This window comes from Mycolicibacterium novocastrense, from assembly GCF_001570485.1.
In the GTDB taxonomy this organism is placed as follows: domain Bacteria; phylum Actinomycetota; class Actinomycetes; order Mycobacteriales; family Mycobacteriaceae; genus Mycobacterium; species Mycobacterium novocastrense.
Window position 1 is genome coordinate 225,002 of sequence record NZ_BCTA01000002.1, and the last position, 57,671, is coordinate 282,672.

General features: G+C 67.5%; 46 protein-coding genes and 3 tRNA genes. 32 read left to right on the plus strand and 17 right to left on the minus strand.

Going from position 1 to position 57,671, the window contains the following annotated elements; translation table 11 throughout:
• Window positions 1-102 precede the first annotated feature (102 nt).
• Genes RMCN_RS01310 through RMCN_RS01320 form a run of 3 tightly spaced genes read left to right on the plus strand, consistent with a single transcriptional unit; the run spans window position 103 to window position 2,378 of the window.
• Window positions 103-1,011 carry an Rv1363c family protein gene (locus RMCN_RS01310; RefSeq protein ID WP_067386662.1) on the plus strand — a complete coding sequence of 303 codons (909 nt, stop codon included), beginning with the start codon at window positions 103-105 and terminating at the stop codon, window positions 1,009-1,011.
• 59 nt (window positions 1,012-1,070) lie between these two features.
• Complete coding sequence (locus tag RMCN_RS01315) at window positions 1,071-1,667, plus strand: hypothetical protein (protein WP_067386898.1); 597 nt, start codon at window positions 1,071-1,073, stop codon at window positions 1,665-1,667.
• A 9-nt stretch (window positions 1,668-1,676) separates the two neighbouring features.
• Window positions 1,677-2,378 (plus strand): IspD/TarI family cytidylyltransferase, encoded by a 702-nt coding sequence (locus tag RMCN_RS01320; RefSeq protein ID WP_082962223.1) that lies wholly within the window; start codon window positions 1,677-1,679, stop codon window positions 2,376-2,378.
• Here the strand turns inward: RMCN_RS01320 and RMCN_RS01325 are convergent.
• From RMCN_RS01325 to RMCN_RS01335, 3 genes are all read right to left on the minus strand, one after another.
• Window positions 2,371-3,078, minus strand: coding sequence for an IspD/TarI family cytidylyltransferase (locus tag RMCN_RS01325; RefSeq protein WP_231984708.1), 708 nt, complete (start codon window positions 3,076-3,078; stop codon window positions 2,371-2,373). The two genes, RMCN_RS01320 and RMCN_RS01325, sit on opposite strands and share 8 nt — an antisense overlap.
• Window positions 3,079-3,143: 65 nt before the next feature.
• The gene (locus RMCN_RS01330) at window positions 3,144-3,491 is read right to left on the minus strand and encodes a DUF732 domain-containing protein (protein ID WP_067386664.1); all 348 of its coding nucleotides are present in this window, start codon (window positions 3,489-3,491) and stop codon (window positions 3,144-3,146) included.
• A gap of 249 nt (window positions 3,492-3,740) precedes the next feature.
• Window positions 3,741-4,322, minus strand: a complete 582-nt coding sequence (locus RMCN_RS01335; RefSeq protein ID WP_067386667.1) for an AfsR/SARP family transcriptional regulator — start codon at window positions 4,320-4,322, stop codon at window positions 3,741-3,743.
• 424 nt (window positions 4,323-4,746) lie between these two features.
• Here RMCN_RS01335 and RMCN_RS01340 point away from each other — a divergent pair, with 424 nt between their 5' ends.
• A complete protein-coding gene (locus RMCN_RS01340; RefSeq protein WP_067386669.1) occupies window positions 4,747-5,169 on the plus strand; it encodes a ChaB family protein in 423 nt (140 codons plus the stop codon).
• Here RMCN_RS01340 and RMCN_RS01345 read toward each other — a convergent pair.
• On the minus strand, window positions 5,129-6,475 hold the full coding sequence (locus RMCN_RS01345; protein ID WP_082962222.1) for an MFS transporter: 1,347 nt from the start codon (window positions 6,473-6,475) through the stop codon (window positions 5,129-5,131). The genes RMCN_RS01340 and RMCN_RS01345 overlap by 41 nt on opposite strands.
• 298 nt (window positions 6,476-6,773) lie before the next feature.
• Between RMCN_RS01345 and RMCN_RS01350 the strand changes: the two genes are divergently transcribed.
• Complete coding sequence (locus RMCN_RS01350) at window positions 6,774-7,517, plus strand: MerR family transcriptional regulator (protein ID WP_308206427.1); 744 nt, start codon at window positions 6,774-6,776, stop codon at window positions 7,515-7,517.
• Here RMCN_RS01350 and RMCN_RS01355 read toward each other — a convergent pair.
• Window positions 7,507-8,712 carry an ABC transporter substrate-binding protein gene (locus RMCN_RS01355; RefSeq protein ID WP_067386671.1) on the minus strand — a complete coding sequence of 402 codons (1,206 nt, stop codon included), beginning with the start codon at window positions 8,710-8,712 and terminating at the stop codon, window positions 7,507-7,509. The two genes, RMCN_RS01350 and RMCN_RS01355, sit on opposite strands and share 11 nt — an antisense overlap.
• Window positions 8,713-8,877: 165 nt before the next feature.
• Here RMCN_RS01355 and RMCN_RS01360 point away from each other — a divergent pair, with 165 nt between their 5' ends.
• The 4 genes from RMCN_RS01360 (at window position 8,878) to RMCN_RS01375 (ending at window position 21,264) form a co-directional block, all read left to right on the plus strand.
• Entirely contained in the window at window positions 8,878-9,600 is a 723-nt protein-coding gene (locus tag RMCN_RS01360; protein WP_197506138.1) for a DUF1906 domain-containing protein, read from the plus strand.
• Between the two features lie 514 nt (window positions 9,601-10,114).
• The gene (locus tag RMCN_RS01365) at window positions 10,115-19,348 is read left to right on the plus strand and encodes a type I polyketide synthase (protein WP_067386675.1); all 9,234 of its coding nucleotides are present in this window, start codon (window positions 10,115-10,117) and stop codon (window positions 19,346-19,348) included.
• Between the two features lie 43 nt (window positions 19,349-19,391).
• Window positions 19,392-19,784 carry a holo-ACP synthase AcpS gene (acpS, locus tag RMCN_RS01370; protein ID WP_064405125.1) on the plus strand — a complete coding sequence of 131 codons (393 nt, stop codon included), beginning with the start codon at window positions 19,392-19,394 and terminating at the stop codon, window positions 19,782-19,784.
• 124 nt (window positions 19,785-19,908) lie between these two features.
• Window positions 19,909-21,264: a dipeptidase gene (locus RMCN_RS01375; RefSeq protein WP_067386678.1), complete on the plus strand. Its 1,356-nt coding sequence runs from the start codon at window positions 19,909-19,911 to the stop codon at window positions 21,262-21,264.
• Here the strand turns inward: RMCN_RS01375 and bcp are convergent.
• Window positions 21,241-21,714 (minus strand): thioredoxin-dependent thiol peroxidase, encoded by a 474-nt coding sequence (gene bcp / locus RMCN_RS01380; RefSeq protein ID WP_067386680.1) that lies wholly within the window; start codon window positions 21,712-21,714, stop codon window positions 21,241-21,243. The two genes, RMCN_RS01375 and bcp, sit on opposite strands and share 24 nt — an antisense overlap.
• 110 nt (window positions 21,715-21,824) lie before the next feature.
• Here bcp and RMCN_RS01385 point away from each other — a divergent pair, with 110 nt between their 5' ends.
• On the plus strand, window positions 21,825-22,052 hold the full coding sequence (locus tag RMCN_RS01385; protein ID WP_067386905.1) for a DUF3618 domain-containing protein: 228 nt from the start codon (window positions 21,825-21,827) through the stop codon (window positions 22,050-22,052).
• A 528-nt stretch (window positions 22,053-22,580) separates the two neighbouring features.
• On the opposite strand, the gene RMCN_RS01390 is transcribed toward RMCN_RS01385, so the two are convergent.
• Window positions 22,581-22,656: transfer RNA gene (locus RMCN_RS01390), tRNA-Lys, on the minus strand.
• Window positions 22,657-22,814: 158 nt separating this feature from the next.
• On the opposite strand from RMCN_RS01390, the gene RMCN_RS01395 reads away from it, so the two are divergent.
• Window positions 22,815-24,032, plus strand: coding sequence for a L,D-transpeptidase (locus tag RMCN_RS01395; protein WP_067386683.1), 1,218 nt, complete (start codon window positions 22,815-22,817; stop codon window positions 24,030-24,032).
• 174 nt (window positions 24,033-24,206) lie between these two features.
• Here RMCN_RS01395 and RMCN_RS01400 read toward each other — a convergent pair.
• Window positions 24,207-24,279: transfer RNA gene (locus RMCN_RS01400), tRNA-His, on the minus strand.
• A gap of 41 nt (window positions 24,280-24,320) precedes the next feature.
• Window positions 24,321-24,968, minus strand: coding sequence for an oligoribonuclease (orn, locus tag RMCN_RS01405; RefSeq protein ID WP_067386907.1), 648 nt, complete (start codon window positions 24,966-24,968; stop codon window positions 24,321-24,323).
• An 82-nt stretch (window positions 24,969-25,050) separates the two neighbouring features.
• Between orn and RMCN_RS01410 the strand changes: the two genes are divergently transcribed.
• Window positions 25,051-26,640 (plus strand): helicase HerA-like domain-containing protein, encoded by a 1,590-nt coding sequence (locus RMCN_RS01410; RefSeq protein ID WP_067386685.1) that lies wholly within the window; start codon window positions 25,051-25,053, stop codon window positions 26,638-26,640.
• A gap of 77 nt (window positions 26,641-26,717) precedes the next feature.
• Here RMCN_RS01410 and cmrA read toward each other — a convergent pair whose 3' ends face one another.
• Window positions 26,718-27,524, minus strand: a complete 807-nt coding sequence (gene cmrA, locus RMCN_RS01415; RefSeq protein WP_067386687.1) for a mycolate reductase — start codon at window positions 27,522-27,524, stop codon at window positions 26,718-26,720.
• Window positions 27,525-27,550: 26 nt separating this feature from the next.
• Between cmrA and RMCN_RS01420 the strand changes: the two genes are divergently transcribed.
• The gene (locus RMCN_RS01420) at window positions 27,551-28,861 is read left to right on the plus strand and encodes an MFS transporter (RefSeq protein ID WP_067386689.1); all 1,311 of its coding nucleotides are present in this window, start codon (window positions 27,551-27,553) and stop codon (window positions 28,859-28,861) included.
• On the opposite strand, the gene RMCN_RS01425 is transcribed toward RMCN_RS01420, so the two are convergent.
• Window positions 28,858-29,643, minus strand: coding sequence for an MmpS family transport accessory protein (locus tag RMCN_RS01425; protein WP_084377007.1), 786 nt, complete (start codon window positions 29,641-29,643; stop codon window positions 28,858-28,860). The genes RMCN_RS01420 and RMCN_RS01425 overlap by 4 nt on opposite strands.
• A gap of 125 nt (window positions 29,644-29,768) precedes the next feature.
• Here RMCN_RS01425 and RMCN_RS01430 point away from each other — a divergent pair, with 125 nt between their 5' ends.
• The 3 genes from RMCN_RS01430 to RMCN_RS30930 all read left to right on the plus strand — a co-directional run bounded on the left by RMCN_RS01430 (window position 29,769) and on the right by RMCN_RS30930 (window position 32,101).
• Window positions 29,769-31,610 (plus strand): alpha/beta hydrolase family protein, encoded by a 1,842-nt coding sequence (locus tag RMCN_RS01430; protein ID WP_067386694.1) that lies wholly within the window; start codon window positions 29,769-29,771, stop codon window positions 31,608-31,610.
• A gap of 92 nt (window positions 31,611-31,702) precedes the next feature.
• Window positions 31,703-31,912, plus strand: coding sequence for a hypothetical protein (locus RMCN_RS01435; RefSeq protein ID WP_064414672.1), 210 nt, complete (start codon window positions 31,703-31,705; stop codon window positions 31,910-31,912).
• Window positions 31,913-31,945: 33 nt separating this feature from the next.
• A complete protein-coding gene (locus RMCN_RS30930) occupies window positions 31,946-32,101 on the plus strand; it encodes a DUF6131 family protein (RefSeq protein WP_165595612.1) in 156 nt (51 codons plus the stop codon).
• A gap of 16 nt (window positions 32,102-32,117) precedes the next feature.
• Here RMCN_RS30930 and RMCN_RS01440 read toward each other — a convergent pair whose 3' ends face one another.
• Window positions 32,118-32,726: an SACE_7040 family transcriptional regulator gene (locus RMCN_RS01440; protein ID WP_064414671.1), complete on the minus strand. Its 609-nt coding sequence runs from the start codon at window positions 32,724-32,726 to the stop codon at window positions 32,118-32,120.
• Window positions 32,727-32,842: 116 nt separating this feature from the next.
• On the opposite strand from RMCN_RS01440, the gene RMCN_RS01445 reads away from it, so the two are divergent.
• From RMCN_RS01445 to RMCN_RS01485, 9 genes are all read left to right on the plus strand, one after another.
• Window positions 32,843-34,393 carry a carboxyl transferase domain-containing protein gene (locus RMCN_RS01445; protein ID WP_064414707.1) on the plus strand — a complete coding sequence of 517 codons (1,551 nt, stop codon included), beginning with the start codon at window positions 32,843-32,845 and terminating at the stop codon, window positions 34,391-34,393.
• A gap of 4 nt (window positions 34,394-34,397) precedes the next feature.
• Complete coding sequence (locus RMCN_RS01450) at window positions 34,398-36,392, plus strand: acetyl-CoA carboxylase biotin carboxylase subunit (protein WP_067386696.1); 1,995 nt, start codon at window positions 34,398-34,400, stop codon at window positions 36,390-36,392.
• Window positions 36,393-36,420: 28 nt separating this feature from the next.
• Window positions 36,421-37,584: an acyl-CoA dehydrogenase family protein gene (locus tag RMCN_RS01455; RefSeq protein WP_064405635.1), complete on the plus strand. Its 1,164-nt coding sequence runs from the start codon at window positions 36,421-36,423 to the stop codon at window positions 37,582-37,584.
• Window positions 37,584-38,072: a MaoC family dehydratase gene (locus tag RMCN_RS01460; RefSeq protein WP_064350350.1), complete on the plus strand. Its 489-nt coding sequence runs from the start codon at window positions 37,584-37,586 to the stop codon at window positions 38,070-38,072. Before RMCN_RS01455 ends, RMCN_RS01460 begins: the two co-directional genes overlap by 1 nt.
• Window positions 38,072-38,881, plus strand: coding sequence for an HpcH/HpaI aldolase/citrate lyase family protein (locus RMCN_RS01465; RefSeq protein WP_067386697.1), 810 nt, complete (start codon window positions 38,072-38,074; stop codon window positions 38,879-38,881). Before RMCN_RS01460 ends, RMCN_RS01465 begins: the two co-directional genes overlap by 1 nt.
• A 228-nt stretch (window positions 38,882-39,109) precedes the next feature.
• Window positions 39,110-40,219 carry a pyruvate dehydrogenase (acetyl-transferring) E1 component subunit alpha gene (pdhA, locus tag RMCN_RS01470; RefSeq protein WP_067386699.1) on the plus strand — a complete coding sequence of 370 codons (1,110 nt, stop codon included), beginning with the start codon at window positions 39,110-39,112 and terminating at the stop codon, window positions 40,217-40,219.
• 1 nt (window position 40,220) lies between these two features.
• A complete protein-coding gene (locus tag RMCN_RS01475) occupies window positions 40,221-41,288 on the plus strand; it encodes an alpha-ketoacid dehydrogenase subunit beta (protein ID WP_067386701.1) in 1,068 nt (355 codons plus the stop codon).
• Window positions 41,285-42,457 carry a dihydrolipoamide acetyltransferase family protein gene (locus RMCN_RS01480; protein WP_067386703.1) on the plus strand — a complete coding sequence of 391 codons (1,173 nt, stop codon included), beginning with the start codon at window positions 41,285-41,287 and terminating at the stop codon, window positions 42,455-42,457. Before RMCN_RS01475 ends, RMCN_RS01480 begins: the two co-directional genes overlap by 4 nt.
• 16 nt (window positions 42,458-42,473) lie before the next feature.
• On the plus strand, window positions 42,474-42,854 hold the full coding sequence (locus tag RMCN_RS01485; RefSeq protein ID WP_067386705.1) for a YchJ family protein: 381 nt from the start codon (window positions 42,474-42,476) through the stop codon (window positions 42,852-42,854).
• A 1-nt stretch (window position 42,855) separates the two neighbouring features.
• Here RMCN_RS01485 and RMCN_RS01490 read toward each other — a convergent pair whose 3' ends face one another.
• The 5 genes from RMCN_RS01490 to RMCN_RS01510 all read right to left on the minus strand — a co-directional run bounded on the left by RMCN_RS01490 (window position 42,856) and on the right by RMCN_RS01510 (window position 46,442).
• Complete coding sequence (locus RMCN_RS01490) at window positions 42,856-43,608, minus strand: enoyl-CoA hydratase (RefSeq protein WP_067386707.1); 753 nt, start codon at window positions 43,606-43,608, stop codon at window positions 42,856-42,858.
• Between the two features lie 30 nt (window positions 43,609-43,638).
• Entirely contained in the window at window positions 43,639-43,971 is a 333-nt protein-coding gene (locus RMCN_RS01495) for a hypothetical protein (RefSeq protein ID WP_110765724.1), read from the minus strand.
• Between the two features lie 104 nt (window positions 43,972-44,075).
• Window positions 44,076-45,512: a PE-PPE domain-containing protein gene (locus RMCN_RS01500; protein ID WP_067386709.1), complete on the minus strand. Its 1,437-nt coding sequence runs from the start codon at window positions 45,510-45,512 to the stop codon at window positions 44,076-44,078.
• A 65-nt stretch (window positions 45,513-45,577) separates the two neighbouring features.
• Window positions 45,578-46,330 carry an acyl-[acyl-carrier-protein] thioesterase gene (locus RMCN_RS01505; RefSeq protein ID WP_067386712.1) on the minus strand — a complete coding sequence of 251 codons (753 nt, stop codon included), beginning with the start codon at window positions 46,328-46,330 and terminating at the stop codon, window positions 45,578-45,580.
• 38 nt (window positions 46,331-46,368) lie between these two features.
• Window positions 46,369-46,442: transfer RNA gene (locus RMCN_RS01510), tRNA-Arg, on the minus strand.
• Between the two features lie 119 nt (window positions 46,443-46,561).
• Here RMCN_RS01510 and RMCN_RS01515 point away from each other — a divergent pair.
• From RMCN_RS01515 to ettA, 7 genes are all read left to right on the plus strand, one after another.
• Window positions 46,562-48,046 (plus strand): wax ester/triacylglycerol synthase family O-acyltransferase, encoded by a 1,485-nt coding sequence (locus tag RMCN_RS01515; protein WP_067386714.1) that lies wholly within the window; start codon window positions 46,562-46,564, stop codon window positions 48,044-48,046.
• Window positions 48,043-49,707 carry an HAD-IB family hydrolase/lysophospholipid acyltransferase family protein gene (locus RMCN_RS01520; RefSeq protein WP_067386716.1) on the plus strand — a complete coding sequence of 555 codons (1,665 nt, stop codon included), beginning with the start codon at window positions 48,043-48,045 and terminating at the stop codon, window positions 49,705-49,707. Before RMCN_RS01515 ends, RMCN_RS01520 begins: the two co-directional genes overlap by 4 nt.
• Complete coding sequence (locus RMCN_RS01525; protein ID WP_067386718.1) at window positions 49,704-52,049, plus strand: glycerol-3-phosphate 1-O-acyltransferase; 2,346 nt, start codon at window positions 49,704-49,706, stop codon at window positions 52,047-52,049. Before RMCN_RS01520 ends, RMCN_RS01525 begins: the two co-directional genes overlap by 4 nt.
• A 70-nt stretch (window positions 52,050-52,119) precedes the next feature.
• Entirely contained in the window at window positions 52,120-54,123 is a 2,004-nt protein-coding gene (locus tag RMCN_RS01530) for a bifunctional copper resistance protein CopD/cytochrome c oxidase assembly protein (RefSeq protein ID WP_067386720.1), read from the plus strand.
• Between the two features lie 126 nt (window positions 54,124-54,249).
• Entirely contained in the window at window positions 54,250-55,092 is an 843-nt protein-coding gene (locus tag RMCN_RS01535) for a type IV toxin-antitoxin system AbiEi family antitoxin (RefSeq protein ID WP_067386722.1), read from the plus strand.
• 241 nt (window positions 55,093-55,333) lie between these two features.
• Window positions 55,334-55,792, plus strand: coding sequence for a single-stranded DNA-binding protein (ssb, locus tag RMCN_RS01540; RefSeq protein WP_064413608.1), 459 nt, complete (start codon window positions 55,334-55,336; stop codon window positions 55,790-55,792).
• 122 nt (window positions 55,793-55,914) lie between these two features.
• Complete coding sequence (gene ettA / locus RMCN_RS01545) at window positions 55,915-57,588, plus strand: energy-dependent translational throttle protein EttA (protein ID WP_064413609.1); 1,674 nt, start codon at window positions 55,915-55,917, stop codon at window positions 57,586-57,588.
• The last annotated feature ends 83 nt before the right edge of the window (window positions 57,589-57,671 follow it).

A 57,671-nucleotide genomic window follows, 5' to 3' on the forward strand; every position in this document is an offset into this window, starting at 1 on the left:
GCTTTGCCGTAGGGGTGCGGCGGCAGGTATCGTCGCCGCCGTAGTCAAAAATTGATAACGGCATTCTCGCAGAGTGGACACGTCATAGACAAGGAGGTTGCTGTGCCGTCATTCAGGCGCCGCGCGTCGGTGATCGACGCGGATCGCGTCACCGAACCGCCTCAGCAAGATCATGAGCGGTCGGCAGGTGCGGACGAGGCGCTCGCTCTCGCGGAGGAGGCGGAGGCCGAAGCGGCCGAGGCGGAGGCGATCGCCGCCGCCGCCCGTGCTCGAGCCAAGGCCATCCGGTTGCGCCGGCAGGCTGCCGAGGCGAAAGGTTCCCCAGCAGCCGAAGAGACTGTTGAGTCGGCCGACTCGAAGACCACGGCCGGGGAGACCCCGGACGTCGCGACGGACACCGAAGCGGAGGCGGCGGGCGATACCGATGCTGCGTCCGACGACGATGCGGCCCGCGACGAAGCGGTCGGCGACGAAGTTGCCGCGACCGAGGCAGCCGAGATGTCGAAGCGCCGCCTGCGGATGCCGCGGATTCGATGGAAGATCGTCGCCGCGGTCGTCGCTGTCCTGCTGATCCTGTGGTTCGGCGCCGCGAGCGGTTACATGGTGTGGCAGCACCGGCAGGCACAACAGGTACAGCAGCGCACCGCCGAGTACGTCGCCGCGGCGCGTCAGAGTGTCGTCACGTTGATGTCATTGGACTTCAACAAGGCGAAGGAAGACGTGCAGCGCATCATCGACAATTCGACCGGGGAATTCAAACAGGACTTCCAGGACCAGGCGGAGGATTTCGCGAAGGTGGCGCAGGAATCCAAGGTCGTCACTGAGGTCACGGTCAATGTGGCGGCGGTGAAGTCGATGACAGACACCGGCGCCACCGCGATCGTGTCGGCCACCTCGCGCGTCACCAATAGCGCGGGGGCCAACCAGGAGCCGCGCGCGTGGCGTTTATTGGTGGATCTGGTCCGCGAGGATGATCAGATCAAGATGTCGAAAGTCGAGTTCGTGCCGTGACCGCCGACGCGAAGACAAATGCCGAAGACACCTTGACCGAGGCCGCGACAAGGGAGAACATGTCGATTTCCGAAGGGGCTGACTCGACCGCTGAAGGGTCGGACTCGGCCGCCGCGGACGAGACGATGACCGGAAGGCCTCCCGGTGCCGGTCGCAGAACGGTGCAGGCGGCGCGCAAACGCGTGGGCGCCATTGTCCTGACCGTCCTGCTGCTGGCGTCAGCCGGTATCGCGGCATGGCTCTACTTCGGCGAATATCGGACCGACCAGCAGACGGACGCCCAGTCGCGGCAAGTGGTGCTGGATGCGGCGACATCGGGGACCAACGCGTTGCTGTCCTACTCGCCGGACACCCTGGAAAAGGACTTCGCGGCAGCCAAGTCGAATCTCACCGGCGACTTCTTGAACTACTACACGCAGTTCACCCAAGAGATCGTCACGCCCGCCGCGAAACAGAAACAGGTCAAGACAAGCGCAGCCGTGGTGCAGGCCGCCGTTTCGAAAATGGAGCCGAGTTCTGCGGAGGTGTTGGTCTTCGTCAACCAGAACACCACTAGCAAAGAGAATCCGGACGGCGCCTTCGCCGCGAGCGCCGTCAAGGTCGGTTTAACGAAGGTCGATGACCGTTGGCTGATCAACGCCTTCGAACCCGTGTAGCGTAGCGCGGTGGTGACGCCGCCCGACCAACAGCCGTCGGCGATTGTGCAGCTGCCGACCAAAGCCGAGGACAGTGCCGCGGCCGGCTTGGAGTCGCTGGCGGGGCAGGCCCCATTGCTGCGCGTCATCGACACGATGCTCGAGCTTGCGGTCGAGCGGATCGTGGTGGTGACCGGTGAAGCCATCGCCGATGCGGTCCGCGGCGTGCTCACAGAACACGACGCGGCGTTGCAACTGGTGGCTGTCCCGGAGCCGGCCACACCGATGCGGTTTCTAGCCGCCGGGCTCGAAAAGGTTGTGCGGGAGCACCCAGCCGGCCGGTGGGTGCTCGTGCACGATCTCCGCCAGCCGCTTGCGTCTGTTCAGGTGGTCGATCGGGTGCTTGCCCGGTTGCGGCAAGGTGATCCCGTCGTGCTGCCCGCCCAGCCGGTGACTGACAGCGTCAAGGCCGTCGACGAACGCGGCATCGTGATTGCGACGCTGGACAGGTCGACGCTGCATGCGGTGCAGTATCCGCGAGGTTTCGCGGTCTCCCGGCTCGCCCAGCTGCTACGCTCGACCGTCGAACCGGAAGTAGAGGACCTCGACGCGACAGTTCTGGCGCGCGGGCCGATCACCCTGGTTGACGGCGACAGCGAGGCGTTTGTCGGCGAACTGCCTCGCGACGCGCCGTTCTTGGAGACGCTCATCGCGACGCACCGCCTCAGTTGAATCTGCATCGAAGTAAGTGCCCGGCAAGGGCGATGTCACGGCGGTACGTCACCTTGATGTTGCGGTGTTCGCCGCGAAAAGTGCGGACCTCGATGTCGGTGAATCTCTCGATGCACGAGGATGTGTCGGTGCCCTCGAACTGTTCCCTCTCCGCTGCTCGATACGCCTCGAGCAGCGGCGCAGCGCGGAACGCTTGTGGCGTCTGGACTCGGACCAGCGCGGGCGCCTCGACCGCCTCGCGCCCGTCGGTGAGCACGTCTGGCAGAGGCAGGGCCGGAACGGCGCCGCCGAACTCGCGGGCCACCTGCAACGCGGAAAGAAACATGTCGGGGCCCGCGACGGGCCGGGCAGCGTCGTGGATCAGGACCACGTCGGTTGAACCCGTTTCGATGTCGTCGGCCAGATAGCTCAGCACATTCAGTTCCGAGCGGTGGCGGGTGTCGCCACCCTCAACCAGTTCGATTACAGCGCCAGCCAACTCCCGCTCGGTCAGGTCCTCGGCGAGGCCTCGCTCCCCTCGCCGGTGAACCAGAACGATTCGCCCGACCTCGGCAAGCTCAGTCAAGGTGTTCAATGACCAGAACACCATGGGGCGGTCGGCGATCGGGAGGTAGGCCTTGTTGCCGTCGGCGCCCACCCGCGTGCCGATTCCCGCGGCCAGCACCACAGCCACGGCGGAGGGATCCGGCGTCGCATTCACCTCTGTATCTTGGCACCGGTCGAAGGGCTGAACCGCTACGGGGCGCACCCGGCGGTCGCCCGCCGCTAGATGATGAACTGGCTCGCGTACTCGGGGCAATAGAACTGCACGGCGTCCGCAATGAAGATCGCGGTCTGCCTCGGCGAGAAGGCCGACCCTTCGTGCTGCAAGGTGCCGTTCAGAATGGCGTCGTGAACCTCCGCAGGCGACATGCCGGCGTCGAAATGCGCGCATGTCTCTTTGGCCCTATTGATCGTACGCTCCTGCCCCCCGAAATTGATCCCGTCGTCGAAGAGCTTGCGACTGAATGCGTCGTCGGTCGCGTCCGCTGCGGCGTGTCCGGGGATAGTGACACCCAGGCTGACAAGCGCTATTGCCGTGCCGACGCATTTGATGATGAGGCGAACGATCATGTTGAAGACTCCTCAGTCGAACCGACACGCGACGCCGATCCCAGCCAGAGTAATGATATCCGAGCGCACTCACTCTGAAACGTGTCAGTCGCCTACGGTGCGCGTCGAGTTGGCGGGACGTCCGCGTTCGAGATCAGTCTTCGGCGTGGCGGTTCTGGTCCCAGCGCTCGAGGCGGGCCTGCAGGTCGTGGATGCACAGCGCCGCAAGCGGTGCCTCCACGGTCATGCAGACGACCACCAGTAGCGCCGTCATCGCTCTCTCGATTCGTCGGCGTCGTGGCGCGATGACACCTGCGCACGCCGGGAGTGCGCGGTCCGTCGCACCGCACACGACGTGTTCGGCGCACGGCTGTCGACTCCGTGACCAAGCATCTCGAAGGCCGACATCCGGATTCCGTGGTAGCGGCCGCGCTCGCCGTTCACCCACGGCTCGGTCCACCTGTCGAGCAGTTCCCCGGCGCGCAGCAACGGCAGCAGGTCGCTGACGAGCCGACGGTTGATCCCTCCCACTAGCAATTTCTCGATCAGGTCGACCGAGTCGTGCCAGTCGACCGAGACGTCGTGGTTCAGCCGGAGGTACTGCGGGTCGACGGTCAGCAGTTCCTCGACGCCCAGTGGGCGCAGCCGCCACATCGCCGAGCGCAGGCTCGCGACCGCCCGTCGCGTCTGCGCGTGGGGCCACAGCGTGGCACACACCCAGAGTCGGTGTACGGGCTTGCGTTTAAGCGCGGCGAGCGCGATCAGCCGCTGACACGCGGGCGGCAGCTCGACGGGCCGGCCATCGCGGTGGACGGCGAATCCACCGAGGAGGTGCAGCGACAACTGGTTCACGATCCGATCGTCGGTCGGCGTACGCGCGCTGACATGCGTAGTCCACTACTTCAATTGTCGCGACAGCACACCGAGCTACCCGATACCGACCGGCGGCGCGCGGCGGCGCGGCGCGGGTGGGAATGGAGCGATGAGCGAGACGCACCGCGAACCGATGGCGATGCCCTGCCAAAGGCCGTGCGGTCGGGCCGGACGCCGGAATGAGTTGCTGAGCCGGTTTGGCCAAACGCCGTCCGGGTATCTCACCGTCAGCCGTTCGAGGTGGCAGCGGACGATTCACCGCGCCATCGCCCGCCAAGCCGCGAGCAAACCCGAACCGAGCGGTCAAGAAGCGGCCCCGGTTCGCCCGTTACCCGTCGGCGAACTCGCCGATGTCGCCTCGGCGGATGTTTACGTCTCAGCGGTGCAAACGAGGAGGTCGACGATGCCGAAGACGACCAAGAGCGGAAGCGCACGCAAGAGCGAGTTGCCGAGCACACTGCAGAAATCCTCCGCCAAGGCCCAGCGCACGTTCGCGAAGGCCCACGACGCGGCGGCCAAGGAGGAGTACGGCGAAGGAGAGCGTGCCCACCGCGTGGCCTACAGCGCGCTCAAACACAGCTACGAGAAGGTCGGCGACCACTGGGAAGCCAAGTCCGAGAAGGGCCCGTCCGATCAGCGCGCCCGCAGCGGCGGCCCGAACGCCAAGGGCGAAACCGCCGAGGGTGTCGACGCCAATGCCTCGAAGAAGCATCTGGTCGAGGTGGCCCGGCGCCTGGACATCTCGGGGCGGTCGACGATGAACAAGGATGAGCTGGTTTCCGCGATCAAGAAAGCCAATCGCAGGCAGTCCGCCCGCGACCGCTGACCGACGGCCCCTCAGGCACGGCCCGCGGGCTGGGGCTCCACACCCTCCATGAGCAGGTGCTCGCTGCCACCTCGGGGTTCAGCGCGGCGATCCGCATCAGCCTGCGGGCCTTGCGGCGGGTGATCAGGATGCCGACGACGGCGAGTGTCCAGATCGCGTACTGCACGGTCCAGGCCACCCGGAACGAGTCGAAGGAGAATCCGCCGGCCGCGTCGAGGATGGCGCCCATCGACTGCATCACCAGCAGCGAGGCGATGAAGCCACCCATGTTGACCAGGCCGGATGCGGTGCCCAGCGTGGCACTCGGATTGAAGGTCCTGGCGAAGTCGAAGCCCACCATCGAGCCGGGGCCGCCCACCGAGATCACCACGATCAGCGTCACGAGCAGCCACAGCGGCGCCCTGCCAGGTAGTGCCAGCACCACCGTCCACATCAACGCACTGCTCGCGATGATTCCCAGCACGAGCCGCGAGCGCCGGTGCGGGCGGCGCCCGGTGAAGATACCGATCAACACACCCACCGAGATGGCCGCCAGCACCGACACCGTCAACATCAACCCCGCCACGCCCGCCGAGAGGCCCTGAGCATTGGTCAGGTAGGGCACGCCCCACATCAGCGCAAACGCCGTGACGGAGAACTGGGTGCCCATGTGGGTGAAGAACCCGAGCCTGGTGCCCGGTCTTAACCAGACGGTCTTGACGCTGGCCAGCGTCTCGCGCACCGAGACGGTCTGAACCTCCACCGCGTCGCCGTGCGGGGTGTTCTTCACCAGCGCCGCGGTCAGGACCATCGACAACACACCGATGGCCGCCACGGACACATAGGCCGTCGTCCATCCCATCGCGTCGAGGACGGCGAAGAAAGGAACGGCCGAAAGCACTTGGCCGAGCTGCCCGCAGATGCCGGTCAGCTGGGTGACCAGGGGAACCTGACGCGGGGTGAACCAGTGCGGCACGACCCGCAGCACCGAGATGAAGGTGAAGGCGTCGCCGAGACCCAACACCGCGCGCGCACCGATGGCGATGGGCAGTGACTCTGTGAACGCGAGCGTGAGTTGGCCGCCGGACATGAGCGCGGCGCCGGCGAGGATCAGCGTCTTGGAACCGAAACGGTCGAGCAGGACGCCCGCGGGTACCTGAGCCGCGGCGTAGACGATGACCTGCAGCACGACGAACGTCGAGAGCACGCTCGGGCTGGCTTGGAACCGGTCTGCCGCATCGAGGCCGGAGACCCCCAACGTGGTGCGGTCGAGAACGGCGACGATGTATGCGAACAGTCCGGTGGCCCAGACGATCCAGGGACGCACACCGAGCCTTTCCCGCTGACGAGTAATAAGTCTGACTTTTCCATGGTTCCGCACGCGGGTGCGGCGGCGCCAATCCCACGTCGGTGAGTTCGCTCACCGCGGCGATCCGGCGGGACCGCGGAGTTGGCTGTAATCGACGCGTGGTGCATGGTTGTCCAGGACCTGTTCTTGATTATCCCTGATAAATGCGGGTACTAGCGGCTTGTTAGCCGACTAAAGTCAGTGGGGCAGAAATTCGCTCGCAAGCTTCGCGGCAGTTACAGTGATTGAATGAAGCGTCGCGCTCTGCCCTCGGCCCGTGACGCCGTTGGGGGTCGCGGCGGTGGCTGAGTATCGCCTCGACGAGTTGGCGGAGATCTCCGGTGTCAGCGCCCGCAACATCCGCGCCTACCGGGAGCGCGGGCTGCTGGACCCACCGCGACGGGTCGGCCGCTCGGCGTTCTACGACGACTACCACCTGTCGCAGCTGCGCACCATCAACCAGTTGCATCGCCGCGGCTTCAACACCGTTCATATCGCCGAGTTCTTCACCAGCCTGCGTGAGGGCACCGACCTCGCCGACATCCTCGGCATCCAGCGCGCGGTGCTGAGCCCGAGAACCGAAGCGGTCGCCGGGGCGGAGCCCACGGCCGACGCGTCGGGGATCGGCGCCGACAGTGACGAGACACGGCGGCTGGTCGAGTACGGGCTGGCCGAGGTGGTCGACGCCGGCGTGGTGCTGACCGATCCCGCGGTGCGGCAGGTGGTGGCGCGCGCGTCCGACCACCTCGTCGCCGTCCGCGCGCTGCTGCACATCGTCGAGGGCACCCGCGGCGCGGTCGACGCGCTGGCGGCGCAGTTCGTCCAGAGCCTCGGCGAGTGCATGGCGGCACAATTCGGCGCGGACCACGCGCCGACGCCGGACAACGTCGACGAACTCACGCAAGCGGCACGCGAGCACCGCGACCTGTGGACCAGGGTGGTGTCCGGGCGCCTGGAGGAGGCGCTCCAGCGTCACATGCCTGCGACGGACTCCGAACGGACCCCGCCGCTCACCCGGTGACCTGTCGCCACTTGGCGGCCCACTCGTCGTAATCGGTGCAGTCGTCTCCGCCGCCGTCGACGCACTTCTTCTGCGGCGTGGTCCAGTAGTGGATCTTCGCGGCGAATGTCGCGTCGGTGGCGTGGTAGATGTCGCAGAAATCGCGCTCGCTGGTGTGCTCGCAGGCCTTCACGTTGGCGGGCGCCTCACCGAAGAACTCGGCGGCCTGGGCGTTGACCTCCGGTGAGGAGATCCAGTTCATCCACTTGTACATGCAGTTCGGGTGCGCCGCCTTCGACGAGATCATCCAGGTGTCCGACCAGCCGGTGGAGCCCTCTTTGGGCACCACGGTGTTGACCGGAACCCTGTTGCGCGCGCCGATTGTGTTGGCGATCAACTGCCAGGTGGTGCCGATGACGGAGGCGCCGGACTCGAACGCCTCCACCTCCTTGAGATAGTTCGACCAGTACTGGCCGATGTTCTCGCGTTGCTTGTCGAGAAGTCGCACCACGGCGTCGAGCTGTTCGGTTGTCAGCGAATACGGGTCGTCGATGCCCAGCGCGGGGTCCTTCTTGGACAGATACAGCGCCGCGTCGGCGATGTAGATGGGCGAGTCGTATGCGGTGACCTTGCCGCGGTACTTGGCGGCGTCGTCGAAGACCGCTGCCCAGGAATTGGGCGCGTCGCGCACGACCTCGATGTTGTACATCAGCAGGTTGGCTCCCCATCCGTGCGGGATGCCGTACATCTGGCCGTCGACCGAGTTCCACGGCTGATCCTTGAGGAAGGGTGAGATCGATTCGTAGTTCGGGACCAGTGCGGTGTTCACGGGCGCGACGTCGCCGGCGTAGATGAGCCGAAGCGTCGCGTCGCCGGACGCAGAGACCCCGTCGTACCGACCGCTGCGCATCAACTGGACCATCTCGTCGGAGGTGTTGCCCAGCGTCACCTCGGTCTGGCAACCGGTCTGCCGTTCGAACGGCGTCACCCAGTCGGCTTTGGCGTCATTGGTGCCGTCCTCGGCATAGCCGGCCCAGGCGATCAGGTTGAGTTGCCCCTCACCCTCGCCGACCGCGCCGAGCGGCTCGATCTCCGGCGGATTGCCGTCAGGGGAGCTTCGCTCAGCCGCGCAACCGGAAGTCAGCGATAGGATCAGCACGGCACAGCTGATGACGGCCCAACCGGTTCGCACGACGGTGGACGGCCAGCGCGCCATGGATTCCAACTCCTCGTTCGATCGGCGGATCGTCGAACCGTGCTCCTGCGATGATTCCCCGTTTCGGCTTAGCTCGGCAACGCCGCGCCGGTGCGACGCCGGTGATACGGCCGTGACCAGTGGAATTGAGGGGAATCGTGTGACAGCTGTCGTATCCTGTGCCACGTGTCAATATCTCGGCGCACCGTTCTGAGGGCCGCGTTGGCCGCGCCCGCGGCGCTGACCGTCGGGGCCGGTGTGCAATCGGCCGCCACCGCGCCCGCTGCAGCGGCGCCGCTGGGCATACTTCTCGACTACGCGGCCGGAGTGCTCAAGGCCAGCGACATTCGTGCGGCGGGCGCCCTGGGCGCCATTCGCTACGTCTCCGACCGCCGGCCCGGCGGGGCTTGGATGCTGGGGAAGCCGATCCAGCTGGCCGAGGCGCGCGACCTGTACCAGAGCGGTCTGAAGATCGTGTCCTGCTATCAGTACGGCAAGAAGGACACCGCCGACTGGCTCGGCGGGCAGAACGCCGGGGTCGCGCACGCGAAGCGAGGCTGGGAATTGCATGTCGCCGCCGGCGGGTCGCAGGGCGCGCCGATCTATGCGTCGATCGACGACAACCCGTCCTACGAGCAGTACAAGCAGCTGGTGGCGCCGTATTTGCGCGGCTGGGAGTCGGTGCTGGGCAGGCAGCGCGTCGGCGTCTACGCGAATTCGAAGACGATCGAGTGGGCGATCCAGGACGGCATCGGCACGTACTTCTGGCAGCACAACTGGGGATCGCCGGGGAAGCTCGCGCATCCCGCCGCGCACCTGCACCAGGTCGAGATCGACGAACGGTCGGTGGCCGGGATCGGCGTGGACGTCAACCACATCCTCAAGCCTCAATTTGGGCAGTGGGATTAAACCTTACCGATCAGTAAGTAACCACAGCAAACTTTTTCGGGTGGCCGGGGCCCTCGAGAAGACAAATCACGCGCGTTTGTCTCGTCGGGGCGCGGTGGCATCGCTGGTGAGACGCATCGAAAATTTCTCTATAACGATTTGATAACAAAACTGCCGTGATCAGCGCACTTCTGCCTACTCGACCGTAACCACCTGCATGCAGGACGTTTGTCCCGAAAGCCTTCGGCCCGTGCCGAACTGCGCGTTATGCAACGGGTGGTTACCCGAGCGTAGAACTCTTCAGTAACCATTTCGGGCGCGAAATCGAGGCGTGTTCTTATGACACGCTTAGTGCGGCTGGAGTGCACGGAAGGCGGTTCGCAGGAAGTCGCGGAACGACTCAGAACCGCCCGACCGAACCAGTGGGATTCGACGCCGAATCGCGTGGCGCCGCGGCGGGCAGCCGGGAGCCATCGGAGCTTCTGAGACGACAACCGACGACGAGCATGACGCGGGACAGAGGAGAGAACAAGACGTGACGATCAACGAGCAGCACAGGGTGTCTACCGACCGCACCGCAGGAGCCGCCCCCGCCGGTAATCAGGCCCTCGTCGATCGACTGAACTCCGGTGAGCCCTATGCCGTGGCCTTCGGCGGCCAGGGCGGCTCGTGGTTGGAGAACCTCGAGGAGCTGGTCAGCTCGGCCGGCATCGAGTCGGAGCTCAGCGAGATCGTCGGGGAGGCCGCGCTCCTCCTCGAGCCGGTGGCACGCGAACTGGTCGTGGTGCGCCCGATCGGCTTCGAGCCGCTGCAGTGGGTGCGTGCGCTCGCCGCCGACGAGCCCCTGCCCGCGACGAAACAACTCATCACCGCGGCCATCTCGGGACCTGGCATCCTGCTGGCGCAGATGGCCGCGATCCGCGCCGCCATCCGCCAGGGTCTCGACCTGTACGACGCGCCGCCGGTCGCGATGGCCGGGCACTCTCAGGGCGTCATCGCCTGCGAGTCGCTGCGGTCGCGAGGTGTTAAGGACGCCGAACTTCTGGCGCTGCTGCAGCTGATCGGCGCGGCCGGGTCGTTGGTGTCCCGCCGTCGCGGCATGGTCGGCCGCGGAGACAAGTCCCCGATGGTCTCGGTGACGAACGTCGATCCGGACCGCATCGCCGAACTGCTCGAGGAGTTCTCCTCCGACGTGCGCACCGTGCTGCCGCCGGTGCTCTCGATCCGCAACGGCAGGCGCTCAGTCGTCATCACCGGCACCCCCGAGCAGCTGGGCCGCTTCGAGCTGTACTGCTCCAAGATCACCGAGAAGGAAGAGGCCGAGCGCAAGAACAAGATCCGCGGCGGCGCGATCTTCAGCCCGGTCTTCCACGGCGTGCAGGTCGAGGTCGGATTCCACACGCCGCGGCTGGCCGACGGCGTCGAGGTGGTCGAGCGCTGGGCTGCCAAGTGCGGCATCGACCCCGACCTCGCCCACGAGATGACCGAAGCGATCTTCGTGCGCCCGATCGACTGGGTGGCCGAGGTGGAGCGGCTGCACGAGGCCGGCGCGAAGTGGATCGTCGACCTGGGGCCAAGTGACACCGTGACCCGGCTGACCGCCCCGATCATCCGCGGGCTGGGCGTGGGCATCGTGCCCGCCGCCACCCGGGTCGGGCAGCGCAACCTGTTCACGGTCGGGGCCGAACCCGATGTGCCGCCTGCGTGGTCGAGCTACGCGCCCGCCACCGTGCAGTTGCCAGACGGTTCGGTGAAGCTCTCGACGAAGTTCACCCGGCTGACCGGGCGTTCTCCGATCCTGCTCGCGGGTATGACCCCGACGACCGTCGACGCCAAGATCGTCGCGGCCGCCGCAAACGCGGGTCACTGGGCCGAGCTCGCCGGCGGCGGTCAGGTAACCGAGGAGATCTTCTCCGACCGCATCGCCGAGCTGACCACCCTGCTCGAGCCGGGCCGCGCGGTGCAGTTCAACTCGTTGTTCCTCGACCCCTACCTGTGGAAGTTGCAGTTGGGCGGCAAGCGCCTGGTGCAGCGGGCCCGTCAGTCGGGAGCGCCGATCGACGGCGTCGTCGTGTCGGCCGGCATCCCCGAACTCGAGGAGGCCGTCGAGCTGATCGACGAGCTCAACACCGTCGGCATCAGCCATGTCGTGTTCAAGCCGGGCACCGTCGACCAGATCAAGTCCGTGATCAAGATCGCCGCCGAGGTGCCGAACAAGGACGTCATCGTCCACATCGAGGGCGGCCGCGCCGGCGGGCACCACTCCTGGGAGGACCTCGACGACCTCCTGCTGAGCACCTACGGCGAACTGCGCAAGCTGCCGAACATCACAGTGTGCGTCGGCGGCGGCATCGGCACCCCCGAGCGCGCGGCGCAGTACCTGTCCGGGCGTTGGGTCAGCGAGTACGGCTTCCCCGCGATGCCGGTCGACGGGATCCTGGTCGGCACCGCGGCGATGGCGACACTGGAGGCGACCACCTCCCCGGCCGTCAAGCAGATGCTGGTCGAGACCACCGGAACCGACCACTGGATCAGCGCCGGAAAAGCAACGGGCGGCATGGCTTCCAGCCGCAGCCAACTCGGAGCCGACATCCACGAGATCGACAACGCCGCATCGCGTTGCGGTCGGCTGCTCGACGAGGTCGCCGGCGACGCCGAGGCCGTGGCCGCGCGCCGCGACGAGATCATCACCGCGATGGCCGCCACCTGCAAGCCGTACTACGGCGACATCGGCGAGATGACCTACCTGCAGTGGCTGCAGCGCTATGTCGAGTTGGCCATCGGCGACGGTGACAGCACCGCCGACACCAAGCTGCCCAACAGCGAGTGGCTGGCCGACACCTGGCGTGACCGGTTCGCCGACATGCTGCACCGTGCAGAAGCCCGTCTGCACCCGCAGGATTCGGGTCCGATCCCGACGCTGTTCGGTGACGCCGCGCTGCTGGACGATCCGGACCGCGCCATCGCCACGCTGGTGTCGCGCTATCCCGAGGCCGAGACGCTGCGGCTGCATCCGGCCGACGTGCCGTGGTTCGTCACGCTGTGCAAGACGCCGGGCAAGCCCGTCAACTTCGTGCCGGTGATCGACAAGGACGTGCGGCGGTGGTGGCGCAGCGATTCACTGTGGCAGGCCCACGACGCTCGCTACAGCGCCGACCAGGTGTGCATCATCCCCGGCACCCAGGCGGTGGCGGGTATCACCCGTGTCGACGAGCCGGTCGGTGAACTGCTGGACCGCTTCGAACAAGCCGCGATCGACGAGGCGCTGGCCGTCGACGGTGACCCCGTGCCGGTGGTGTCGCGCCGGCAGGCGCGCGCCGACGTCACCGGTCCGCTCGCGGTGGTGCTCGACTCGCCCGACGTGCTGTGGGCGGGTCGGGTCGCGATCAACCCGGTGCACCGGATCGGCGCTCCCGGCGAGTGGCAAGCCAACGAGAATCGCAACGCGACACATCCGTCGACCGGTGCCCGCCTCGAGCTCAGCGGCGACCGTGTGACCCTGAGCGTACCGCTGTCCGACATCTGGATCGACATCCCGTTCACCCTGCCGTCGTGCACCGTCAACGGTGGCATGCCCGTCGTCACGGTCGAAGATGCCTCGGCCGCAATGCGTTCCGTGCTCGCCATCGCGGCGGGCGTGGACGGACCCGACGCGATGCCGCCGGTACAGGACAACACCGCGACGGTGACCGCCGATTGGGACCCGGAGCGGGTCGCCGACCACACCGGTGTTACCGCGACGTTCGGCGCCCCGCTCGCACCCGGCCTGACGCTGGTGCCCGATGCGCTCGTCGGACACTGCTGGCCCGCGGTGTTCTCGGCGATCGGCGCCGCCGTCACCGACGACGGCTTCCCCGTCGTCGAAGGCCTGCTGAGCCTGGTGCACCTCGACCACGCCGCGCACCTGCTGACGCAGATGCCCAAGACGCGTGCCGAATTGACCGTCACCGCAACGGCTTCCGAGGCGACCGACACCGAGTACGGCCGGGTCGTGCCCGTGTCGGTGCAGATTCGCGACGCCGACGGCACGCTGCTGGCCAAGCTCGAGGAGCGCTTCGCGATCCGCGGCCGCACCGGCGCCGCCGAACTGGCCGATCCGCCGCGTGCGGGCGGCGCTGTCACCGACAACGCCACCGACACCGAGCGTCGCCGCCGTCGCGACGTCACCGTCACCGCACCCACCGACATGAGCGCGTTCGCCGTCGTGTCGGGAGATCACAACCCGATTCACACCGACCGCGCCGCGGCCCTGCTCGCGGGTTTGAAATCGCCTATCGTGCACGGTATGTGGCTCTCGGCCGCCGCACAGCACGTGGTGGCCGCGACCGACGGCAGGGCCGCCCCGCCGGCCCGGGTGGTCGGCTGGACGTCCCGGTTCCTGGGCATGGTGCTGCCGGGCGACGACATCGACTTTCGCGTCGACCGCGTCGGAATCGACCGCGGTGCAGAGATTCTCGAGGTGAGCGCCAAGGTCGGCGGTGAACTCGTGATGTCGGCGACGGCGCAGTTGGCCGCGCCGAAGACCGTGTATGCGTTCCCCGGGCAGGGGATTCAGCACAAGGGCATGGGCATGGAGGTGCGGGCGCGGTCGAAGGCCGCCCGCAAGGTGTGGGACACCGCCGACAAGTTCACCCGCGAGACGTTGGGCTTCTCGGTGCTGCACGTGGTGCGGGACAACCCGACCAGCCTGATCGCCAGCGGTGTGCACTACCACCATCCCGACGGCGTGCTGTTCCTGACGCAGTTCACCCAGGTCGCGATGGCCACGGTGGCCGCGGCCCAGGTCGCCGAGATGCGTGAGCAGGGCGCGTTCGTCGAGGGTGCGATCGCCTGCGGTCACTCCGTCGGCGAGTACACCGCACTCGCCTGCGTCAGCGGTGTCTACGAACTCGAGGCGCTGCTGGAGGTGGTGTTCCACCGCGGCAGCAAGATGCACGACATCGTGCCGCGCGATCACCTCGGCCGGTCGAACTACCGGCTGGCCGCGATCCGCCCGTCCCAAATCGACCTGGACGACGCCGACGTCAAGGAGTTTGTCGCCGACGTCTCGCGCAGCACCGGTGAATTTCTTGAGATCGTGAACTTCAACCTGCGTGGTTCGCAGTACGCGATCGCCGGCACGGTGCGCGGCTTGGAGGCGCTGGAGGAGGAGGTCGAGCGGCGGCGCGAGATCAGCGGCGGCAAGCGCTCGTTCATCCTGGTGCCGGGCATCGACGTGCCGTTCCATTCGTCGGTGCTGCGGGTCGGTGTCGCCGACTTCCGCCGGTCACTCGAGCGGGTCATGCCGCGCGATCAGGATCCGGACCTGATCGTCGGCAAGTACATCCCGAACCTGGTGCCGCGGCCGTTCACGCTGGATCGCGACTTCATCCAGGAGATCCGCGACCTGGTGCCCGCAGAACCGCTCGACGAGATCCTCGCCGACTACGACACCTGGCGTAACGAGAAGCCGCGCGAGCTGTGCCGCAAGATCGTCATCGAACTGTTGGCCTGGCAGTTCGCCAGCCCGGTGCGCTGGATCGAGACCCAGGACCTGTTGTTCATCGAGGAGGCCGCGGGCGGTCTGGGGATCGAGCGCTTTGTCGAGATCGGGGTGAAGTCCGCGCCGACGGTGGCCGGACTGGCGGCCAACACCCTGAAACTGCCCGAGTATTCGCACAACACAACCGAAGTGCTGAACTCGGAACGCGACGCGGCGGTGCTGTTCGCCACCGACACCGACCCCGAGCCCGAGCTCGACGACGAGCCGACATCCGCCCCCGCATCCGAGGCTGCCGCACCCGTCGAGGCGGCCGTGGCCGCGCCCGCAGCGCCCGTGGCGGCGCCCGCAGCGCCCGCTGGCGGACCTCGGCCGGACGACCTGACGTTCGACGCCGCCGACGCCACCATGGCGCTGATCGCGCTGTCGGCCAAGATGCGCATCGACCAGATCGAGCCGCTGGACTCCATCGAGTCGATCACCGACGGTGCGTCGTCGCGGCGCAATCAGCTGCTCGTCGACCTCGGCTCCGAGCTCAACCTCGGTGCGATCGACGGCGCGGCCGAGGCCGACCTGGCCGGGCTCAAGGGCCAGGTCACCAAGCTCGCCCGGACCTACAAGCCGTTCGGCCCGGTGCTGTCCGACGCGGTCAACGACCAGTTGCGCACCGTCTTCGGGCCCTCCGGTAAGCGCCCGGCCTACATCGGCGAGCGGGTCACCAAGACCTGGGAGCTGGGTCCCGGCTGGGTCAAACACGTCACCGTCGAGGTGGCGCTGGGCACCCGCGAGGGGACCAGCGTGCGCGGTGGTGACCTGGGCGGGCTGCACGACGGCGCACTGGCCGACGCCGCGACCGTCGACAGGGTCATCGACGGCGCGGTCGCCGTGGTGGCGGCACGGCGCGGTGTGGCGGTGTCGCTGCCATCGGCCGCGGGCGCCGGTGGCGGCGTGGTGGACTCCGCCGCGCTGACCGAGTTCGCCGACCGGGTCACCGGCCGCGACGGAGTGCTCGCCTCGGCGGCGCGGATGATCCTCGGTCAGCTCGGCCTCGATACGCCCGTTCCCGTTCCGGAGGCCACCGACGCCGAACTCATCGACCTGGTCACCGCCGAACTCGGTTCGGACTGGCCACGTCTGGTGGCGCCGGTGTTCGACAGCCGCAAGGCGGTGCTCTTCGACGACCGCTGGGCCAGCGCGCGTGAAGACCTGGCCAAGCTGTGGTTGTACGACGAGGACGAGATCGACCGCGACTGGCAGCGGCTCTCGGAACGCTTCGAAGGCGCCGGCCACGTGGTCGGCACGCAGGCCACCTGGTGGCAGGGCAAGGCGCTGGCGGCGGGCCGCAACATCCACGCCTCGCTGTACGGTCGCGCCGCTGCGGGTGCGGAGAACCCGGGCACCGGGCGCTACAGCCACGAGGTCGCCGTCGTCACCGGCGCGTCCAAGGGCTCGATCGCCGCCTCGGTGGTGGCGCAGTTGCTCGACGGCGGTGCGACCGTCATCGCGACGACTTCGCGATTGAACGACGACCGGCTGGCGTTCTACCGCAACCTCTACCGCGACAACGCCCGCTGGAACGCGCAGTTGTGGGTGGTGCCCGCCAACATGGCGTCCTACACCGACATCGACGCGCTGGTTCAGTGGGTCGGCACTGAGCAGACCGAAAGCCTTGGGCCGCAGTCGATCCACATCAAGGACGCCCAGACGCCGACGTTGCTGTTCCCGTTCGCCGCACCGCGGGTCGCCGGTGATCTGTCCGACGCCGGGTCGCGCGCCGAGATGGAGATGAAGGTGCTGCTGTGGGCCGTGCAACGGCTGATCGGCGGGTTGTCTCACATCGGCGCCGAGCGCGACATCGCCGCGCGCCTGCACGTCGTGCTCCCCGGTTCGCCGAACCGCGGCATGTTCGGCGGGGACGGTGCCTACGGCGAGGCGAAGTCCGCCCTCGACGCGCTCGTGTCCAGGTGGAAGGCCGAATCGTCGTGGGCGCAGCGGGTTTCGCTGGCGCACGCGCTGATCGGGTGGACCAAGGGCACGGGCCTGATGGGCCACAACGACGCGATCGTCGGTGCGGTCGAAGAGGCCGGTGTGCGCACGTTCACCACCGACGAGATGGCGAGCATGCTGCTCGGGTTGTGCGACATCGAGGCCAAGGTCGCCGCGGCGCGTGAGCCGCTGCAGGCGGACTTCACCGGCGGGCTGGCCGATGTCGACATCGACATGGCCGAGCTGGCCGCCAAGGCCCGCGAAGAGATGGTGACCGAAAGCCACACCGAGGAAACCGATCCCGAGGGCACTGTGCGTGCCCTGCCGTCGCCGCCACGCGGTTACAAGTCCGCGCCGGCGCCCGAGTGGGCCGACCTCGACATCGATCCCGCCGACATGGTGGTGATCGTCGGCGGCGCCGAACTCGGGCCGTACGGTTCCTCGCGCACCCGTTTCGAGATGGAGGTCGAGAACGAGTTGTCGGCCGCCGGCGTCCTCGAGCTGGCGTGGACGACCGGACTGGTCAAGTGGGAGGACGATCCGACGCCGGGCTGGTACGACACCGAAACCGGTGAGCTGGTCGACGAGGGCGAGTTGGTGGAGCGTTACCACGACGCCGTGGTCGAGCGGGTCGGCATCCGCGAGTGGGTCGACGACGGTGCGATCGACCCGGATCACGCGTCGCCGCTTCTGGTTTCGGTCTTCCTCGACAAGGACTTCACCTTCGTCGTGTCGTCGGAGGCCGAGGCCCGCGGATTCCTGACGTTCGATCCGGAGCACACCGTGATCGCCCCGGTGCCCGACAGCGGCGACTGGCAGGTGACCCGCAAGGCGGGCACCGAGGTTCGGGTTCCGCGCAAGGTCAAGCTGTCCCGCACCGTGGGCGCGCAGATCCCGACCGGATTCGACCCGATGGTGTACGGCGTCAGCCAGGAGATGATGAACTCCATTGACCGGCTGGCGATCTGGAACCTCGTCACCACGGTCGACGCGTTCCTGTCGGCGGGCTTCAGCCCGAGCGAGCTGATGCGTTGGGTGCATCCGAGCCTGGTGGCCAGCACGCAGGGCACCGGCATGGGGGGTATGACGTCGATGCAGACCATGTATCACGGCAACCTGTTGGGCCGTAACAAGCCGAACGACATCCTGCAGGAGGTCCTGCCGAACGTCATCGCCGGACACGTCGTGCAGAGCTATGTCGGCAGTTACGGGGCGATGATCCACCCGGTCGGTGCCTGCGCGACGGCGGCCATCTCGGTCGAGGAGGGCGTCGACAAGATCAAGCTGGGCAAGGCCGAGTTCGTGGTCGCGGGCGGATACGACGACACGACCCTCGAGGCGGTCATCGGGTTCGGCGACATGGCCGCGACCGCGGACACCGCGATGATGCGGGCGCGCGGCATCAGCGACTCGAAGTTCTCCCGCGCCAACGATCGTCGTCGGCTCGGCTTCGTCGAGGGGCAGGGCGGTGGGACCATCCTGCTGGCCCGCGGTGATCTCGCGCTCAAGATGGGGTTGCCCGTGCTGGCCGTGGTGGGTTACGTGTCGTCGTTCGCCGACGGTGTGCACACCTCGATCCCGGCGCCCGGCCTCGGTGCGCTGGCCGCCGGCCGCGGCGGTCGCAAGTCGCAGCTGGCGAATTCGCTGGCCGAGCTCGGCGTCGGACCCGACGACATCGCGGTGGTGTCCAAACACGACACCTCCACGCTGGCCAACGATCCCAACGAGACCGAGCTGCACGAGCGGCTCGCCGACGCGCTGGGCCGCTCCGACGGCGCGCCGCTGTTCGTGGTGTCGCAGAAGAGCCTGACCGGTCACTCCAAGGGTGGCGCGGCAGCGTTCCAGATGATGGGGCTGTGCCAGATCCTGCGCGACGGCGTCATTCCGCCCAACCGCAGCCTGGACTGTGTCGACGACGAACTCGCCGGCTCCGCGCACATGGTGTGGCTGCGGGAGACCCTGCACTTCGGCGGCTCGTTCCCGCTCAAGGCGGGGCTGATCACCAGCCTGGGCTTCGGCCACGTGTCCGGGCTGATCGCGCTGGTGCACCCGCAGGCCTTCCTGGCCGCGCTGAGCCCCGAGCAGCGGGCGGACTACCAGCAGCGTGCGGATGCCCGGGTGCTGGCCGGCCAACACCGGCTCGCATCGGCGATCGCCGGCGGCAAGTCGCTGTACGAGAGGCCCGCCGATCGCCGGTTCGGCCACGACGCACCCGAGAAGCGGCAGGAAGCCGACATGCTTCTCGATCCGGCATCGCGGCTCGGCGACGACGACGTGTACGTGCCCGGCGGAAGCGGGCGATGAGCGCTTGCCCGACGAGTGAAGGGCATGAGATAGCGTTCGGCCCATGGCGATAGTCGGCGTGGGGATCGATCTGGTCTCCATTCCCGAGTTCGCCGAGCAGGTCGACCAGCCCGGGACGGTCTTCGCCGAGACGTTCACCCCCGGTGAGCGGCGCGACGCCGCCGACAAGAGTTCGTCGGCGGCGCGGCATCTGGCCGCGCGCTGGGCGGCCAAGGAGGCCGTCATCAAGGCGTGGTCGGGGTCGCGGTTCTCCAAGCGGCCGGTGCTGCCCGAGGGTATCCACCGCGACATCGAGGTCATCACCGACATGTGGGGTCGGCCGAAGGTGCGACTGTCCGGCGCGATCGCCGAGCACTTGAAGAACGTGACGATCCACTTGTCGTTGACCCACGAGGCCGACACCGCCGCCGCGGTCGCCATCCTCGAGGAGCGCTGACCCCCACTGCCGCGAGCGGCCGTGTTCCCCTCGCAAGCGGTGGGCCCAGCACGCCGACACGCCGCGCTTTGCTGGCAGTTTGCGGTCGCTCGCGGTGGATGACTGACCAGCTAGTGTCGTCGCCATGAGCGATCTGGTGCAGCGGGTGCATGAGGTGTTGCCGCAGGTTCGGCGCGATCTGGAAGACCTCGTGCGCATCGAGTCGGTGTGGGCGGACCCGGCGCGGCGCGGCGAGGTGCAGCGCAGCGCCGAGGCGGTGGCGAAGCTGTTGACCGACGCCGGTTTCGGTGATGTGCAGATCGTCAGCGAGGGCGGCGCGCCGGCCGTCATCGCGCGCCATCCCGCGCCGCCCGGCGCGCCGACGGTGCTGTTGTACGCGCATCACGATGTACAACCCGAAGGCGATCCGGCGCAGTGGCTTTCGCCGCCGTTCGAACCGACCGAGCGCGACGGGCGCCTCTACGGTCGCGGCACCGCCGACGACAAAGCCGGCATCGCAACGCATCTGGCCGCTTTCCGGGCCCACGGCGGCAATCCGCCCGTCGGAGTCACCGTGTTCGTCGAGGGGGAGGAGGAGTCGGGGTCCCCATCACTGTCGCGGCTGCTGGCCGCGCACCGCGACACCCTGGCTTCCGATGTGATCGTCATCGCCGACTCCGACAACTGGAGCACCGAGGTGCCATCGCTGACGGTGTCGTTGCGCGGGCTCGTCGACTGCGTCGTCGAGGTGGCCACGCTCGACCACGGCCTGCACTCCGGGCTGTGGGGCGGCGTCGTGCCCGACGCCGTCAGCGTGCTGGTGCGGCTGCTGGCCAGCCTGCACGACGACGACGGCAACGTCGCGGTGGCCGGCCTGCACGAAGGTGTGGCCGCCGACGTGGACTTTCCGCCCGAACGTGTTCGCGAGGAGACCGGCCTGCTGCCGGGCGTGTCCGAAATCGGTTCGGGCTCAGTGCCGCAACGGTTGTGGGCGAAACCGGCGATCACCGTCATCGGCATCGACACGACGCCCATCGACAAGTCGTCCAACACCTTGATCCCTCGCGCACGGGCCAAGGTCAGCATGCGCATCGCGCCCGGGGCCGACGTCGAACAGCACATGACGGCGTTGACGCGCCACCTCGAACAGCACGCCCCGTGGGGTGCGCAGGTGACGGTCACGCCGGGTGACCACGGGCAGCCCTACGCGATCGACGCCAGCGGGCCGGTCTACGACGCTGCCCGCGCGGCCTTCACCGAGGCCTGGGGCGCCGAGCCCGTCCACACCGGTGTCGGCGGTTCGATCCCGTTCATCGCCGAGTTCGCCGCGGCGTTGCCGTCGGCCAAGATCTTGGTGACCGGTGTGGAAGACCCTGAGACACAAGCACACAGCGTCAACGAGAGCCTGCACCTCGGCGTGCTGGAACGCGCGGCCGTGTCCGAGGCCCTGCTGTTGGCCCGGTTGGGTGAGAACAGCTCAGACGGACAGGTCGCGTCGTAACTTGGCGACGTGTCCGGTGGCGCGGACGTTGTACTGCGCCTCGGCGATCTTGCCCTTCTCGTCGACGACGAACGTCGACCGGATGACACCCTGAACGGTCTTGCCGTACATCGTCTTTTCCCCGAACGCGCCCCATGCGGTGAGCACTTCGCGGTCCGGGTCCGACAGCAGCGGGAAGGTCAGCTTCTCCTTGTCGCGAAACTTGGCCAGCTTCTCGGGCTTGTCCGGTGAGATACCGATGACGTCGAGGCCGGCGTCGTTGAGTTCACGGAGGTTGTCGCGGAAGTCGCAGGCCTGTTTGGTGCAGCCCGGGGTCGAGGCCGCCGGATAGAAGTACACGATGACCTTGCGGCCCTTGAAGTCGGAGAGCTTCACAATGTTGCCGTCGGCGTCGGGCAGGCTGAACGCAGGGGCTTTGTCGCCGACCTCGAGTCGCGGAGTCTGTGGCACGCGCGGGCATCCCTTCTGTCGACCGGTGCGCTACAGCGAGCGCGGGCTGCTCTAGGGTAGATCGGCAGGCTCTATCGCAGGGCACCGACTTGGACGGCTTGGAGGCGCACGTGGCAGACCGCGATCCCGAGACCATCAAGCGGGACATCGATCAAGCTCGGGACCAACTCGCGGCGACGGTGGACACCCTCGCCGAACGTGCCAACCCCAGCCGGTTGCTCGACGACGCGAAGGCGGCGGCAATCCGATTTGTGACGAAACCCGCAGTGGCGGTGTCGCTTGCCGGCGTCGGAGTCGTGGCGATCGTGCTCGTCGTGCGCCGGATTCGGCAGGGCTGAGCGAGCGCTCTCAGCGCCGTCGCGTCGAGCGGAACAGGTCGGAGAACGAGAAGCCAGGGGGATTGGCGACCCGGCCGAGCCGGTTGCAGCTGTAGACCGCGACCGGAATTTGGGCAGTGACTTCGGCGGATGCGCCTGCACCCGCTCCGTCTGCCGCAAATGAACCGCTTGGCTGGGCCATCAGCTAAGTCCCTTTATCCTTCCGGCTTTTTGCTGTTCTTGCGCTTCTCGTAGATCAGCTAACGGGACTGTAGCAGACCACCCGCTCTTATCGCAGCTTGAACCGTAGAAATCTCAGTAGAAGAGCGTCACCGCAACGGCACGTAGGGTGAGATCTTGATCTCCATAAGGTGCCTTATGTAGTCCACAGCACACTTTTCAGGCCGGGCAGCAAATTCGTGGCCTACATCGCGTGACGGAAACCCGGCGGCGTTCGCCGCGTACGAACGACGCCCGCGAGACGCCGCGGAAAAGCGCGAAAAAGAACGCGACCGTGACGCACTGTCACGGTCGCACTCGAATCGGAACTGGTGCGCCGTCAGGGTTTCGAACCCCGGACCCGCTGATTAAGAGTCAGCTGCTCTACCAACTGAGCTAACGGCGCGCGGGTGCGACAATAACAGGACTTGCTGCGCAGGACGAAATCTCCGCCTCAGCATCGCTTCGACGGCGTCCGCGTCGCAACCCGGACTCGATTTTGCCCTTAGACTCGTTGCCAAGAATCATCGATCCGTAGTCCCTGGTTGTGAGGTGGAGTAAGCAATGTGGCGAGTCCGTTCAGTGGCCCGTCCGCGTCGACGTGCATGGTTGGTGACCGCTGCGCTGATCCCCGTGCTGGCGCTCGGGTTGTCCGCATGCGGCGGTAACTCTGCGCCACCGCAGCCGCAGGTCATCAGCGACAAGGGCACCCCGTTCGGCGACCTGCTCGTCCCCAAGCTGACCGCCTCTGTGACCGACGGCGCGGTGGGCGTGAGTGTGGACTCGCCGGTGACCGTCAGCGCGGAGGACGGTGTGCTCGAAGCGGTCACCATGGTGAACGAGTCCGGCAAGTCGGTCGCGGGTGCCCTGAGCCCGGACGGGCTGAAGTGGTCGACCACCGAACCGCTCGGTTACAACAAGCGCTACACGCTCACCGCCGAATCGCTCGGCCTCGGCGGCGTCACCACCAGGCGGATGTCCTTCGAGACCCACTCGCCCGAGAACCTGACCATGCCGTACGTGCTGCCCAACAACGGTGAGGTGGTCGGCGTCGGACAACCGGTCGCCGTCCGGTTCGACGAGAACATCACCAACCGGGTGGCCGCGCAGAAGGCCATCAAGATCAAGACCGATCCGCCGGTCGAGGGCGCCTTCTACTGGCTGAGCAACCAGGAGGTGCGGTGGCGGCCCCAGAACTACTGGAAGCCCGGCACCAAGGTCGACGTCGCGGTGAACACCTACGGCGTCGACCTCGGAGACGGCCTCTTCGGCCAGGAGAACGTCAGCACGAGCTTCACCATCGGCGATGAGGTCATCACCACCGTCGACGACAGCACGAAGACGCTGACGGTCAAGCGCAACGGCGAGGTGGTCAAGACGATGCCGGTGTCGATGGGCAAGAACAGCACGCCCACCAACAACGGTGTCTACATCGTCGGTGACCGGCGTTCGCACATGGTGATGGACTCGTCGACCTACGGTGTTCCGGTCAACTCCGCCAACGGGTATCGCACCGAGGTGGATTGGGCCACCCAGATCTCCTACAGCGGCATCTACGTCCACGCCGCGCCGTGGTCGGTGGGCAGCCAGGGCTACAGCAACGTCAGCCACGGGTGCATCAACGTGAGCACGAGTAACGGGCGGTGGTTCCACGACAACTCCAAGCGCGGGGACGTCGTCGAGATCGTCAACACGGTGGGCTCGACACTGCCGGGCACCGACGGCCTCGGTGACTGGAACATCCCGTGGGATCAGTGGAAGGCCGGCAACGCCAACCTCTGATGTGAGTGTCTGACGGGCTCACGGCGCTTCAGCGCCGAAAGCCCCTCAGCACCGAATGTGGACCGGGCGAATGCGCCCAAATCGCCATGAGTGGCACCGATGGGCTCCATGAACCCTGCCGAACGGGCCGAAAAAAGGGTCAGGGAGCGAAGATTCGCTCCCTGACCCAGTCGGGGTGGCTGACGGGACTCGAACCCGCGACAGCCAGGATCACAACCTGGTGCTCTACCAACTGAACTACAGCCACCATCGCCGCGAACCCGGGTGGGCAGAGCGGCGACGTCGATACTAACCGCTCGAACGCTCGGCGGCCGAATCGATGTCCTTCGCGTTGCCGTTCGGCGGGCCCAATTCCTCGGCGACGGCCGCGATATCGCTGGTCGACGGTCCGGGTGGGGTCACGAACGCGGTGCGGCGGTAGTACTGCAGCTCACGTATCGATTCGTGGATGTCGGCGAGCGCCCGGTGCGCGAGGCCCTTCTCGGGTTGGCCGAAGTAGATGCGCGGATACCAGCGCCTGCACAACTCCTTGATCGAGCTCACATCGATCATCCGGTAGTGCAGGTAGTCGTCGAGCTTGGGCATGTCGCGGGCGATGAAGCCGCGGTCGGTGGCGATCGAGTTGCCGGCCAACGGGGCCGTCTTGGCCTGTTTGACGTGGGTGCGGATGTAGTCGAGGACCAGCTCCTCGGCCTCGGCCACGGTGACGGTGGACGCGCGCACCTCGTCGATCAGCCCCGACTTGGTGTGCATTTCGGTGACCACCGGGATCATCGACGCCAACGCTTCGTCGTCGGTGTGGATGACGACGTCGATGCCGTCTCCGAGGACGTTGAGGTCCGCGTCTGTCACCAGTACCGCGATCTCGATGAGTCGGTCCGTCTTGAGATCCAGCCCGGTCATCTCGCAGTCGATCCACACCAGTTCGTCACGCACGACGATCACAGTAAGCCTTGCGGCTGCATGCGGCCCGTTGCACCCGTCCGTCGGGTACGTCGCGGGCGTTAAGGTGCCAGCCATGGCCAGTGAGTCCACGTCCACCCCGGCACAGCAGATCGCAGCGGGTTACGCGGCCGAGGGAGCCGCTCTGGAGCTCGGCGCGGTCGTCGTCGACGGGGTGTGCGACCCCACCGCCCTGGTGCGGATTCCGCTGGCCACCGTCAACCGCCACGGGCTGGTGGCCGGCGCCACCGGCACCGGCAAGACGAAATCTCTTCAGGTGCTGGCCGAACAGCTCTCGGCGGCGGGCGTGCCATGCGTGATGGCCGACGTCAAGGGGGACCTCTCGGGGCTGTCGCGGCCCGCCGAGCCCAACGACAACCTCACCGCCCGTGCCGCCGACACCGGCGACGACTGGGCGCCGACGGCCTATCCGGTCGAGTTCCTGTCGCTGGGCACCGCGGGAATCGGGGTGCCGGTGCGGGCGACGATCTCCAGCTTCGGGCCGATCCTGCTGTCGAAGGTGCTCGGGCTGAACGCCACGCAGGAGTCGACGCTGGGCCTGATCTTCCACTGGGCCGACCAGCAGGGACTCTCGCTGCTCGATCTCAAGGACCTGCGCGCGGTGATCCAGTACCTCACCAGCGACGAGGGCAAGCCTGAGCTCAAGGCGCTCGGCGCGGTGTCCAGCACGACCGCGGGGGTGATCCTGCGGGCGCTGATCAATCTCGAGGCCGACGGCGGCGACACGTTCTTCGGCGAGCCCGAACTCGAGCCCGAGGACCTGCTGCGGGTCGACGAGCAGGGCCGCGGCGTCATCACGCTGTTCGAGCTCGGCAGCCAGGCCGCACGTCCGGTGATGTTCTCCACCTTCCTGATGTGGGTGCTCGCCGACCTGTTCGCGACGCTTCCCGAGGTCGGCGACCTCGACAAACCGAAGCTGGTGTTCTTCTTCGACGAGGCCCATTTGTTGTTCGCCGACGCGTCCAAGGCCTTCCTCGAACAGGTCGAGCAGACCGTGAAGTTGATCCGTTCCAAAGGAGTCGGCGTGTTCTTCTGCACGCAACTGCCGACCGATGTGCCCAACGACGTGCTTTCCCAACTGGGTGCCCGTATTCAGCACGCGCTGCGCGCGTTCACTCCCGACGACGACAAGGCGTTGGCCAAGACCGTGCGAACGTACCCGAAAACCGATGTGTACGACCTGAAGTCGGCCTTGACGTCGCTCGGTACCGGCGAGGCGGTGGTCACCGTGTTGTCGGAGAAGGGCGCTCCGACCCCGGTGGCGTGGACCCGGATGCGAGCCCCGCGCTCGCTGATGGACACCATCGGTCCCGAAGCGATTTCCGCCGCCGCGAAAGCCAGTGCCCTGCAGGCGGAATACGGCCAGACCATCGACCGCGAGTCGGCCTACGAGCGGCTCAACGCGAAGCTGGCCCCGCCACCCGAGCCCGAACCCGCGCCGCAGTACGACGAGGCACTGCCGCCTCCGCTGCCTCCGGCCGGTGACGTGAGCGCACGCGACTCCGTCGAGCCCTCGATGGTGGAGAAGGTGGTGAGCAGCCCGGCGTTCAAGAGCGCGATGCGTTCGGCGGGCACGGTGATCGGCCGCGAGATCACCCGCAGCATCTTCGGCACCGGCCGCAGGCGCAGCCGGCGTCGCCGCTGATTCGGTTCGCGAAACTGTATTCCAGCAGCTTTCGCTGACGGAATACAGTTTCGCGGCGGGTGAAGCGGGAACGAGCCTTAGCCGCCGCCGAGCTTTTTGTATACGGCGCCGACGATCGGCGTCACGATCGCCCGCGGCGTGTACCCCGCCGCAACCGACATCGCCTTCGACGTCACCCCGGGCACGACGCGCATCTTGTTGCGCTCCAACGCATCCAACGACTGCCTGGCGGTGTACTGCGTCGAAATCCACAGAAAGTCCGGAATCAGCTTCTCCACCAAGGACTGCTCGTCGGGGTTCGGCAGCGCCTCGCGCACGGGGCCGGGCGCCAGCAACGTCACGTGCACCCCGTCTTTCTTGAGCTCACCGCGCAGCGACTCGCTGAACGTGTTGACGAACGCCTTGCTCGCGGCATAGGTCGCGTTGTTGGGGATCGGTGAATTGCCCGCTGCCGAGCCTGAAATGAGGATCCCGCCGGCCTTGCGCTGCACCATCCCCGGCACGACCGCGAGCACGAGATCGTGCACGCCCAACACGTTGAGCTGAACCTGCGCCTTTTCGTCCGCAGGGTCCAGTGAGGACACCGGACCGAACGTCGCGGTGCCCGCGTTCGCGCACAGGATCGAGATGTTGCGTGTCGCCAGCTCCTCGCACAGCTTCGTACGCTCGCTGGGGTCGGCCAGATCGACGGGACGCACCTCCACCGTCACGCCGTACTGCTGGACGAGGCGGTCGGCCAGGGTACGCAGCACCTCTTCGCGGCGCGCGGTGAGGATCAGGTGATGTCCGCGGGCGGCGAGTTCGGTGGCCAGCGACTCGCCGATGTTCTGAGATGCGCCGGTGACCACCGCGCGGGCGTCGGCGCTGGGTGCGGGTACTGGCATGCGCCGGACTATATCGTGGGCGGACCATGAGCGACCCACCCGATTCCGGCCCGCCCGCTGCGGCGCGTCGCCAGGTCATCTCGTGGGCGCTGTGGGACTTCGGCGCGACCGGTTTGAACGCGGTGGTCGTGACCTTCGTGTTCTCGATCTACCTGACCAACACCGTCGGCGACGATCTGCCCGGCGGTGTCAGCGCCACCAGCTGGCTGGGCTGGGCGCTCGGTGCGGCCGGCGTGGTCGTCGCGCTGCTGGCGCCGGTGACGGGGGTGTGGGTCGACGCCCCGTGGCGGCGGCGCCGCGTGCTGGGCGTGCTCAGCGCGCTGGCGGTTGTCCTGATCGCCTCGATGAGTTCGGTCCGCGACGACTACCGCTACCTGGCGCTGGGTCTGGTGCTCCTGGGTTGCGCGTCGGCGTGCAACGAACTCGCCACCGTGCCCTACAACGCGATGCTGCGCCAACTGTCGACACCGCAGACCTCCGGCCAGATCTCCGGATACGGCCTGGGTTTGGGCTATCTCGGCAGTGTCACGTTGCTGTTGGTGGTGTACTTCGGGTTCATCTCCGGTGACGGAGGATTGCTCGGTCTACCGGTCGAGGACGGCGGAAACGTCAGGGCCGCCATGGTTTTCACGGCCCTCTGGTTCGGGCTCTTCGCGCTGCCGGTGCTGATCGCCGGGCCCAGTGCCAAACCCGACCCCTCAGAGCAACGTCAGACCGTCGGATTCATCGGCGGGTACCGCAAGCTGTGGGCGGACATCCGCAGCGAATGGCGGCGTGATCACAACGTGGTGTACTACCTGCTGGCCAGTGCGGTGTTCCGCGACGGCCTGACGGGGATATTCGCGTTCGGGGCGGTGCTGGGCGTTCGGGTCTACGGCGTCTCCGAGGCCGATGTGCTGCTGTTCGGGGTGTGCGCCAGCACCGTCGCCGCCGCCGGCGCGATAGGCGGTGGGTTTCTCGACGACCGGTTCGGCGCCAAACCCGTCATCGTCGTCTCGCTGAGCGGGATGATCGCGGTCGGCCTCACCTTGATGTCGCTCAACGGGGTACTGGCGTTCTGGATCTGCGGGCTGCTGCTCTGCCTGTTCATCGGGCCCACACTGTCCGCCGCGCGCACGCTGATGCTGCGGATGTCCGCCCAGGGCAAGGAGGGCGTCGCGTTCGGCCTCTACACCACCACGGGCCGCGCTGTGTCATACCTTGCGCCCATGCTGTTCTCGGTCTTCATCGCGGTGTTCGGCACCGACCGTGCCGGGATGGGCGGGCTGGTCGTCGTCCTCGCCGCCGGCCTGATCGCGATGCTCGCCGTGCGCGTTCCGCGGCGTGCGCCGGCCTAACCGCTGGCCGTGCAGATCGTCAGGCCCGCCCCGGTGCGCCTCTGCACCACCGAGCCGTCGACTGAGATCGAACAGTTCACTTCGCGACCGACGTTGATGATGCTGATGCTCGCCGTCGCGGCCGCGGACTCGGACAACTCCACTTCCTTGCTCCAGGGCAGCATCACGTTGAACTCGGTCTGCAGCAGACCGCCGGTGTCCACGTAGGTGATGTTGATGGCGCGCCCGGAACCGCTGACGACGTAGACGACGCTCTGGGTGAGACCGGGGGTGGTCGTGCCGGGCGCGCCGGGCGTGCTGGGGTCGGTGGGGACCGCGGGCACGGTGGGCCGCGTCGTCCGTGGAACGGTCGGGCGCGGCCCTGTCGTCGGGATCGGGGTGGTGAAGTCGGGTTCCTGCATCGGGGGCGGCGCGACGACGGTCTGCTGTTGCGAACTGTTGACGACGACGAGCGCGATCACCAGGCCGAGCACGGTCAGTACCGCGACACCCGCGGCGACCCACAACCAGCGGGGTGACTTCGGTTCCTCGGGCTCCGGTGGCGGATCACCCGACGGGTAGGGCGCCCCGTACTGGTCCGAGCCGTAGGCCTCGTACCCGTATGCGCCGTACGTCGGCAGATGCTGCGTCGGAGCAGGTTGGGGCGGTGCCTGATAGGTGGGGCCGTACGCCTGGCTCGCGTATGCCGGGTCGCTGTATCCGGAGTAGCCGTGACCCTGCGGTTGGTCCCCGCGGCCGAAACCCGACTGCTCGTCGCGGCCGGGCTGTGGTGTACCGGTCATACCCACCTCATGGGTGCGAGGGTACCTGTGCGACCGCCCAACAGGCGCGGGTCGTCAGTGGACTTGCCTGGGTAGGCACAATTGGTCCGGTGGGAGAGCAGGTTCGCAGAGTCTACGGCGCATCCATGTCGCCGGACGCCACCGCGTTCGCACATCTGGTCGACGACGGTGGCTTTCCGCGCGCAGTGCAGCGTTTTCTGCGTGGCTGGCGGGCAAGCTCATCGCGAGACGTCGATCTGCCGGTCGAAGGCCCGGTGACGCGGGTCCTGCATTCGGCCGACGGCCACTGGCTGGCATGCGAAGTCGCTCCCGAGGGCAGCACCCGCACCCAGATCTGGGTCGTGACAACCGATCCCGACGACCGCGACGCCCGCCGCATCGACTCGTGGGCGCCCGGGGCGCCCGAGGGCACCGCCGAGCTGATCAACTGGGACGGCACCCTGGTGGCCGCGATCCTCACCGGCGAGGACGGCGTCGGTAGCTCGTGCCTGATCGACCCGGCCACCGGCCACACCACCGTGCTCGACCGCCGCTCGGGCGGCCGTCTGGTCGACGCCTGGGCGGGTGCCGCGCTCGTGCGGGTCGGACCGCGCGGCTACCGGGACCTGATCATGCTGCGCGGACGCACGGAAACCGCATTGCTCCCATACGATCCAGGGTCGACCACCGACACCGGCGTCATCCTCGACGACCACTACGCGCGCCGGCTGCGCGCCGGGCTGGAAGGCGAGCTCACCAGGCTGTACCAGCCGGCGAGCACCTACGACGCAGACAGCACCGAAGGTTATGTGCGAGCCCTGGTCCGCAGCGAAAACGGCACCGAACATGCCCGACTTCTCGAGGTGACGGTCACCGCCGACGGGGTGGCCTACCAGGTCATCGCCGAAAACCCCGGTTATGAACTCGACGAGTTCACCGTGAGCGATGATCTGTCGACCGTGGCGATCCTCTGGAACATCCACGGCGCCAGCGAATTACAGATCATCGAACGTACCGACTACACCCTCCAACCGCCGGTCCCGCTGCCGGGGATGGTGGCCAGCCAGCTGAGCATCAGCGCCGGCGGCTCGATGCTGGCCCTGACCGTCGAAGGCCCGTCCACCCCGCCGACCGTCGAACTGGTCGACCCGCGTACCCGGGAGTGGGAGATCGTCGACCGCGAACCCAGCTCCGGGCCGGTGGCGCCGGACCCGACGCTGGAGACGGTCACGGCGCGCGACGGCCTGGAGTTCTCCGGGTGGCTCTTCCGGCCGCGTGACGGGGTCCCGGTGATCGGCGCGATGCTGTTCCTGCACGGCGGCCCGGAGGGGCAGGGGAGACCCGGCTACAACGAGTTCTTCCCGGCCCTGCTCGAGGAGGGCATCAGCGTGTTCCTGCCCAACGTCCGGGGCTCGGGCGGGTTCGGCAGGACGTTCATGCACGCCGACGACAAGGAGCGACGGTTCGCCGCGATCGACGACGTGGCCGACGCGGTCGCCTACCTGGTCGAGCGTGATGTCGCGCCGGCCGACCGGATCGCCTGTTGCGGATGGTCCTACGGTGGCTACCTGACGCAGGCGGCGCTCACCTTCCACCCCGACCGGTTCGCGGCGGGAATCAGCATCTGCGGTATGAGCGATCTGAACACCTGGTACCGCAACACCGAACCGTGGATCGCCGCGGCGGCATATCCGAAGTACGGTCACCCGATCGGTGACCGCGAACTGCTGGAGCAGCTATCGCCGTTGCAACGTGTCGACGCGATGACCGCACCGTTGCTGTTGGTGCACGGCGCCAACGACACGAACGTGCCCCCCAGCGAATCTCAGCAAATGTTCGAAGCGCTGCAGGCACTTAACCGGAAAGTCGAACTGCTCATGTTCGACGACGACGGACACGAGATCGATCGCCGCGAGAATCGCGCGGTACTGGTCAAAGCCATGCGCGAGTGGCTGATTGCCGCTTTTCGCCCGCATCCGGATTCGTGACCGAATCGTTCTCCGCAGCCACGTTTACCGAAATTGTCTGCAGGGTAAACGCTGCGCACGCGCCGTAACGGCGCGACAAAGGAGGCGCAGCAATGCGAGGAGGCGGAGTTCTCGGCGTTTTGGTGCTCATCTGGTTGCTGATCGGTGCATTCGCCGCATACCAGCGCGGCTACTTCGAAACCAGTGAAACCAATTGCGCGACAGCGGGAAGCATCGCTTTGACAGTGGTGGCCGGCCCGCTGAACTATGCGGGCGTCAACCCCAAGGTTGAGGCCTGCAACATCCCGGAACCCAGCCAGTGACAACTGGCACTTGCCAATTCGAAAGGAATGCTAATGATCATCCTCGGAGCAATTCTTCTCATCCTCGGACTGATCTTCGGAATCAACATCCTGTGGACCATCGGCATCGTGCTCATGGTCATCGGAGCGGTGTTCTGGATTCTGGGGTCCATGGGCCGTCCCGTCGGGGGCAGGCGCGCCTGGTATTAACCGGGGCTAGAGGCGCCTAAGCGTCCCGCGCGGCCGAGGTCAGCGCCGCGACCGTCATCGCTTTCAAGACGGATCGCGGCCTGGCCTCGGCCGTTTTCGTGGCGCCGGACGGCAGGGCGTGTGGCGTCGAGTTCAGCAGCCCGAACGTCGCGTGGGCCATCAACCGGGCATCGGCCTCCGCCAACGAGCCGTCCAACCGCCGGAGCACATCGACCCAGATCTCGACATACTGCCGTTGCGCCCGGCGCACCTGCCGTTTGGCGGTAGGCGGCAGGTTCGCTAGATCACGATCCTGAATGCGGATGAGATCGGACTCCCCGAGGGCGAAGTCCAGATGGAAGTCGATCAGGCCGTTCAGCGCGGAGGCGGGATCGTCGGCGTGCGCGACGACCTCGGTGGCGCCGGCCAGCAGGCGGGTGCTGATGCCGACCAGTAACTCGACGAGCAACGCCTCCTTGTTCGGGAAGTGCCGATAGATCGCCGGTCCGCTGACGCCGGCCGCCGCACCGATATCCTCCAGCCGCACCGCGAGGTAGCCCCGTTCGGCAACCAGTCGTTCCGCCGCGGCGATCAACTGGGATCGCCGGTCCGACTTGGCCTTGCTGCGTTTGGTGCTCGTCGGCATCTCAGGGACTGGAGTTGAAGACACCGCGCCTCCCGCCCGCCTGTAGACATCTGGAGTTAATCGTGACTAACATACCACCAGTTATTCGTCATTAACTCAACGAAATGGGTTTTCCGATGGCATCGCGGCCTTCACATCGCGAGGAACATCTCGCGCTGGTCGACGAATTGCGTTCCAAGCTCGCCGCGGCCGCCCTCGGCGGGCCCGAGCGGGCCCGCGAGCGTCACGTCAGCCGCGGCAAGCTCTTGCCGCGCGACCGCGTCGACGGCCTACTGGACCCGGGCAGCCCCTTCCTCGAGCTGTCGCCCCTCGCCGCCGACGGTATGTACGACGACGAGTGTCCGGGAGCGGGCATGATCACCGGGATCGGTCGCGTATCGGGACGCGAATGTGTGATCGTCGCCAACGACGCAACCGTCAAGGGCGGCACCTACTATCCGATCACCGTCAAAAAGCATCTACGGGCTCAGGAAGTCGCGGGCCAGAACCGGTTGCCGTGTATCTACCTGGTCGACTCGGGTGGGGCGTTCCTGCCGCGCCAGGACGAGGTGTTCCCCGATCGCGAACATTTCGGCCGCATCTTCTACAACCAGGCCACTCTGTCAGCCCAGGGAATTGCGCAGATCGCCGCGGTGCTCGGATCCTGCACTGCCGGTGGCGCATACGTGCCCGCGATGAGCGACGAGGCCGTGATCGTGCGCAATCAGGGCACGATCTTCCTCGGGGGCCCACCGTTGGTGAAGGCGGCGACGGGTGAGGTGGTCACCGCCGAGGAACTGGGCGGTGGTGACCTGCATTCGAAGACCTCCGGTGTGACAGACCATTTGGCGCATGACGACCGCGACGCACTACGCATCGTGCGCCGCATCGTGGCCACCCTCGGCCCGCGCGAGCCGCTGCCCTGGGACGTTCGGCCGACCGTGGACCCGGTGGCTGATCAGCACGAGCTCTACGACGTGGTGCCGGTGGACTCACGCGTTCCCTACGACGTGCACGAGGTCGTCACCCGCATCGTCGACGGCGGCGAGTTCGCCGAATTCAAGGCCGAATACGGCAGTACCCTGGTCACCGGGTTCGCCCGCATCCACGGGCATCCGGTCGGCATCATCGCCAACAACGGCGTGCTGTTCGGTGAATCCGCTCTCAAGGGGGCCCATTTCATCGAGCTCTGCGACAAACGCAACACTCCGCTGGTCTTCCTGCAGAACATCTCCGGGTTCATGGTGGGCCGTGATTACGAAGCGGGCGGCATCGCCAAGCACGGCGCGAAAATGGTCACCGCGGTCGCGTGCGCGCGGGTGCCGAAGTTGACGGTGGTGATCGGCGGCTCGTACGGGGCGGGCAACTACTCCATGTGCGGGCGCGCGTATTCGCCGCGGTTCCTGTGGATGTGGCCCAACGCCCGCATTTCGGTGATGGGCGGCGAGCAGGCCGCATCGGTGCTGGCGACCGTGCGCGGCGAGATGACCGCCGAGGAGGAGGAGAACTTCAAGGCGCCGATTCGCGCGCAGTACGAGCACCAGGGCAATCCGTACTATTCGACGGCCCGGCTGTGGGATGACGGGGTGATCGACCCCGCCGACACCAGAACGGTTCTCGGACTGGCACTCTCGGCGGTCGGTCAGGCGCCGCTCGAGTCCATCTCCTACGGCGTGTTCCGGATGTGAGGACATGAACTTCGATACCGTCCTTGTCGCCAACCGAGGCGAGATCGCCGTGCGCGTCATCCGCACACTGCGGGCCATGGGCATCCGGTCGGTCGCGGTGTTCAGCGACGCCGACGCGGGTGCCCGTCATGTCGCGGAGGCCGACGTCGCGGTGCACATCGGACCGTCGGCGGCCAGGGAGAGCTACCTCGACATCGAGGCCGTGGTCTCAGCGGCCCGACGCACCGGCGCCCAGGCCGTGCATCCGGGTTATGGATTCCTCTCGGAGAACGCGCAATTCGCCGCGGCACTACAGGACGCGGGAATCGTGTTCATCGGTCCGCCGGTCGGCGCCATCCAGACCATGGGCGACAAGATCGCGGCCAAGGCGGCGGTGTCGGCGTTCGGGGTTCCGGTGGTGCCTGGCGTTTCGCGCCCCGGCCTGTCTGACGACGATCTCGTCGCCGGCGCCGACGAGGTCGGTTACCCCGTGCTGGTGAAACCCTCGGCCGGTGGCGGCGGCAAGGGCATGCGCGTCGTGCACGAGTCGGGCGAGTTGCCGGCCGCGCTGGCCAGCGCGCGCCGGGAGGCGGCCGCGGCGTTCGGTGACGACACGCTGTTCCTGGAACGGTTCGTGTTGAATCCGCGCCACATCGAGGTGCAGGTGCTCGCCGACGGCTACGGAAACGTGGTGCATCTCGGCGAACGCGAATGCTCCCTGCAGCGCCGCCACCAGAAGGTCATCGAGGAGGCGCCCTCACCGCTGCTGGACGAGGCGACGCGGGCGAGAATCGGTGCGGCGGCGTGCGATACCGCGCGCAGCGTCGACTACACCGGGGCGGGCACCGTCGAGTTCATCGTGTCGGCCGACCGGCCCGACGAGTTCTTCTTCATGGAGATGAACACCCGTCTTCAGGTCGAGCACCCCGTCACCGAGATGGTCACCGGGATCGATCTCGTCGAACAACAGGTGAGGATCGCCGCGGGGGAGAAGCTGTCGATCGCGCAGGACGACATCTCGATGAACGGACACGCGATCGAGGCCCGGGTCTACGCCGAAGACCCCGGACGCGGATTCCTGCCCACCGGTGGCCGCGTGCTGGGTCTTGCCGAGCCGGAGGGCCCCGGCATCCGGGTTGATTCGGGGTTGGCGCCGGGTTCGGTGATCGGCAGCGACTACGACCCCATGTTGTCGAAGATCATCGCGCATGCCGCCGACCGGGCGGCGGCCCTCCGGGCGCTCGATCGGGCGCTGGCGCACACCGCGGTACTGGGTGTCACCACCAACATCGAATTCCTGCGGTTCCTGCTCGCCGATCCCGACGTCGCGGCGGGCCGCCTCGACACCGGTCTCCTGGATCGTCGCAGCCCGGACTTCCGCCCCGCGTCCGCCGAGGACGTCGACCTGGTCGCCGCCGCGGCGTACATATGGCTGCGCTCGTGGCCCCAACCGGTCGGCGACTTGTGGGCGGTCCCCTCGGGTTGGCGGATCGGTCGCCATGCGCCGACAACGTACCGGCTGCAGTCCGGTGAGCGCGTCGAGCACGTCCGCCTCACCGGCACACCGTCGGCGGGCAGTGCGGCGATCGAGGACGGTCCGCCGCGTCCGCTGTCGGTATCGCCGGCCGACGAGCGACTGGCGGTCACGTTCGACGGGATGGTCACCGACTACGTCGTGGTCGCCGCCGACCACCGGATCTGGCTGGCGGGCGCAGGCCGCACCGTCGCGGTCGACGAGGTCCGCGAAGCGCCGGTGCGACCCGACGACGCGCACAGCGGTGACGCGGAACTGACCAGCCCGATGCCGGGTTCCGTGGTGGCCGTGGGGGTGCGCGACGGCGATCGGGTGACGACGGGCACCGTCGTGGTGACCGTCGAGGCCATGAAGATGGAACACGCGCTGAGCGCGCCGGTCGACGGCGTGGTGGAACTCCTTGTCGCCGAAGGCGATCAGGTCAAGGTAGGGCAGCCGCTGGCGAAGGTCATCGCGGACCCGACCGTCGAGAAGGAAGAATCATGACCCCAGCGAGAAGCGGAGCGGATCGCGCATGAATAACGTTCTAGCCACCGGGACACTTCCCGACCACTACGAGCAGCTGGCCAAGACGGTCCGCGACTTCGCCCAGAGCGTGGTTGCGCCCGTCGCCGCCAAACACGACGAGGAACACTCGTTCCCGTACGAGGTCGTCGCGGGAATGGCCGATATGGGACTGTTCGGCCTGCCGTTCCCCGAAGAGTACGGCGGTATGGGCGGCGACTACTTCGCGCTGTGCCTCGCGTTGGAGGAACTGGGCAAGGTCGACCAGAGCGTGGCGATCACCCTGGAGGCGGGGGTGTCGCTGGGTGCGATGCCGGTGTACCGGTTCGGCAGCGAGAAACAGAGGCAGGAGTGGCTGCCGCTGTTGGCGAGCGGTAAGGCGCTCGGCGCGTTCGGCCTCACCGAGGCCGGTGGCGGTAGCGATGCCGGCGCCACCAAGACCACCGCCCGTCTCGACGACGGCCACTGGGTCATCAACGGCTCCAAGCAGTTCATCACCAATTCGGGCACCGACATCACCAAGCTGGTGACGGTGACGGCGGTGACCGGCGAGAAACCCGATGGCAAAAAGGAGATCTCGTCGATCCTGGTCCCGGTGCCGATCGACGGCTTCACCGCCGAACCGGCGTACAGCAAGGTCGGCTGGAACGCCTCCGACACCCATCCGTTGAGCTTCGATGACGTGCGCGTGCCGGAGGAGAACCTGCTCGGTGAGCGCGGCCGGGGATATGCGAACTTCCTTCGGATCCTCGACGAGGGCCGCATCGCGATCGCCGCGCTGTCGGTGGGCGCCGCGCAGGGGTGTGTCGACGAATCGGTCAAGTACGCCAGGGAACGCGAAGCGTTCGGCGCCGCCATCGGCAGCTATCAGGCGATCGCCTTCAAGATCGCGCGCATGGAGGCCCGAGCCCACGTCGCCCGCACGGCCTACTACGACGCCGCCGCGCTGATGCTGGCCGGAAAGCCGTTCAAGAAGGCGGCGTCCATCGCCAAGATGGTGGCCAGTGAGGCCGCGATGGACAACGCCCGCGACGCCACCCAGATCTTCGGCGGCTACGGCTTCATGAACGAGTACTCCGTCGCGCGGCACTACCGCGACAGCAAGATCCTCGAAATCGGCGAGGGCACAACCGAAGTGCAGTTGATGCTGATCGGGCGGGAGCTGGGCCTGTAATGAGTGAGAAGAAGATCGTCGTCCAGCGCGGGTTGTGGTACGAGGAGTTCGAGCCCGGCGTGCTCTACCAGCACCGCCCGGGGCGCACCATCACCGAGGCCGACAACGTCTTGTTCACGACGTTGACGATGAACACCCAGGCACTGCATCTGGACGCCGCGTTCTCCGATGCCTTGCCGCCGTTCAACCAGCGGCTCGTCAACTCGATGTTCACGCTGTCCACCCTGGTGGGGCTATCGGTGGCGCAACTGACGCAGGGCACCATCGTCGGCAACCTCGGTTTTGGCGAAATCGCCTTTCCGAAGCCGCTTTTCCACGGCGACACGCTGTACGCGGAGTCCGAGGTGCTCGAGAAGCGTGAGTCGAAGAGCCGGCCGGGTGAGGGCATCGTGACGTTCTCCCACGTGGGCCGCAACCAGCACGGTGACGTCGTCGCGACCGCGTCGCGCAAGACCATGGTGCGCAAGCGCCCGGAGGGAGAGGCGTAGTGGCGCTCGCGACAGGACCCGCGTGGCTGTTCTGCCCGGCCGACCGCCCGGAACGGTTCGAGAAGGCCGCCGCGGCAGCCGATGTCGTGATCCTCGACCTCGAGGACGGCGTCGCCGCCAAGGATCGGGAAGCCGCTCGCGCGGCACTGATCGAAACGCGTCTGGACCCGGACCGGACTGTGGTGCGTGTCAATCCCACCGCCACCGCCGATCATCCGCTCGACCTCCAGGCGCTCGAAAAGACCGACTACACCACGGTCATGCTCGCCAAGACCGAGGATCCCCAGCAGGTACGCGACCTGGCGCCGCGCAATGTCGTTGTGTTGATCGAAACCCCGCTCGGGGCGCTCGCCGTGACGGATCTGGCGCGCATCGACAACACGGTCGCGCTGATGTGGGGGGCCGAGGATCTGTTCGCGGTCACCGGCGGCACCTCCAACCGCTATCCCGACGGCAGCTACCGGGAGGTGGCGCGGCACGTGCGATCGCAGACGCTGCTAGCGGCCAAGGCCTACGGTCGGCTCGCGCTGGACTCGGTGTACCTCGACATCAAGGACCTCGACGGTCTGCGTGGCGAGGTCGACGATGCGGTGGCGGTGGGCTTCGACGTGAAAGTCGCGATCCATCCGTCCCAGGTCGCGGTGATCCGCGAGGGCTACACACCGACGCCCGATCAGGTGCAGTGCGCGAAAGCAGTTCTGGCCAGGGCGGCAGACGAGCGCGGTGTGTTCGCCCACGACGGGGTGATGGTCGACATGCCGGTGCTTCGGCGCGCCGAACGCATCGTCGGCCTGGCCCCGCGCGACTGACACGTCGCCGCCGCGACACGTCTGCTCGGAGAATCGGCGATCGCCGGGGCGCAGGCATAATGGTGGAAGCCCCAGCACTGCGGCGAGCAGAGCGCATCGTCCAGCCAGCGCCCCACCCCGGCGGTGGCTGACAGCCTCTACACCAGAGGTCTTGCTCGACCCGCCCCCGTGCTGAGCACCTCAGTCGCCTGACGGCGCGATCCGCCGTCAGTGACCCTAGGAGGCGGTATGGCAGGGACCGTTTCGGCACCCCTCGAGTCGCGCGACGTCGACCTGGAGCCGGTTCAACTGATCGCCCCGGACGGGACGCCGACCTCCTCGAGCGCGGCCTCCCGGTACCGCCGAGACCTTCCACCCGAGACGCTCGCCTGGCTCTACGAGACCATGGTGGTCACCCGCGACCTCGACGGCGAATTCGTCAACCTGCAGCGCCAAGGTGAACTGGCGCTGTTCGCGTCCTGTCGGGGCCAGGAGGCCGCACAGATCGGCGCCGCGGCGTGCCTGCGCAAGACCGACTGGCTGTTTCCCCAGTACCGCGAGATCGGCGCCTTTCTGGTCCGCGGCATCACGCCGGCGCAGATCGCCGCCGTGTGGCGGGGTAAGTGGCACGGCGGACTGGGCTTCACCGACAAATGCGTCGCCCCGATCGCGATCCCCATCGGCACCCACGGGTTACATGCGGTCGGCGCCGCGATGGCGGCCCAGCGACTGGGCGAGGACTCGGTGACGCTGGCGTTCGTCGGCGACGGGGCCACCAGCGAGGGTGACGTCCACGAGGCGCTGAACTTCGCCGCGGTGTACCGGGCGCCGTGTGTGTTCCTCGTCCAGAACAACCAGTGGGCGATCTCGGTGCCGGTTTCGGCGCAGATGGCCGGGCCGTCGATCGCGCATCGCGCCATCGGCTACGGAATGCCGGGGGTCCGTGTCGACGGCAACGACGTGCTCGCGTGCTTCGCCGTCACCGCTGAGGCCGCGCACCGGGCCCGCGACGGCGGCGGTCCGACGCTCATCGAGGCCGTCACCTATCGGATGGGCCCGCACACCACCTCCGACGACCCGAACCGGTACCGCAGCCGCGAAGAGGTGCAGCAGTGGGCGGCCCGCGACCCGATCGCGCGCTACCGGACGTATCTGCAGTCGGCCGGAGTGTGGACCGAACGGCTCGAGGAGCGGGTCAGGGCCAGATCGAAACGACTGCGCGCCGACCTGCGGGACGCGGTCGTCGGCGCCGAGGACTTCGACGTCGCCGAGGTGTTCGACGCGGTTTACCACGACATCACGCCCGACCTCGCCACCCAACGCGAGCAACTCGCCGCCGAACTCGCGAAGGAGGCGTGACATGACGCAGATCATCGAGCGGCCACCGATGTTCGGCGGGGACGAACCGCGCGATCCGCTCTTGACGCCCGTCCCGACGGTCACCGAGACGCCCACCCTGACCATGGCGCAGGCCATCAACCGCGCATTGCACGACGCGATGGCCTCCGACGAGCGGGTGCTGGTGTTCGGTGAGGACGTGGCGATCCTCGGCGGCGTCTTCCGGGTCACCGAGGGCCTTGCCGAAACCTTCGGCGCCCAGCGGTGTTTCGACACGCCACTGGCCGAGTCGGCCATTGTCGGGATCGCGATCGGAATGGCCGTCCGCGGCCTGATCCCCGTGCCCGAGATCCAGTTCGACGGGTTCGCCGCACCGGCTTTCGACCAGATCGTCAGCCACTTGGCGAAATACCGGACCCGCACGCGCGGGGACGTCGACATGCCGGTGACGATCCGCATCCCCTCCTTCGGGGGGATCGGCGCGGTCGAGCACCATTCGGAGTCGACCGAAACCTACTGGTTGCACACCGCGGGTCTGAAGGTTGTGGTGCCCTCGACGCCGTCGGATGCGTACTGGCTGCTGCGGCACTCGATTACCAGCCGCGACCCCGTCATCTATCTCGAGCCCAAGCGCCGGTACTGGGCCCGCGGACCGGTCGACACCTCGACACCAGGCCTGCCGCTGGGTCGGGCGGCGGTACGGCGCAATGGCACCGACGTCACCGTGGTGACCTACGGCCCGCTGGTGGCCACCGCGCTGAGCGCCGCCGACGTCGCCGCCGAGCAGCACGGCGCCAGCCTCGAGGTGATCGACCTGCGAACGCTCAATCCGCTGGATTTCGAGGCGATTTCGGAATCGGTGCGGCGCACGGGCCGGGTCGTCGTGATGCACGAGGGCCCGCGCACGCTGGGGTTCGGCGCCGAGCTGGCGGCACGCATCTCAGAGGAGTTGTTCTACGAGCTGGAGGCCCCGGTGCTGAGGGCGACCGGATTCGACACGCCGTATCCGCCTGCGCGGCTCGAGAAACTCTGGCTGCCAGGGGTCGATCGACTGCTCGACTGTGTCGAGCGAACGTTGGAGCAGCCATGACAGTGATGGACTTCCTGGTGCCCGACCTCGGCGAGGGCCTCGAGGACGCGACGATCACCGCGTGGAGCGTGGCGGTCGGCGACGACGTCGAACTCAACCAGACGCTGTGCACGGTCGAGACCAACAAAGCCGAGGTCGAGATTCCCAGCCCGTATGCGGGCACAGTGGTCGAACTGGGCGGGCGGGAAGGCCAGACGCTCGCGGTGGGCGCGACTCTGGTGCGCATCGCGACCGAGGTCGAACCGCCCGCCCAGAAGCGCAAGCCCGTGCTGGTCGGGTACGGCACCGACGCGGCGATGGACCACAGCAGGCGAGCGGCGGCACCGCCGCACCGCGTGCGCGCCAAGCCGCCGGTGCGCAAGCTGGCCGCGGAGCTGAACGTGGACCTGGCGGCGCTGACGGGCTCCGGGCCCGACGGTGTGATCACCCGCGAGGATGTGCTCGCTGCGGCGGGTAGGTCCGCGCCGAGTCCCGACATGATGACGGTGGGCGGCGTGCAGGCCGAGATGGCGCGTCGAATGACGATGTCGCGCAAACAGATCCCCGATGCACACACCGCCGTGCAGGTGGACGGGACCAATCTGCTGCGGCTACGCGATCACCTGCGCGACCGAGCCGGTCAGGACGCGCCGATCACGCCGTTCGTGCTCACGCTGCGACTACTGACCATCGCCCTTCGGCATCACCCCACCTTGAACGCCACGTGGGTGGACACCACCGACGGTGCGCAGATTCATCTGCATCCGGCGGTGCACCTCGGGTTCGGCGTCGCGGCACCACGTGGCCTGTTGGTGCCCGTCGTCAGTGACGCCCACCTCAAGACCACTCGTCAACTCGCGGACGAGGTGGCACGGCTGATCCGGGGTGCGCGCGCCGGCACGCTGAAACCGACCGAACTGCAGGGCTCGACGTTCACCGTGTCGAACTTCGGTGCGCTCGGCCTCGACGACGGCGTGCCCGTCATCAACTATCCCGAAGCCGCCATCCTGGGTGTCGGCTCGCTCAAACCTCGCGCGGTCGTGGTCGACGACGCGGTCGTCGCGCGGCCGACGATGAACATCACCTGCGCGTTCGACCACCGGATCGCCGACGGTGCGCAGGTGGCGGCGTTCCTGTGCGAACTGCGCGATCTCATCGAAGCGCCGGAGACGGCATTGCTCGATCTGTAGCGGGCATGATTCGGCCATGGCGCAAAGTGACAACTGTCCGTGCGGCAGCGGTGAGCTGTATTCCGCATGCTGCGAACCACTGCACGACGGTGCACGCGTCGCGGCGACAGCCGAGGAATTGATGCGTTCGCGCTACGCCGCGTTCGCCAAAGGTGTTGAGGATTACCTCTTTACAACGTGGCATCCACGGACGCGGCCACTCGATGTCACCGTCGATCGCGAGATGGCCTGGACCGGGCTCGCGATCAGCGATGTGGTCGCGGGCAGCGAAGGCGACCAGCACGGCGAGGTCGAGTTCACGGCCCGTTACATCCACGCGGGCCGGCCAGGGGCGATGCACGAACGCAGCCGGTTCGAGCGCCGCGCGGGCCGCTGGTTCTACGTCGACCGCATCTAGCTCACTTGCGTTGTGCGGCCGCCAGACGCTGCTGGAATTCGGGGGAGCGGATCGAGGTGGCCTGCGGACCGAGTTCGGTGTCGACCGCGATGCGGTGCTGGTCGATGTCGACGACGCCGGGGTTGGCCGTCGCCCTCATCGACGCCTTGGTCGCGAGCACCACCTCGCGCGGTGCGCCCGCCGGTCCCCGGGCCAGCTCCTTCGCCGACGCCACGGCATCTTCGGCGACCTGCAACGCCAGGCCGTACCGGACCGCGGCTTCGGCGTCGAACCGCATGCCGAACAGCAGTGACGCGCGGGCGGCCTGCGGACCGATCGCTCGCTGCAGCATCCAGGTCGCCCCTCCGCCGGGATGGATTCCCAACTTCTGGAAGCGCGGGTCGAACAGGGCTGCCGCCCCGGCGATACGCACGTCGGCCGCCAGAGCCAGGTTCAATCCGGCTCCGACGGCAGCGCCGTTCACCGCCGCGATGGTGGGCAGTGCGCAGTTGGCGACGGCGAGGAAGCCGTCGTAGATCTTGCGCAGCCCGTCCTCGGTCGCCGAACCGAGCGCGCTCAGATCCGCGCCCGCGCAGAACGCCTTGCCCGCCCCGGTGACGATAACGGCGTGCACGTCCGGGTTGGCCTCGGCCGCGTCCACGGCTTCGCGCAGCGCGGCAGACATCTCGAACGTGACCGCGTTGCGGCGCTCCGGGTCGTTGACGGTGAGGACGGCGACGCGGTCCTCGACATGGATCAGTACCGGATCAGTCACCGGCTCAGCCTAGTGACCCGTGCGCGGACGTCAGTGGGCGACGGTGAGCGTGACGTTGTGCAGCGCCACCGCGACATCGCTGGGCAGGATGTCGACGAACGTGGGTACGTCGCGGATCGCGCCACCCGAGGCGATCAGATTGCCGGGGTAGCTGGGGCTGCACGGGAAGTTGTGGCAGCGATACCAGAAGCCCGGTGCGCTCTGGTACGGAAACATGCTCGGCGCCTGGTCCACTCGGTACCGCCCGGGCTCGATCGACGCGGTGGTCCAGCCCGGCCGCGGATTCGTGCTCACGTTGAAGACGCCGTTGCTGCCGTAGCTCGGCGGGCCGGCGTGTGCGGGCGACGCGAGCGCGAGGGCCATAGCGCCGGCCGACACGGCTGCAGCGATGCCGCGGCTCGAGTTCACGCCGCCGAGTCTATCGACCGATCGCCCCGGCCAGGGAGATATCGCCTGACGGGTGACGGTCAAGCGGCGGCGTCGGCCCCCGTACCCCCGCCCTCGCCGGGCGCACCCGTGTCGCCGCCGGTGGGGTCGTTTTCGGCATCGCTTGCCGAACCGGGTTGCGTCGTGTCGACCGTGACGACGGAATCGTTTTGGCGCTGATCGCGTTTCGGGCCGAAGTTGTCGCGAAGCCGGCCCGGCAGGGCTCTCACGCTGTCGCGTAGCACGTTGAGCTGCGGGCGGCGCTTCTGCGCGGTCTCCGGATCGCCTGCGCCGGGCCGTCGAGGCGGCTCTGCCGTGGCCAGCCGTGTGGTCTCGGTCTGCCGCTGCGTTGTCTCCGGTTCGACGGCCGGCCCCGCGTCCACCGTTGCGTCCTGCTCCGCCGTCATCTCCGGTTGCACCGTCGGCCGCGGCGAGGCGGCCGCCGACAGACCCTGCAGGATCGCACCGGGAACCTTCACCGCGGTGGCCAACAACTCGTCGGGCGGGGGAGCGAGCCGGGCTGGGCGGTAAGCGCTCGGATCCCGGGGGATCGGATTGCCGCCGTAGTAGGCCGAGTCGACGGCCAGCTTCAGCACCGGCCCGGTGAGCTCGGCCAATTGATCGCCGAAGACGTCGCGGATCAGCCGGGTCAGCGGAAGCTCTTCGGCGGTGTACGTGACGTAGGTGGTGTTGTCCCGTGTGGTGACGTAGGCCGTGATCCTGTCTTCGGGGGGAGCACTGCACTGCGCGTCGGGGCAGTCGAGGACGGCGCCGCTCACGAGGATCGCGCAGGTGTTGGCGTCGCACTCGACGGTCGGGTTGCCCTCGGCGTCCACCGGGAGCGCGCGTTCGGACTGGTTCAGCCGCGTGTAGAGGTAGCCGACCAGCGAGTTGACCGCGGCCACCGGGTTGAGCACGTCGGCGGGGGCGTTGGAGTTGTAGTCGTACTCGTAGCCGGTGTTGACGACGCGCAGGGCTGGGACGTCACTCGGGGTGGGGATCGGGTTCACTCCGATCAGCGCGAACCACGGATACCGGGTGCCGAAGCCGCCGTCCGGGCGTGCGACGTCGTTGTCGAGGATGAAGACGGTGTCCTTCAGATCCGACCGGTTGCGCAGTAGCAGCAAACTGGCGTTCGCCGCGCCCCAGCCGGAAGCCAGCACCGCGTTCTGTTCGCCGGCGTTGTCGCGCAGAGCCTGTTCGATACCGGCGGGACCGGTGCGGAAGTCGACGTAGACGATGTCTTTCCCGTCGACCCCCGTGTAGACCGGATCGGTGAACTTCCCCTCGAAGAAATCGGCGACGCCCGCGCCGGTCGGATTGGTCGAGCTGCCGACAACGATGAGCGCAGTCAGATCCACGAGAGACGCCGAAATGGACGCCGGCTGGGTGGCTGCCAGCCCGACGACACTGGTCGCGACGCCGACGGCCGCCACCCCCGTCGCGACCCGAGTCCATCTTTTGCCCGATTTGACCATCCGCGGTCCTCCCACCCAATGCGCAGCAAACACGAGCGCTGTGTGGGCCGATAGTACGCGAAGGGCTACATCTTGGCGATCAGAGCGGCCGCGCGAACGTCGTCGTCGACGGTCAGCGTGATCTGGACGGCGTCGCCCCGGCGCGCCCAGCGGATGGTCACGTCCTCGCCGTAGCGGATCGGCCTGCGATATTCGACCACCGCGCGGTAGGGGGCGCGGCAGACGTCGGGGACGTGCGCCATCACCTCGTGGATGGCGTGCCAGTAGGCGGTGTTGGTGACGTGCTCGAAGATGTCGATGTCGGTGCGGCGTAGCGGGAACGCGAGGTCCTCGTCGGCGTCCTCGAGATTGGTCAACCAGGGCCGCCATTTGAGCCGGAGTTCGTCGGTGGTGGTGGCGAACCGGGCGATCAGGGAGTCCGAGGCGCGCTGCGGCGTAAGGGTCTTGCTGTTGATGGCGATCCAGAAACCCTCGGTCTCGATGCGGCCGCCGTCGCTGCCGACCAGGTCGACGCGCATCGTGCACCACCGGGTCGACAACGCGGAGCACCAGCGGCTGAACGAGATCTCGTTGGGGAACTCGATCGGCTCGATGACGTCGATGACCGTGCGTTGGACGAGCCAATGGGGGTGGTCGTCGGCCTCGCCGGCGTCGACGAGGTTCTCGGCCCCGACCTCCTGGATGTAGCGCGCAACGCCGTCGAGGCGCAGGTGCAGGTCGCCGTCGATGTCACCCGTGGCGACCCGCCACGCTGTGCGATAGACGTATCCGGTGTCCGGCAGCGGGCTGAGCCGGTGCTCGACATCGTTGGTTGGCATCGGGTCAAGTATCGGCCGAGACAAAAATCCGCGATGAGCGCCCCCGGCAGGAATCGAACCTGCGACCTAGAGATTAGAAGGCTCTTGCTCTATCCAACTGAGCTACGGAGGCAACGTCACGAGAGTCTATCGCCTGGGCGTGCGAGCTCACGGATTAAAGCCGCCTCGCACCCTCGTACCGCCGACTAGCGTGGTGGCCACACGATCACGAGCAGGAGGACGCGACGGCCCATGAGCGACGTGCCGGAACTCGATGCGGCGGGACTCCCTGAGGAACTCAGCCCACTCGACCAAATCCTGCACCGGGGCGAGGCCAATCCGCGTACCCGCTCGGGCATCATGACCGTCGAACTCCTGGACTGCGCACCGGATTGGGATACGTTCCGCGCCAAGTTCGACGCCGCCTCGCGCAAAGTGTTGCGGCTGCGGCAGAAGGTGGTGATGCCGACGCTGCCGACCGTGGCGCCCCGGTGGGTGGTGGACCCCGACTTCAACCTCGACTTCCACCTGCGGCGGGTGCGCGCCCCGCAACCGGGCACGTTCCGTCAGGTGCTCGACCTCGCCGAGGTCGCCGCGCAGTCACCGCTCGACATCTCCCGGCCGCTGTGGACGGCAACGCTCGTGGAGGGACTGGCCGACGACCGCGCCGCGATGGTCGTTCACCTCAGCCATGCGGTCACCGACGGTGTCGGGGGAGTCGAGATGTTCGCCAATCTCTATGACCTCGAGCGCGACCCGTCGCCACAACCCCTCCCACCGCTTCCCATCCCTCAGGACCTGTCGCCCAACGACCTGATGCGGCAGGGGCTCGTCCGGTTGCCCGGCACCATCGCGGGCCGCGTGCGCGGAGCGCTGTTCGGCGCCGCGCACGTCGCAACTGAGGTGATCCGCGACCCGATCTCTCGGCTCAACGGTGCTGTCGGGTACGCCATGTCGGGTGCGCGGGTGATCGGCCCCGTCGCCGATCCGTCGCCGGTGCTGCGGCGGCGCAGCCTGTCGTCGCGCAGCGAAGCCATCGACATCGAGTTCGGCACCCTGCACCGGGCCGCCAAGGCGGCCGGCGGGTCGATCAACGACGCGTATCTGGCCGGCCTGTGCGGCGCGCTGCGGCTCTACCACGAAGCCAAGGGCGTGCCGGTCGAGACGCTGCCGATGGCGGTTCCGGTCAACCTTCGCTCCGATGCCGACCCGGCGGGCGGAAACCGGTTCGCGGGCATCAATCTCGCCGCGCCGATCGGCCTGACAGACCCCGAGGTTCGCATCCGCAACATCCGCTCGCAGATGACCACCAAGCGTGAGGAACGCGCGATCGACATGGTCAGCGCCATCGCTCCGCTGGTCGGGCTGCTCCCGGACACGGCCCTCGAGTCGATGGCCGGCTCGATCGTGAACTCCGACGTCCAGGCCAGCAATGTCCCGGTGTACGCGGGCGACACCTACATCGCGGGAGCAAAAGTCCTGCGCCAGTACGGACTTGGCCCGCTTCCAGGTGTGGCGATGATGGTGGTGCTGATCTCGCGCTCGGGGTACTGCACGATCACCACCCGCTACGACCGCGCGGCGATCACCGACCAGGAGTTGTGGGCCCGCTGCCTGCTGTCGGGTTTCGACGAGGTCCTCGCCCTCGGCGGCGACGGCCGGGCCGAACCCGCCTCGTTCACCGTCGACCCCGCCCCATCCACTGTCTCGTCATCGAATGGGAGTGCAGCGCAATGACTTCGCCTGACGGGCAGACCTCGCGGCGCACTATGCGCCTGCCGGGTTCGGTCGCCGAAATTCTGGCCAGCCCGGAGGGGCCCGAAGTCGGCGCGTTCTTCGATCTCGACGGCACCCTGGTCGCCGGCTTCACCGGTGTCGTGATGACACAGGACCGATTCCGTCGTCGTCAGATGTCGATGGGTGAGTTCATCGGCATGGTCCAGGCCGGCCTCAACCACCAACTGGGACGGTCGGAGTTCGAGGATCTGATCGGCAAGGGTGCGCGCATGCTGCGCGGCAATTCGCTCGAAGACGTCGACGAACTCGCCGAGCGGTTGTTCGTCCAGAAGATCGTCGGCCGGATCTATCCCGAAATGCGCGAGTTGGTGCGCGCGCACATGGCCCGCGGCCACACCGTCGTCCTCAGCTCATCGGCACTGACGGTGCAGGTCGAACCCGTCGCGCGGTTCCTCGGCATCTCGAACGTGTTGAGCAACAAGTTCGAGATCGACGAGCACGGATTGCTCACCGGGGAGGTGACGCGCCCGATCATCTGGGGGCCGGGCAAGGCCAGGGCTGTGCAGATGTTCTCCGCAGAACACGGGGTCGACCTGTCGAAGAGCTACTTTTACGCCGACGGCGACGAGGACGTCGCGCTGATGTATCTGGTGGGCAATCCCCGCCCGACAAATCCGGGAGGCAAGCTCGCCGCGGTGGCTGCGAAGCGGGGCTGGCCGGTGCTGCGCTTTTCCAGTCGCAGTGGCGCGAGCCCGGTTTCGCAACTGCGCACGGCGGCGGGGATCGCCACCATGGGACCCATCGCCGCCGGCGCGCTGGGCCTGGGGCTGTTGACCCGCAGCAAGCGCAACGGTGTCAACTTCTTCACCGCGGCCTTCGGCCGAGCGTTGATGAGCACCCTCGGCATCAACATCAACGTGTTGGGCAGGGAGAACCTGACCAAGAAGCGTCCCGCGGTGTTTCTGTTCAACCACCGCAACCAGGCCGACCCGTTGATCGCCGGCCACTTGGTGGACACCAACTTCACATCGGTGGGCAAGAAGGAGTTGGAGAAGGATCCGATCGTCGGCACCCTCGGCAAGATCATGGACGCCGCGTTCATCGATCGCGAGGATCCGCAGAAAGCGGTCGAGGGTCTGAAGAAGGTCGAGGAACTCGCGCGCAAGGGGCTGTCGATCCTGATCGCGCCGGAGGGCACCCGGTTGGACACGACCGAGGTGGGACCCTTCAAGAAGGGACCGTTCCGGATCGCGATGTCGGCCGGTATTCCGGTGGTGCCCATCGTGATTCGCAACGCAGAGGTGATCGCTGCCCGCGATTCGAGCACCTTCAATCCCGGCACGGTCGACGTCGTGGTCTATCCACCGATTCCGGTCGACGACTGGACGCACGACAATCTCGGGGAGCGCATCGCCGAGGTGCGCCAGCTCTACCTCGACACCTTGGCGGACTGGCCGCACGACGAGTCGTCTCTATCCGAGCTCTACGACCGCAACATCCGTTCGACGGGCAAGCCCGCGAAGAAATCGGCGAAGAAGGCGACCAAGAAAGCGACCAAATCCGCAGCCAAATCCGCCACGAAGTCCGCGACCAAGTCGGTGCGTAAGGCGCCCGCCACCAAGACGTCGGCGCCCAAATCCTCGGGGAAGGGTCGTCCGTGAAGCCGTCCGTCGACCAGTACACCCCGTTCACACCCACCGGCGACGCGCTGGTGCTCGCGTCGGCTTCCTCTGCGGCCGAACGTGATCTGCTCGACGACTGGCTCGAGCGGCAACGGCGCGAGCACCCCGAGGCCAAGATCGACGTCCTGCTGTTGCCGTACGACGACCCGCCCGCCGGTGTGCTGGCTTCGCTCGTGTCGGAGCTCGAAGCGGGAGAAGACCGCTCCGTGGTGCCGGTGCGGGTGTTCTGGGTGCCCGGCGGGCTGCCCACCCGGTCCAAGGTGGTGGCCCTGATCTCCGGTCGCGACACCTACCGTCCCCCTGAGATCCTGCAGCGCCGCATCCTGCGCCGCGACCCTTCGCGGGCCCGTGTCGTCGCCGGTGAACCCGCGAAGGTCTCCGAACTGCGCCAGCAATGGGCCGATACCACCGTCGCCGAAAACCCCCGGGAATTCGCGCGTTTCGTGATCCGCCGCGCGATCCTGGCGATCGAACGGGTCGAGCTGCGCCTGCTGGGCCCGGAGTACAAGTCGCCGCGGTTGATCAAACCGGAGTTGATGGCGTCGGCGCGTTTCCGCGAAGGGCTGGAGAAGATTCCGGGCGCGGACCTGGAGACCGCGGGGGAGATGCTCGACGAACTCTCCACCGGGTGGAGCCGGTTCTCGGTGGACCTGATTCCGTCGTTGGGTCGTGCGATCTTCAGCCGCGGCTTCGATCCGAACATCGACTACGACCGCGACGAGGTCGAGTTGATGCGCCGCAACCTGGAGAACCATCCGGCGGTCCTGTTGTTCTCGCACCGGTCCTATCTCGACGGGGTGATCGTGCCGGTCGCGATGCAGGAGAACCGGTTACCGCCGGTGCACACCTTCGCGGGCATCAACCTCTCGTTCGGGTTCATGGGGCCGTTGATGCGCCATTCGGGCGTGATCTTCCTGCGCCGCAAGCTCGACGATCCGCTCTACAAGTACGTGCTGCGGCAATTCGTCGGCTACATCGTCGAGAAGCGGTTCAACCTGAGCTGGTCGATCGAGGGCACCCGGTCGCGGACCGGAAAGATGTTGCCGCCCAAGCTCGGTCTGCTGGCCTACGTCGCCGACGCCTACCTCGACGGCCGCAGCGAGGACATCCTGTTGCAGCCCGTGTCGATCAGCTTCGACCAGCTGCACGAGACATCCGAATACGCCGCCTACGCCCGCGGCGGTGAGAAGACGCCCGAAAGCCTGTCGTGGATGTACAACTTCATCAAGGCCCAAGGCGAGCGCAACTACGGCAAGATCTATGTCCGCTTTCCCGAGGCCGTCAGCATGCGCGAGTATCTCGGTGCGCCGCACGGGCCGATGGCCACCGATGAGAACGCCAAACGGCTGGCCCTGCAGAAGATGGCGTTCGAAGTGTCGTGGCGGATCCTGCGTGCCACACCCGTCAACGCCACGGCGCTGGTGTCGGCGCTGTTGCTCACCACACGAGGAATCGCGTTGACGCTGAACCAGATCCATCACACCCTGCAGCCGTCGCTGGATTACCTCGAGCGCAAGCAGACCCCGATGACCAACAGCGCGTTGAGGTTACGCACCCCGGACGGTGTGCGGGCCGCTCTCGACGCATTGTCCAACCGGCACCCCGTCACCTGCGTCGAGGGTGGGCGCGAGCCCGTCTGGCGCATCGCTCCCGAGGACGAACACGAAGCGGCCTTCTACCGCAACACGCTCATCGACGCATTCCTGGAGACCTCGTTGGTCGAGTTGGCGTTGGTACACGCCGGCCGCGCGGAGTCCGACCGGCTGGAGGCGTTCTGGTCGCAGGTGATGCGACTGCGCGACCTGCTGAAGTTCGACTTCTACTTCGCCGATTCGGCGGCGTTCCGTGACCATGTCGCCGAGGAACTGTCCTGGCAGAGCGGGTGGGAGGAGCAGGTGACGGCCGGTGAGCGGCGGGTCGAGGAACTGCTGCGGACCAAGTCGCCGCTGTTGGCGGGCGCCATGCTGCGCCCGTTCTTCGAGGCGTACGAGATCGTCGCCGATGTGCTGCTCGACGCCCCCGCCGAGATCGACGAGAAGGACCTGACGAAGAAGGCGCTCGGACTGGGCAACCAGTACGTCGCACAGAGTCGGGTGCGCAGCAATGAGGCGGTGTCGGCGCTGCTGTTCGCGACCGCGCGCCAGGTCGCGGCCGACCAGGATCTGCTCGCGCCGGCGCCCGATCTGGTCGAGCGGCGTACCGCGTTCCGCGACGAGTTGCGGGCCATCCTGCGCGATATGGACAAGGTCGAGCAGATCGCCCGCGAACGGTTCATCGCGCGCGAAATCGCTCGCCGTGCGGCGCGGCGGGAGTCGGCCTGACTCACGCTCGTCGGGCAGAGCGCGCGGAGCGTTTTGTTGGCGTGGTTCGTGCACGCCATACGCTGGTGGGATGACGACGACGGCATCGGGGGTGCGCACCAGCGCGGTGTGGCCGGTGCTCATCGGGGTGGCGGTGCTGGCCGGTGTGGTGGCCGCGGGCATCGGCGCGCTGTCCCTGGCAGACGCGTTGAGCGCGACCGGGCTGCCGGATCCCGGCCCGATCACGACCTACGGCGTGCCGTTCGTGCGGGCCGCCGGTGAGATCGCTGCCGTCATCGCCGTCGGGTCCTTCCTGTTCGCCGCATTCCTCACGCCGCCTCAAACCAACGGCGTGCTCGACGCCGGTGGGTACCGTGCGCTGCGCCTGGGCACCGGCGCCTCGGCGGCGTGGACGGTGTGCGCCGCGCTGATGGTTCCGCTGACGGTGTCCGACGTCTCCGGTCAGCCGTTGAGCCAGACCCTGGACCCGGTGACCGTCTGGTCGGCGGCCGACCTCGTCGACATGGCCAGCGCGTGGCGGTGGACCGCGTTCCTCGCCGCGGCCGTCACGGTGGCCAGCCTTCCGGTGCTGCGCTGGTCCTGGACGCCGATCCTGCTCGCCGGGGCCCTGACGACGCTCATCCCGCTCGGGCTGGCGGGGCATTCGTCGACCGGCGGCGCCCACGACATGGCCACCAATAGCCTGCTGTTCCACCTTGTCGCCGCAGCGCTGTGGGCGGGCGGGCTGCTCGCCCTGCTCGTGCACGCGTTGCGGCGCGGCAAGCACGCCGATCTGGCCGCGCGGCGGTTCTCGGCGCTCGCGCTGTGGTGCTTCGTCGTCGTGGCCGTCAGCGGGGTGATCAACGCGCTCGTGCGCGTCGAACCGGCCGACCTGGTGCGCACTGAGTACGGCTGGTTGATCGTCGCCAAGGTCTGCGCATTGGTCCTGCTCGCGGTGATCGGCTGGTGGCAACGCCGCTCCGCGGTGGCCGCGCTGCAGGAAGACCCGGACGCCCGGGGTCCGCTGGTGCGTCTGGCGCTGCTCGAGGCGCTGCTGTTCGGGGCGACGTTCGGCATCGCGGTCGGGCTCGGGCGCACCCCTCCGCCTCCGCTGGCCGAACAGCCCAGCCCCGTCGAGGTGGCGATCGGATACGACCTCGCCGGCCCGCCGACCGTCGAGCGGATCCTGCTCGACTGGCGGTTCGACCTGATCTTCGGCACCGCCGCGATCGTCTTCGCGGTGGTCTACCTACTCGGTGTGCGGCGACTTCGCCGTCGCGGCGACGCATGGCCGGTGGGCCGGACGTTGGGGTGGCTGTGCGGCTGCGCGGCCCTGCTGATCGCGACGTCGTCGGGGCTGGGCCGCTACATGCCGGCGATGTTCTCGATGCACATGCTCGCGCACATGATGCTGTCGATGCTGGTTCCGATCCTGCTGGTGCTCGGCGCGCCGATGACGCTGGCCCTGCGGGCGCTGCCGACCGCGGGCCGCGGCGAGCCGCCGGGACCGAGGGAGTGGCTGCTGGCCGCGTTGCACTCGCGGGTGTCGCGGTTCCTGACCCAGCCGATCATCGCGACGGTCATCTTCGTCGCCGGTTTCTACGGTTTGTACTTCGGCGGGCTGTTCGACGCTGCCGTCGACAAGCACGGCGCCCACGTGTTGATGAACCTGCACTTCCTGCTGAGCGGATACCTCTTCTACTGGGTGACGATCGGTATCGACCCGGCGCCGCGCCAGATTCCTCACCTGGGCAAGGTCGCGATGGTGTTCGCGTCGCTGCCCCTGCACGCGTTCTTCGGTGTGGTGCTGATGGGCACCAAGTCCGTGCTGGGCGAGCCGTTCTACCGGTCGCTGCAGCTCAGTTGGCACACCGATCTGCTCGCCGATCAGCGCACCGGCGGCGGCATCGCCTGGGCGGCGGGTGAGGTCCCGCTCGTCGTGGTGATGCTCGCGCTGCTGATCCAATGGACGCGCAGCGATCAGCGCACGGCCAAACGGATCGACCGGGCCGCCGACCGCGACGACGATGCCGAGCTCGCCGCCTACAACGCGATGCTCGCCGAGCTCGCCCGCCGCGACGCCCGCGCCGAGTAAGGCCTCGCGCGCCGCACGACGTCCGCCGAGGCCGACGCTTTGGCTGGTTTCCGGCCGGCGGCACGACCATTGCGTCGGTTTCGAGGACTGTGGAGCGAGACCAGCGGTCGCGGGCGTCCAACCTGTGTGGAGATTCCGTTCATCGGCAGTGACGCCGTGGCCGCGGGCCACCTCACCCGAGCCCACCTGCGCAGTCACTATCGACCGCTGTACCGCGGCGTCTACGTCCCGCGCGGCCACCAGGCGTCGCTGCGCGAGAGGATCGTCGGCGTACCTCTCGGCTCGCCTTCGGCGGTGATCGCCGGGGTGGCCGCTTCCGCGTTACACGGGGCGAAATGGGTCGGCGACGACGTTCCCATCGAAATGATCGCGGCGGTCCGGCGCCAGCGCGGTCTGATCGTCCGCGACGAGACCTTGGACGAGGACGAGGTCACCGCGGTCGCCGGCATCCGGGTGACCACCCCGGCCCGGACTGCGTTCGACCTGGGTCGGCATCACCCGCGCGACCGGGCGGTCGCGCGCCTGGACGCGTTGATGAACGCGCGCCCGTTCGCGTTCGAGGACGTCGCGCTATTAGCGAAGCGGCATCGCGGTGTCCGTGGTCTGCGGCAGTTGCGGGCGGCGCTGCCGCTGGTCGACGGCGGTGCCGAGTCGCCGAGGGAGACATGGCTGCGGCTGCTGTTCATCGATGCCGGGCTACCTCGGCCGACCACACAAATCGTCGTGAAAGACGAGTGGGGCCGCTACGTCCGACGCATCGACATGTGTTGGGAGGACTTCAAAGTCGGCGCCGAATACGACGGCGAACAACACCTCACCAGCCGGCGACAGTATGTCCTCGACGTTCGCGTCAACCGAGTGCTGCAGCGGCTCGGCTGGCACGTCATTCACGTCATCAAAGAAGACTGCGGGGCCGACATCGTCGAGCAGGCGCGAGACGCTCTGCTGTCGCGGGGCTGGCGCCCGTAGGTTCCGCGGACGCCTCGCTCGAAACCGACGCAATGGTCGATCGCAGGCCGGCGGACCAGCCAAAACGTCGGGCTCGGCGAGTGATGAAGGCGCTATCCCCAATACCGCGTTCGTCCACAGGGCCGCTCGGCGACTGAGCGCGCCGCGTTCCGGTGTCGGCGCCGCGGCGCTCAATGGCGGTGTCACCGACGCGCCACCGGGCCGTCGGCAGGGAAACGCAAGGAATCAAGAGGAGATCATCATGTTCGAGACACCGTTCACCATCGTCGGCAACATCGTCACCGACCCGATCCATCGACGGGTCGGGGATCAGGAGATGGTCCGCTTCCGGGTCGCCAGCAACTCGCGCCGCCGCACGGCCGAGGGAACATGGGAACCCGGGAATTCGTTGTTCGTCACAGTGAACTGCTGGGGGCGGGTGGTTGCCGGGGCCAGCGCGACGCTGGTCAAGGGTGATCCCGTCATCGTCGTCGGACACGTCTACACCAGCGAGTACGACGACCGCGACGGCAACCGACGCTCGTCGGTGGAAGTGCGCGCCACGTCGGTCGGGCCGGACCTGGCCCGGTGCTCGGCACGCATCGACCGGGGGCGGCAGCAGACCGAGCAGCGGTTCACCGACCCGGAAAACCAATCCGAAGACACCGGTGATGACGTCGACACGGAGCAGCCCGAGACGGCGCTGCCCCTGACCGCGTAGCGCGGGGACGCCGCCGGCGCAGGACCTCGAGTAGCTCACTCGGCTGCGCCGGCGAGGCCACGCCTACGATGGTCCGCGAGCATCACCCGAGAGACTCGCAACTTTGAAAGGCACCCCACGGCATGGCCGAATTCATCTATTCGATGCGGAAGGTCCGCAAGGCGCACGGCGACAAGGTCATCCTCGACGACGTCAGCCTGAACTTCCTTCCGGGCGCGAAGATCGGCGTCGTCGGTCCCAACGGGGCCGGCAAGTCGAGCGTCTTGCGGATCATGGCCGGGCTGGACCAGCCCAACAACGGCGACGCGTTCCTGCAGCCCGGAGCGACTGTGGGCATCCTGCAGCAGGAACCGCCGCTCAACGAGGACAAGACCGTCCGCGAGAACGTCGAAGAGGGCGTGGCGATCAAGGAGAAGCTGAACCGCTACAACGAGGTCGCCGAGCTGATGGCCACCGACTACTCCGATGAGTTGATGGAGGAGATGGGCCGGCTGCAGGAGGAGCTCGACGCGGCCGACGCCTGGGACATCGACTCCCAGCTCGAGCAGGCGATGGACGCGCTGCGCTGCCCGCCGCCCGACGAGCCGGTCACCCATCTGTCCGGAGGCGAGCGCCGACGGGTCGCGTTGTGCAAGCTGCTGCTGTCCAAGCCCGACCTGCTGCTCCTCGACGAGCCCACCAACCACCTGGACGCCGAGAGCGTGCAGTGGCTCGAACAGCACCTCGCCGAGTACAAGGGCGCGATCCTCGCGGTCACCCACGACCGGTACTTCCTGGACAACGTGGCCGAGTGGATCCTCGAACTCGACCGCGGACGGGCTTATCCGTACGAGGGCAACTACTCGACGTATCTGGAGAAGAAGGCCGAGCGCGTCGCCGTGCAGGGACGCAAGGACGCCAAACTGCAGAAGCGTCTGCAGGACGAGCTCGCCTGGGTCCGCTCGGGCGCCAAGGCGCGGCAAGCCAAGAGCAAGGCCCGCCTGCAGCGCTACGAGGAGATGGCCGCAGAGGCGGAGAAGACCCGCAAGCTCGACTTCGAGGAGATCCAGATCCCGACGCCGCCCCGGCTGGGCAACGTCGTCGTCGAGGTCGAGCACCTCGACAAGGGCTTCGGCGGGCGCACCTTGATCAAGGACCTGTCGTTCACGTTGCCGCGCAACGGCATTGTCGGAGTCATCGGTCCCAACGGTGTCGGCAAGACGACGCTGTTCAAGACCATCGTGGGCCTCGAGCAGCCCGACAGCGGCACGGTGAAGGTCGGCGAAACGGTCAAGTTGAGCTACGTCGACCAGAGCCGCGCGGGCATCGACCCGAAAAAGACGGTGTGGGAGGTCGTCTCCGACGGGCTGGACTACATCGAGGTCGGCCAGAACGAGATCCCGTCGCGGGCCTACGTCTCCGCGTTCGGCTTCAAGGGCCCGGATCAGCAGAAGCCGGCCGGTGTGTTGTCCGGCGGTGAACGCAACCGGCTCAACCTGGCGTTGACGCTCAAGGAGGGCGGCAACCTGATTCTGCTCGACGAGCCGACCAACGACCTGGACGTCGAAACGCTCTCGTCGCTGGAGAACGCGCTGGAGAGCTTCCCCGGCTGCGCCGTGGTGATCTCCCACGACCGGTGGTTCCTCGATCGCACCTGTACCCACATCCTGGCGTGGGAGGGCGACGAGGACAACGAGGCCAAGTGGTTCTGGTTCGAGGGCAACTTCGGTGCCTACGAGGAGAACAAGGTCGAACGGCTCGGCGCGGAGGCGGCCCGCCCGCACCGCGTGACGCATCGCAAGCTCACGCGCGACTGATCCGGCGGGGTAACCGGATGACTGATCCGGCGGGGTAGCCGCAACGCCCGCCCGCGGGCTACTAGGGTCGTCTTCTGCGGACC

Bases quoted from the DNA above. Each gene is read 5' to 3' on its own strand.
- RMCN_RS01315 (WP_067386898.1), top strand. From the start codon at position 1,071: ATGTCGATTTCCGAAGGGGCTGACTCGACCGCTGAAGGGTCGGACTCG.
- RMCN_RS01330 (WP_067386664.1), bottom strand. From the start codon at position 3,491: ATGATCGTTCGCCTCATCATCAAATGCGTCGGCACGGCAATAGCGCTT.
- RMCN_RS01340 (WP_067386669.1), top strand. From the start codon at position 4,747: ATGCCGAAGACGACCAAGAGCGGAAGCGCACGCAAGAGCGAGTTGCCG.
- RMCN_RS01355 (WP_067386671.1), bottom strand. From the start codon at position 8,712: ATGGCGCGCTGGCCGTCCACCGTCGTGCGAACCGGTTGGGCCGTCATC.
- acpS (WP_064405125.1), top strand. From the start codon at position 19,392: ATGGCGATAGTCGGCGTGGGGATCGATCTGGTCTCCATTCCCGAGTTC.
- RMCN_RS01375 (WP_067386678.1), top strand. From the start codon at position 19,909: ATGAGCGATCTGGTGCAGCGGGTGCATGAGGTGTTGCCGCAGGTTCGG.
- RMCN_RS01395 (WP_067386683.1), top strand. From the start codon at position 22,815: ATGTGGCGAGTCCGTTCAGTGGCCCGTCCGCGTCGACGTGCATGGTTG.
- RMCN_RS01410 (WP_067386685.1), top strand. From the start codon at position 25,051: ATGGCCAGTGAGTCCACGTCCACCCCGGCACAGCAGATCGCAGCGGGT.
- cmrA (WP_067386687.1), bottom strand. From the start codon at position 27,524: ATGCCAGTACCCGCACCCAGCGCCGACGCCCGCGCGGTGGTCACCGGC.
- RMCN_RS01420 (WP_067386689.1), top strand. From the start codon at position 27,551: ATGAGCGACCCACCCGATTCCGGCCCGCCCGCTGCGGCGCGTCGCCAG.
- RMCN_RS01425 (WP_084377007.1), bottom strand. From the start codon at position 29,643: ATGACCGGTACACCACAGCCCGGCCGCGACGAGCAGTCGGGTTTCGGC.
- RMCN_RS01430 (WP_067386694.1), top strand. From the start codon at position 29,769: ATGTCGCCGGACGCCACCGCGTTCGCACATCTGGTCGACGACGGTGGC.
- RMCN_RS01435 (WP_064414672.1), top strand. From the start codon at position 31,703: ATGCGAGGAGGCGGAGTTCTCGGCGTTTTGGTGCTCATCTGGTTGCTG.
- RMCN_RS30930 (WP_165595612.1), top strand. From the start codon at position 31,946: ATGATCATCCTCGGAGCAATTCTTCTCATCCTCGGACTGATCTTCGGA.
- RMCN_RS01440 (WP_064414671.1), bottom strand. From the start codon at position 32,726: ATGCCGACGAGCACCAAACGCAGCAAGGCCAAGTCGGACCGGCGATCC.
- RMCN_RS01445 (WP_064414707.1), top strand. From the start codon at position 32,843: ATGGCATCGCGGCCTTCACATCGCGAGGAACATCTCGCGCTGGTCGAC.
- RMCN_RS01450 (WP_067386696.1), top strand. From the start codon at position 34,398: ATGAACTTCGATACCGTCCTTGTCGCCAACCGAGGCGAGATCGCCGTG.
- RMCN_RS01455 (WP_064405635.1), top strand. From the start codon at position 36,421: ATGAATAACGTTCTAGCCACCGGGACACTTCCCGACCACTACGAGCAG.
- RMCN_RS01460 (WP_064350350.1), top strand. From the start codon at position 37,584: ATGAGTGAGAAGAAGATCGTCGTCCAGCGCGGGTTGTGGTACGAGGAG.
- pdhA (WP_067386699.1), top strand. From the start codon at position 39,110: ATGGCAGGGACCGTTTCGGCACCCCTCGAGTCGCGCGACGTCGACCTG.
- RMCN_RS01475 (WP_067386701.1), top strand. From the start codon at position 40,221: ATGACGCAGATCATCGAGCGGCCACCGATGTTCGGCGGGGACGAACCG.
- RMCN_RS01480 (WP_067386703.1), top strand. From the start codon at position 41,285: ATGACAGTGATGGACTTCCTGGTGCCCGACCTCGGCGAGGGCCTCGAG.
- RMCN_RS01485 (WP_067386705.1), top strand. From the start codon at position 42,474: ATGGCGCAAAGTGACAACTGTCCGTGCGGCAGCGGTGAGCTGTATTCC.
- RMCN_RS01495 (WP_110765724.1), bottom strand. From the start codon at position 43,971: ATGGCCCTCGCGCTCGCGTCGCCCGCACACGCCGGCCCGCCGAGCTAC.
- RMCN_RS01500 (WP_067386709.1), bottom strand. From the start codon at position 45,512: ATGGTCAAATCGGGCAAAAGATGGACTCGGGTCGCGACGGGGGTGGCG.
- RMCN_RS01505 (WP_067386712.1), bottom strand. From the start codon at position 46,330: ATGCCAACCAACGATGTCGAGCACCGGCTCAGCCCGCTGCCGGACACC.
- RMCN_RS01515 (WP_067386714.1), top strand. From the start codon at position 46,562: ATGAGCGACGTGCCGGAACTCGATGCGGCGGGACTCCCTGAGGAACTC.
- RMCN_RS01520 (WP_067386716.1), top strand. From the start codon at position 48,043: ATGACTTCGCCTGACGGGCAGACCTCGCGGCGCACTATGCGCCTGCCG.
- RMCN_RS01530 (WP_067386720.1), top strand. From the start codon at position 52,120: ATGACGACGACGGCATCGGGGGTGCGCACCAGCGCGGTGTGGCCGGTG.
- ssb (WP_064413608.1), top strand. From the start codon at position 55,334: ATGTTCGAGACACCGTTCACCATCGTCGGCAACATCGTCACCGACCCG.
- ettA (WP_064413609.1), top strand. From the start codon at position 55,915: ATGGCCGAATTCATCTATTCGATGCGGAAGGTCCGCAAGGCGCACGGC.